Origin of the sequence: Paludisphaera sp., assembly GCF_037189885.1 — a bacterium.
GTDB lineage: Bacteria > Planctomycetota > Planctomycetia > Isosphaerales > Isosphaeraceae > Paludisphaera.
In genome coordinates this window covers 1-57671 of sequence record NZ_JBBCIR010000066.1, presented here as the reverse complement: position 1 = coordinate 57671, position 57671 = coordinate 1, and the positions used below count along the sequence as shown (strand labels likewise).

The following is a 57671-nucleotide window of genomic DNA, read 5'->3' as shown; positions in this document are numbered from 1 at the left end:
ATCGTTCGGGTTCGTCCTCAAAGCGCCCCGCGACGCTCCAGCGACTTGTAGCGGAGGAACGAGTAGACGATGGGGGCGAGCGCCACCCCTAAGAGGACGCCGAAGGCGGCGGGGAGCGGGGCGCCCAGCAGCACCAGGGCGAGGCCGACGACCGAACCGCCGACCATCAGCCACGCCGCCAGCCGATGCGTGTCGTTCCAGACGCGATCGCTGGCGAGCGTCCACGGCACGCGGATACCGATGTAGAAGTTCTTGCGCACCTTCCCCATTACGTTCCCCATCAGGCCGAAGAAGACGAAGATCCCCGCCACCAGCGCCCGGCCGATGTCGACCCACCGCTCGCCGCGGATCTCCTGGAAAGTCGCCGCCAGGATCACCACCTGGATGAAGGCGAACAGCCCGACCGTGACCGCCAGGATGTAGAGGTAAGTCGGCCGGAACGAATCGACCTCGAACGACTTCGGGGAGAGCGCCGGGAGGAAGGCGAAGAGGACCAGCAGCCCGGTCGCGACCCCCGGCATGAGGAAGACGCTCGCCCGGCTCCCCCAGCCGTCGACCTGGCCGTGGATGTTCCAGTGGATCGGGATCGAATCGGGGAGATTCGGGTACGCCCACGCCGAGGCCCCCCAGGTGAACGCCGCCAGCGCGATCGCCACCCCCCACCAGAGTCGCTTCATGGCTCTCCTCCCCCTCCGCTCGGCTTCGGCTCGACGCCGAAGAGATCCCAGATCCGCGCCACGACGTCCTGGAGGACCGTCGTGTTCAGCGCGTAGTAAATTTGCTGCCCCTCGCGCCGGGTCGTCACCAGGTCGGCGTCCTTGAGGACCGCGAAGTGGTGCGACATCGACGGCTTGGAGACGTCGAAATGCCCGGCCAGCTCCCCGGCGGACATCTCGCCCCGGCCGAGGAGCTGGAGGACCTTTCGCCGCGTCGGATCCGAAAGCGCCTTGAACACCTCGTTCATCGCGTCCCCGCCCGTGGATTCGCCGAGCCCGGCCGGATATTTAGCCGACCGTCTAATTATCGAGCGAGGACGCCGTCGGCTCAAGCGAAAATGGCTCAGACGTCGTCGAGCGTGGCCCTGGGGGGGAGGCCGGGCGGGGAGTGGGAAAGGATGTCGGCGACGAGGGCCTCGGGGTCGGCGGAGACGCGAAGCGGGGCGAGGTGGCGGCGGCGGATGAAGCCGCTGTCCGCTCCGAATTCCAGGAGGGCGAGGAGCGGGTCGAAGTAGCCCTCGACGTTGAGCAGGCCGATGGGTTTCGCGTGGATGCCCAGGGCGGCCCAGCTCAGGATCTCGAAGAATTCCTCGTAGGTCCCCACGCCGCCGGGGAGGGTGAGGAAGGCGTCGGACCTGGCGGTCATCATGGCCTTTCGCTCGTGCATGCCGGCGACGACGTGCAGCTCGGTCAGGCCGTGGTGGGCGACCTCGTGGGAGGAGAGGACCTCGGGGATGACGCCGATGACCTCGCCCCCCTCGGCGAGCGCGGCGTCGGCGACGACGCCCATGAGGCCGACGCGGCCCCCGCCGTAGACCAGCCCGAAGCCCTTGCGGGCGATCGCGCGGCCGACGCGCTCGGCGTTCTCCCGGAAGGCGGGCGAATTCCCGAATGACGACCCGCAGAACACGCAGACGCGCGAACGTTCCTTCATCGCGTGCGAATCCCTTTCGACCTTCAGACCCTCGCCGCGCCGAGCTTCGCGTCGGTCGTGTTGCGGAGGATCGTGATGTAGTAAAGCGAGAGCAGCCCGGCGATGTACGCCAGCGCGACGACGATCCCCGCGGCGATCGCCGTCCCCCCGACCCCGCCGGCGGGTGCCGCGCCAGGCGCGAGCGCGCCGTAGATGACCATGGCCGTCGCCAGGCCGGCCGAGCCGCCGCCGAGCACGACGACCAGCAGGTGCATGATGTAGAAGATCGACAGCGGGTTGACTCGCTCGACGCGCTTGGAAGCCAGCCCGAGCAGGGCGTTGAGCTTGGCGACCTCGTAGATCAGGCCGATCCGGGCGCGGATGAGCAGGAAGCTGATGAAGATCGCCAGCACGGCGAGGGTGCCGAACGTGGCGGGGAGGCACCAGCGCTGGACGACCCGGATCGGGACCATCGGCGCGACGTCAGGCCGGACGTTCAGAAGGCCCGTCGCCGCCGCCACCAGGATCGAGGCGACCGCCAGGAAGATACCCACGGAGCGATTCCGGTCGGTCACGAGTTGGTGGATCGTCCGCGAGACGTGCAGGAAGCGCACCTCCGGCGCCAGCGGCGGGACGTCCGGAGGACGCCAGCCCGCGGCGGCCTCCTCGCCGATCATCTCGATCTCGGCCAGGCGGCGGTCGACGTCCTCCTCGCTGGCGATCGCGTCGGCGAGCCCCTGGGAGTGCTCGCGGACGACGGCGGGGGGCGTCGGGGCCGGGGCGGGCGCTTGCATCTCCTCCGGGGCGCTCATGGGCGGGGCCTCGCGGGGCCGGGGTCGGGTCGGTTCGGTCGCTCGTCCCGACATCATGATTCGGGGGGGCAGGGTTCCGCAAGACGGCAGGCGCGGGCCGCCGGACTCGGCATGGCCCGGCCCCGGGCTTTCGACTAGACTCCCGGTCGCCCGGCGCCGGCGCGGGCGACGTCGACGATGGACGCGACGCGGCGAGGGAAGGAGCCCGAGCCGCCGGGAGCCCGATGCCGCCGCGGCGAGGCGGTCGGCCGGGTCGCGTCAACCGCCGGGGAGGACCGCATGAGCAAGGAAGCGCTCGGCCGATTGCTGCTCGTGGAGGATGAGCCCGTCCTCCGGGGCCTCGTCCACCAGTTCCTCATCATGGAGAGCTACGACGTCGAGCCGGCGGCCGACGGACGCGAGGCGATCGACGCCTATGAGACGCGAGGGCCCTACGACCTGATCCTCATGGATCTCAACATGCCCCGCGTGCCGGGCGTGGAGGCCTGCCGGCACATCAAGGCGATGAACCCGCGCCAGCCGATCCTGGTCTGCAGCGCGGCGATCCTGGAATCCCACGTCGAGGCCCTGGGCGCCCTGGGGGTCCGCGACTCGCTGATGAAGCCGTACCACCCCGTGGAGCTGGCCGCGGCCGTGCGGCGGATGCTGGCCGAGGGCCCCGACGCCGCCAACGCGGGACGCCGAGACTGGCGCGACCATCGGGGGCACGCCGAGGCCGGGCCGAACTCCTCGGCGCGCGCGAGGCCGTCCGCCTTGTCGGATCTCCGCGGCATGGAGTAAGCTAGGCGCTGGTGAGCCGTCGGGGCGGGGAGCCCGCCGACGAGGGCCAGACTCCCCTGCGAGGCCGAGCCTCGTTGCCCCTTCTATCGAGATCCGAGGGCCGGTTTCATGGCTGGGAAACCGCTGAATCGACTGGAACTGCGTCGCCAGAGCGAGGCCGCCGAGCCTCTTGACCCCATGGAAGACGAGTCGGACGACGTCGTCGAGGTGGACGACGAGGAGGTCGTCGCCAAACCGAAGCGGAAGACCAAGGCCGCCACGAAGACCAAGGCCAAGACGACCCGCGCCGCCAAGCCGGCGGCGCGCATGAAGATCGTCTGGGTCGTGATGAACGACGCCTACAAGGCCGTCGGCACGTTCGAGTACGGCCAGAAGGAGGCCGCCGAGGCCCGCGCCGCCGAGCTGACCGCCAAGGGCAAGGGGACCCACTTCGTCCAGCGGTCGAAGGAGGAGATCCCCGCCGACGCCCCCGGCATCGGCGCGTCCATCCCCCGCCCGGAGGTCGCCCCGTCCCGCGCCAAGGCCGCCAAGGCCGCCAAGCCGGTCATCGAGGCCGCCGTCGAGGACGAGGAGGTCGACGACGACGAGGATGATGTCGAGGTCGAGGCCGACGACGACTCGGACGACGACGACGACTGAGCCCCGTCACTGGGGACGAGAGAGATTCGGAACGGCCCGCCGTCCCTCGGGAGACGGCGGGCCGATCCCCTTTCGTCACTCGGCGAGCGGCCGGACGGAAATCTCCTTGTAGGACACGATCGACTTGTCGTCGTGGTTCTGGAGCCCGATGTAGCCGGCCTGGGGTCGCGGTCGCCGCGAGGGGTCGCCGGGGCCTTCCTTCGTCTCGGCGTCGTCCGTGAGGGTGGACGAGTCGAAGTCGGCGACGGGGACGTCGTTGAGCCGGGTCGTGATGCGGTCCCCCTTCAGGGTGATCTCCAGGGTGTTCCACCCCAGGGGCCTGGCCGGTCGGTTCTGGGAAGGCGCGAAGGTGTAGACGGCGCCGGTGCTCCCCCCCGGCGAGCCGGCGTCCAGGACCTGCACCTCGAAGCCGTTGTGGACGGCGAACCAGGGGTCGGCCGGCTTGTCGGCGATGCGGACGTACACGCCCGAGTTGGCTCGCTCGGCATGGCCCCGGTAGACCACGCGAATCACGCAGTCGCCCAGCTTCTCGCGGGTGTACCAGAGGAGGCCCATGCCCCCCTCGGTCTTGAGCGTCCCGTCCTCGACCACGAACTGGCCGGGGCCGACGTGCTCCCACCCGTCCAGGCTCTTGCCGTCGAAGAGCGCCCGCCATTCCTCGGACATGGCGGACCGGGCGCCGAACAGGGCGAAGGTCAGGGAAAGCGTCGCGGCGACGCGCCAGGCTCGTCGGATCATCATGGCGTCCTCGGCTACCTCGGGGGGTCGGGATGCGGGCCGCGCCGGATCGCGGCCCCGATGAACCGCGACTGTACGAGACGCCACGACGCCGATCAAGCCGCCCGCCGCCTTCGCAACCCGGCTCGACGGTGTGCCGCGGCCTGGCTTCGTTCGCGCGCCACGCCCGCCGGTACATTCTCGACAAGCCGTTTTCCGGCAACAGCTTGCACTCAAAACAAGTTGGCTTCGTTCGTCGTTTTCGAAGTGGTTTTCGCGTCGGGCCCCGCCCGTCGAGCATGCACCGCCCGCCCGGAGCCCCGACGCGACGGGCGCCAGGTCGAGACTCGACGTACGGAAGTCCCGTTGGGGACCCTCTTTTCCAACCGCGATGGTCGATCGGGGGTACATGCGCCGCCGGCTCCCGGTCGCGCGCGTCATCCGGCCTTCGGCAAGGCGTCGTGTGGCCGGCCCGGGGGGGGGCCGGCCCGGGCTTGGGTCGACCCCGCCGTGGGCCCCCTCGCCCTTGCAGCGTCCGAGTTGTCAAGGAACGGCCTACTCAACATCCCGTACGGTCGGGGGGGGCTCGCGCCGGATTTCAGGATTCGCGAAATTTTCCCGGTCGGCCCCGGCCGGCGTCAGCCCGGGAAGGTCGCCGGGGCCGTCGAGGGGTCGCGGAAGTAGTCGATCACCCCTCCGAGGATCTGGTCGAGCGACTTGCGCGGCCGATAGCCGATGAGGCCATGGATCTTGGCGATGTCCGGGACGCGGCGAGGCATGTCCTCGAAGCCATCGCCGTAGGCTTGCTCGTAGGGGATGGCGACGATCTCGGAGGAGGAGCCGGTCAGCTGCTTGACGCGCTCGGCGAGCCCTCGGATCGTGACCTCCTCGGTGGAGCCGACGTTGTAGACCTCGCCGACCGCGCCGGGGTGATCCATCAGGCCGACGAGGGCGGCGACGACGTCGGAGACGTCGGTGAAGCAGCGCGACTGCGAGCCGTCGCCGTGAATGGTGATCGGTCGGCCGGTGAGCGCCTGCTTGACGAACGTCGGCACGACCATGCCGTACTGGCCGGTCTGGCGGGGGCCGACGGTGTTGAACAGGCGGACGAGGACCGTCGGCAGCTTGCGCTCGCGCCAGTAGGCCAGGGCGAGGAATTCGTCGATGGCCTTGGAGCAGGCGTAGCTCCACCTCCCCTTGCTGGTCGCACCCAGGACGAGGTTGCCGTCCTCGCGGAACGGCACGTCCTCGCTGAGGCCGTAGACCTCGGAGGTGGAGGCGAGGAGCACCTTCTTCTTCTTCTTGTTCGCCGCGGCGAGGACCACCTCCGCGCCGTGGACGTTGGTCTCGATGGTGCGGACGGGGCTCTCGACGATCAGCCGGACGCCCACCGCGGCGGCCAGGTGGAAGACGACGTCGCACTGGTCGACCAGCTCCGCGACGGTCTGGGCGTGGTGGACGCTCTCGATGGCGTAGTGGAATTTCGGCCGGTCGCGGAGGTGCCGGATGTTGTCGATGCTCCCCGTCGACAGGTCGTCCAGGACGAAGACCTCGTCTCCCCGCTCCAGGTAGGCGTCGGCCAGATGCGAGCCGATGAAGCCGGCCCCCCCCGTGATGAGCACGCGCATGTCGAGATCCGGCCCCCTTCGAAGTGTCCAGCGCGGTCGAGAGTCCGCGAAAGCGTCGCGACGGGCTCGATTCTAGCGTATCGCGTAGCGCCCCGCGAAGGGCCGGCCGTCCGTCGGGAAACCTGGCGCGGGATGTCACTCCGGGATTCGGCTTGAACATAATCCAGGGGTGGGACATCCTCGCGACGAACCCCGGGGGGCGGATGCGCCCCCACCGAACCGCCGCCCCGATCCGGAGCCCTCCGTATGACCGAAGCCGCCGAAACGCTGGGACGCCCCGAATCCGCTCCGGCGTCGCGGGCGCTGCGGTCCATCCGGGGGCTGGCCGTGGCGCAGTTCCTGGGGGCGTTCAACGGCAGCGCGTGGAAGTACTTGCTCATCTTCCTGGCGATCGGGGCCGCGGCCACGGAGAGCCAGGGGCAGTCCGGCACGGCGATCGCGCAGATCGTGCTGATCGTGCCGCTGATGCTGGCGTCGCTTCCCGCGGGGGTCCTGGCCGATCGCGTCGGCAAGCGGTCCATCATCGTGGGGGCCAAGGCCGCCGAGCTGGGGCTGTTGACGCTGGGGACGCTGGTCCTGGCCTTGCACCCTTCCGGCGGCTGGCCGGCCCTGGCCGTGCTGGCCATGTTGGGAGTGCAGGCGGCGATCTACAGCCCGGCGCGATACGGCATCCTGCCGGAAGTGCTGCCGCACGAGGACCTCTCGCGCGGCAACGGGCTGATCGAGATGGCGTCGAACATCGCCCTGATCGCTGGGATGGTCGCCGCCGGGCCGCTGTTCCAGCGGACGCTCGGCAATCCCTGGCCCGCCGGCCTGGTCCTGATGATGCTGTCGGCGGCCGGGCTCGCGGCGGCGAGCACGGTCCCCGTGGTCCCCGCGGCGCGGAGCGAGGGGGGGCTGAGGCGGACCATCGACATGGCGATCGAGGCGATCCGGGGGGACCGCGTGCTTCGGCTGTCGGTCGTCGGCCAGGTGATCGTCTGGAGCATCGCCAGCATCGTCCCCTCGCCCCTCCTCCCCTACGGCATGATCACCCTGGGGTTGGAGCCGTTCCAGGCGGGCCTGCTGGCCGCGGCGCTGGGGATCGGGGTGGGGATCGGCTGCTACCTGGCGGGGCGGATCTCCGGGAAGCAGGTCGAATACGGGCTGATCCCGCTGGGGGCGCTGGGGATGTCGGTCTCGGCGCTGCTCTTCGGGGCGTGGGGGCCGGGGGTGTACGGCACCATCGCCCTGATGGGGCTCCTGGGCTTCTTCGCCGGGTTCGTGCTGGTCCCGCTGAACGCCCTGATCCAGTGGCGATCGCCGGCCGATCGTCGGGGCGCGGTGATCGCGGTGACCAACACCCTGGTCTACGTCGGGATGCTGATCGGGGCGGGGCTCGCCCTGGGGTTCGCGGCTCTGGACTTCTCGGCGCCGACGATCTTCCTGGTGATGGGGGCGGGGCTGCTGGTCGGCTTCGTGTGGGCGTTCTCGCTGGTCCCGGAGGCGTTCTTCCGGTTCGTTCTGCTGAGCATGGCCGCGACGGTCTACCGCGTCCGGTACGTCGGCCGCCATCACATCCCGAGCGAGGGCCAGGCGCTGCTGGTGCCCAACCACGTCTCGTTCGTGGACGGCCTGTTCATCATGGCGCTCTCGGACCGGCCGGTGCGGTTCGTGGTCTACGCCGAATACTTCGACAAGCCCCTCATCGGCCGACTCCTTCGGACGATGCGGGCGATCCCGATCTCGGCCTCGCGCGGGCCGCGCATGATCCTGCAAGCCTTCCGGGAGTGCGGCCGCGCCCTGGACGCCGGGGAACTCGTCTGCATCTTCCCCGAGGGCCAGATCACGCGCACGGGGCTGATCGGCCCGTTCCAGCGCGGGCTGCTGCGGATCGTGAGGAACCGGACGACGCCGATCATCCCCATCCACCTCGACCGGCTCCAGGAGAGCATCTTCGCGCCGGTGAGCGGCCGTCGCCTGCCGGGCCGGCTGCCGCTCCCGGTGACGGTCTCGATCGGCGAGCCGATGCCCCCGACGGCGTCGCTGTTCGAGATCCGCCAGGCCATCCGGGGTCTCGACTGCGAGGCGTGGGAATATCGCCGGGAGGACATGCGGCCGCTGCACCACGGTTTCATCCGCCGGGCGAGACGCCACCCGTTCCGCATGGCGCTGATGGATCTCCAGAAGCCGGGGCTGACCTACATCCGGACGCTCGCCTCCGCCCTGGCGATCGCGAAGCGGCTGGGCCCCAGGTGGGAAGGCCAGCGGAACGTCGGCGTGATGCTGCCGGCGAGCATGGGGACGGCGGTCATCAACCTGGCCGCCGCGCTCTCGGGGAGGGCGACGGTCAACCTGAACTTCACCGCCGGCCGCGCGGGGATGGAGTCGGCCGCGCGGCAGGCGGGGCTGACGAGCGTGATCACCAGCCGCGCGTTCCTGGAGAAGGCCAAGCTGGAGCCCCCCGGCGGCGTCGAGCTGATCTACGCCGAGGACGAGATGCAGGCCCTGGAGCGCGGCGACAAGCTCCGCGCCCTGGCCGCGGCCGTCTTCCTGCCGATCAGGGCGATGGAACGCTTCGCCGGCGCGAGCCGCCCCGTCGCGCTCGACGACCCCGCGACGATCATCTTCAGCAGCGGCAGCACCGGCGACCCCAAGGGGGTCGTGCTGACGCACTACAACATCATGGCCGACATCGAGGCGACCCGGCGGGCCCAGCACGTCAAGCCGAACGACCGCCTGGCCGCCGTCCTGCCGTTCTTCCACGCCTTCGGCTACTCGATGTTCTGGTTCGCCAAGACGTCCGGGATGGGCTCGGCGTTCCACCCCTCGCCGCTGGACGCGATCGCCGTCGGCGCGCTGGTGGAGAAGTTCCGCCTGACCGTCCTGATGGCCACGCCCACGTTCCTGCAACTCTACATCAGGCGCGTGCCGCCGTCTCAGTTCGGCTCGCTGCGGCTGGTGCTGGCGGGCGCCGAGAAGCTGCCGGAGACGGTCGCGAGGGCGTTCGAGGAAGGCTTCGGCATCGCGCCCACGGAAGGATACGGCGTGACGGAGTGCTCGCCGTTCGTCGCGGTCAACACGTTTTCCTACCGCTCTCCGGGGTTCTTCCAGCCCGGGACCCGACGCGGGACCGTCGGCCAGCCCATCCCGGGGGTGGCCGTGCGGGTCGTCGACCCGACGACCCACGACACCCTCGGAGCCGACGAGGAAGGGCTCCTCCTGGTCAAGGGGCCGAACGTGATGGACGGCTACCTCGGCCGCCCCGATCTCAGCGAGAAGGCGTTCCTCGACGGCTGGTACAACACCGGCGACATCGGCCTGCTGACGGCGGACGGCTACCTCAAGATCACCGGCCGCCTGTCCCGCTTCTCCAAGATCGGCGGCGAGATGGTCCCCCACGGCCGGGTCGAGGAGGCCTTGCAGGAAGCCGCGGGCGCCCAATCGCAACTGTTCGCCGTGACCGCGCTGGGGGACGCGAAGAAGGGGGAGAAGCTGGCGGTGCTCACCACGCTCGACGACGCCAAGCTGGACGCCGCGCTCCGCAAGCTCCCGGAGATGGGCCTGCCGAACCTGTTCATCCCGCGCCGGGAGAACATCGTGAAGGTCGACGCCATCCCCATGCTGGGGAGCGGGAAGCTGGACCTGCGCGCCGTCAAGAAGCTGGCGGAGGAGTCGATCGCCCCCCGCGAGGCCGTCGGCGTCCGGGGATGATCGCCGGGCCGGCCCGGACGCGTCGAGGGGCGCGTCCGGGGTGGTCGGGCTCTCGGCTCAGGGTCGCTGGTCGATGGGGACGTAGTCGTTCTCGTTGGCGCCGATGTAGATCTGGCGGGGCCGGGCGATGCGAGACTTGGGGTCGTCCCGCTGCTCCTTCCACTGGGCGATCCAGCCCGGCATCCGGCCGATGGCGAAGAGGACGGTGAACATGTTGGTCGGGATGCCGATCGCCCGCATGATGATGCCGCTGTAGAAGTCGACGTTCGGATAGAGCTTGCGCTCGACGAAGTACGGGTCCTCCAGCGCCATCTCCTCGAGCTGGCGGGCGACGTCGAGGAGCGGATCCTTGACGCCGAGCTGGCCCAGGACCTTGTCGGCGGCGGCCTTGAGGATCCGGGCGCGGGGGTCGAAGTTCTTATAGACGCGGTGGCCGAAGCCCATCAGGCGGAAGCCGTCGGTCCCCTCCTTGGCCATCTTGATGGCGTCGGCCGCGCTGACGCCCCCCTTATGGATCGCCTCCAGCATCTCGAGGACGGCCATGTTGGCGCCGCCGTGCAGGGGGCCCCACAGGGCGGCGATGGCCGCGGCGCAGGAGGCGTTGATGTTCGCCAGGCTGGAGCCGACGGTGCGGACGGTCGACGCGGAGCAGTTCTGCTCGTGGTCGGCGTGCAGCAGGAGGATGAGGTTGAGGGCGTCCACGACCTCCGGGGAGGCGTGGTGCGTGTCGTACGGCATCGAGAACATCATGTGGAGGAAGTTCGCGACGTACGGCAGCTTGGGGTCGGGGTAGATGAAGGGGAGGCCCATCGACCGCCGGTAGGAATGGGCGGCGATCGTCCGCACCTTGCTGATGAGCTGGGCGGCGTCCTCGATGAACCGCTCCTCGGGCGACTCGTCCTGCTCGCCGTGGCGGGGGAAGCAGGCGATCGTGTTGACCATCGCCGAGAGGATCGCCATCGGCGGGGCGTCGACGAGGAAGCCCTCGAAGTGGTGCTTGAACGCCTCGTGGAGCGACGCATTGCGGACCAGGCGCTCGCGGAAGTCGTCCAGCTCGGCCCGGTTGGGCAGCTTGCCGAAGATCAGCAGCCAGGCGACCTCGACGAAGGTGGAGTGCTTCGCCAGCTGTTCGATCGGGATCCCGCGGTAGCGGAGTATCCCCTTCTCGCCGTCGATGAACGTGATCTCGCTGGTGCAACTGCCGGTGTTGCCATAGCCCGGGTCGAGCGTGATCAGCCCGGTGGACGAGCGGAGCTTCCCGATGTCCAGGCCCAGCTCCCCCTCGGTCCCCTCGACCACCGGCAGATCGATCGACCGGTCTTCGAACGTCAACTTCGCAGTCCGCGCCATCGCCACTCTCCACCGCGGGCTCGCGAGCGGCGACCGCCGCCGGCTAGTCCGCGCCTCGATTCGATTCAAGTCGTCGATCAACCCATTCTACACGCGGTTTTGATGTTGGGAATCATCCGCCGCCCGGGACGCGTTCGAACGATCCGTCAAGACCGAATTCCCCGACGCCAGACCGCCCCCCCGGGGGACGCCCGGCCCCGGTCGACCCTTGAGAACCGCGCGGGGCTCTGGTAGGAAGCAGGGAGAGCCTCGCGTCCGGCCTTGCGGGCGCGAGCCCGATCGACCGGGGAGGTGGAGCGATGACGGGACGTTGGACCAGGCGGGAATTGCTGGCTTACTCGGCGTTCGGGGCCGCGACGACGGGGCTCGGGGCCGTGGCGAGGGCGCAGGACGCACCGGCCGATGGAGGCGCGTCGACCTCCCCGAACGAGGCGATCACCCTCGGCTTCATCGGCGTCGGCGGGATGGGCTCCGGCCTCCTCGACATCTTCCACAAGTTCCCCGACGTCCGCGTCGCGGCGGTCTGCGACGTCCACGAGCCCCACGCGCTGCGGGCGAAAGAGGCGGCCGGCGGCAAGCCCGACGTGTACGGCGACTTCCGCAAGGTCCTCGACCGCAAGGACATCGACGCCGTCGTCATCGCGACGCCCGACCACTGGCACGCCATCCCGACCATCATGGCCTGCCAGGCCGGCAAGGACGTCTACTGCGAGAAGCCGCTGAGCCACCGCGTCGCCGAGGGGCGCGCGATGTCGGACGCCGCGGCCAAGTACAAGCGCGTCACGCAGATGGGGAACCTGATCCACGCCGGCGAGAATTACCACCGCGTCGTGGAGATCGTCCGCTCCGGCGTGCTCGGGAAGATCACCAGGACCCGCGCCTGGATGGCCTCGGACCGCGGCTCGTTCGGCCGCCCGGCCGACACCTCCCCCCCCGCCGGCTGCGACTACGACTTCTGGCTCGGCCCCGCCCCCGAGCGCCCGTTCAACCCCAACCGCTTCACCTTCAACTGGCGGTGGTACTGGGACTACGGCGGCGGCACCCTGACCGACTTCTGCTGCCACCTGATCGACCTCGTCCACTGGGCGATGGAGGTCGACGCCCCCCGCACGATCGCCGCGACCGGCGGCCGATTCGCCTTCGACGACAACGCGGAGGCCCCCGACGTCTGCGACGTGGCCTACGAGTACGAGAAGGGGGACGACCGCTTCGTCCTGGCCTGGAGCCACATCGACTCGACCGACCACGGCTTCGACGGCAAGCCCTCCGGCGTCATGTTCCAGGGGACCGAGGGGACCCTGGTGACGAACTACAACCATCACGAGGTCTTCCCCACGCAGGGGAAGACGGTGGACATCTCCCAGATCCCCCAGACGCTCCCGCGCTCGCCGGGGCACCATCGCGAATGGATCGACGCCATCCGTTCCCGCGCCACCTGCTCGTGCAACTTCGAGTACGGCCACCGGCTGACCAGCGTCGGCGAATTGGGGAACATCTCCCTGTGGACGGGCGAGAAGCTCGCCTGGGACCCCGTCGCCGAGCGGATCACCAACCACGCCGACGCCAACCAGTTCCTGACCAAGGAATACCGCAAGCCGTGGGTCCTACCCGCGATCTGACCCGCCAGCCCCGACCAGACCAGACCAGGGAGATTCGCATGATGAAACGGACGCTCATCGCCGCCGCGCTGGCGGCGGGGGTCTCGTGGTCGGCCACGGCCGGCGAGCCCAGGTGGAAGCAGCACGCGATCAACGGCCAGAGCGAGTTCGAGGCCGCCGGCGCGTTCGACGTCGACCGCGACGGCAAGCTCGACATCGTCTCGGGAGACTCCTGGTACAAGGCCCCTAACTGGGAGAAGCACCCGATCCGCGAGGTCGCCCGCGTCGGGACCTACTACAACGACTTCGCCGTGATCCCCCTGGACGTCGACGGCGACGGCGACACCGACTTCGTCACCGTCTCCTACTTCGGCAAGGACGTCGCCTGGGTGGAGAACCCCGGCAGGGCCGGCCAGGAGTGGGCCTTCCACCCGATCGACACCCCCGGGACGAGCGAGGCCGCCGTGGCCGTCGACCTCTCCGGCGACGGCATCCCCGACATCCTGCCGAACGCCACCAACGTCGTCGTCTGGTATGAGGTCGTCCCGAAGGCCGGCGGCAAGGGGGTCGAGTTCAAGAAGCACGACCTGGGGACCGAGGCCGCCGGCCACGGCGTCGGCACCGGCGACGTCAACCTCGACGGCCGCGTTGACCTGCTCACCCCCAAGGGCTGGTTCGAAGCCCCCGCCGACCCCTCGCAAGGCTCCTGGACCTGGCACCCCGACTGGGACCTGGGCGCCACCGGCATCCAGATCCTCGCCCGCGACGTCGACGGCGACGGCCTGGCCGACCTGGTCTGGGGCATGGGCCATGACTTCGGCCTCTACTGGGCCAGGCAGTCCAAGGACGCCGACGGCAAGTCCACCTGGACCAAGGCCCCCATCGACGAGGGCGTCGCCTCCGTCCACACCCTGCTCTGGGCCGACCTCGACGGCGACGGCAAGGACGACGAGATGATCACCGGCAAGCGCGTCTACGCCCACGAGATCGAGCCCGGCGACACCGACGGCTCCGTCGTCGCCTGGTACCGATTCGACCAGGACGCCAAGGCGTGGAAGAAGCACGTCATCTTCCAGGGCGAGCCCGCCAAGAACGCCCCCGAGAAGGGGCAGGACCGCCTGGCCCTCCGCGACTTCCCCCCCGGCACCGCCGGCACCGGCCTCCAGGTGACCGCCATCGACATCGACGGCGACGGCGACCTCGACCTGGTCTGCCCCGGCAAGAGCGGGCTGTACCTGTTCGAGAACCTCGGAGCCGAGTGACCCCCCTCCCCCGAGCCCCGCGCCCTTGGCGCGCCCGGGCTCGGGGCTTTATCATCCAAAGCGGCGTCCTGGACGATCGACGTCGACGACCCGGGGAAGGGGCCGAATGGAACTTAAGGAAGCGTTGGTGCAGATCACCGAGATCCGCGCCCAGATGGCGCGGTCCGAGGTGTTCCGGGGGTATCGGGCGGTGCCCGCGGCCTTCTCGGGCGTGGTCGCGCTGACGGCGGCGACGGTCCAGGCGGTCGCGCTGGCCGACCCGATCCAGCGCTACCCGGCCTACCTGTCGCTCTGGATCGGCGCGGCGGCGGTGAGCGGGACGTCGGCCGTCATGGAGATGCTGATCCGGGCCCGCAACGCCGGCTCCTCCCTGACCCGCGAGCAGACGGCGCTGGTGATCGAACAGTTCGCCCCTTGCCTTGCGGCCGGCGGGCTGACGACCCTCGTGCTGACCCGCACGGCGCCGTCGCTGGTGTGGCTGCTGCCCGGCCTCTGGCAGATGTTCTACAGCCTGGGGCTGTTCGCGACCTCGCGGCTGCTCCCCCGGCCGATGACGGCGGTGGCGGCCTTCTACGCGGCGACCGGGGCGGCGACCCTGGCGCTCGCGCAGGGCGATTGGGCGCTGAACCCGTTGGCGATGGGGCTGCCGTTCGGCGTGGGGCAGTTGCTGACCGCCGCCGTGCTCCGCCGCACCCTGGAGCGCGATCATGACCCGGCCTGAGTCCCCCATCGACGAGCCGACCGGGCGCTTCGCCTACGACGGCCTGGAGCGCATCTTCCACGAGAAGGCGCGGCTGGGGATCATGACCTCCCTGGTGACGCACTCGCGCGGGCTGGTCTTCGGCGACCTCAAGGACCTCTGCCAGCTCACCGACGGCAACCTGAGCCGGCACCTCCAGATCCTCCACGAGGCCGGATTCGTCGAGATCTGGAAGGGCTTCCACAAGAAGCGCCCGCAGACCCTCTGCCGCGTGACCGAGGAGGGCAGGCGGCGATTCCAGGAATACATCAACGTCCTGGAGACCGTGGTGCAGGACGCGCTCAAGGCGGCCTCCGCCCCGGCCGCCGGCCCCAAGTCGGCCGAGGGCTGGTCCCCCGTCTGACCGCCCGGCCGAGATCCCCCGACGAGAGGCGACGTCCATGCCCGCGGAACTCTGGCGTCCGTCGCTCGACCTGGCCCTGCACCGCAACCGGACGCGCCCGGAGATGCGGCTGGTCCAGCTCGCCACCGTCCGCCCGGACGGCGGGCCGGCGATCCGGACGGTCGTCTTCCGGGGCTTCCTGGACGACGTCCGCCGGCTGATCTTCACGACCGACTCGCGAAGCTCCAAGCGCGCCGAGATCGAGGCCGACCCCCGGGGCGAGATCTGCTGGTATTTCCCCGAGTCGCGCGAGCAATTCCGCGTCTCCGGGGTCCTGGAATTGGTCGGGCCCGGCGAGGCCGACCCGGATCTCGGCCAGGCCCGCGACGACCTCTGGGCCGAGCTGTCCGACGAGACGCGCGCCAGCTTCACCTGGCCCACGCCCCGCGAGCCCCGCGACGACATGGCGAGGTTCGCGTCGCCCCCCCCCTCCCCCGAGACGCCGGCGGAGAACTTCCTCCTCATGATCCTGACCGCGACCGCGGTGGACCACCTGGAGTTGCGGGCCATCCCCCATCATCGCTGGATCTACGAGGCCGACGCCCACGGCCGCTGGACGGGCCGCGAGGTCAATCCCTGACCCCGCGTCCCCCTTCGGCTCAGGGTCGCTTCTGGGAGAGCATCCAGTCGATCGTCGCCGGGTCGTTGTAGGCGCGATCCCAACTGTTGTGCCCCACGCCGCGGTACTCGGTGTAGTCCGGGTTCGCCCCGGCGGCGCGGAGGGCCTCGATCATCGCCCGCATCCCCAGGTGGAGGCGGGGAAAGTCGGCGTCGCCGACGAAGGCGCGGATCGGCAAGTTCTTGAGCTTTTCCGCGTCGTCGGCGCGGCCGGGGCCGCAGATCGGGACGAGCGCCGCGAACCGCTCGGGGTTGGCCGCGGCGATGCTCCACGTCCCCATCCCGCCCATCGAGAGGCCGGTGAGGACCACCCGATCCGGGTCGACGTTGAACTCCTTCGTCGCCTCGTCGAGCGCCTGGAGGGCGGCGTCCGCGTCCTCCGACCCGGCCTGCCAGGTCTGGCGGGCCTGGGGGAAGACGACGACCGCCGGCACTCCACCGCGGCCGACGATCGCCGGCCCCAGCCCCACCTGAGACTGGATCGTCCCATCCTCGCCGCGCTCGCCGGCTCCGTGCAGGAACAGGATCGCGGGCTGGCTCTTGGAGCGGTCGAGCCCCTCGGGGACGTACACAGTGTAGGCGCGGGGGCCCTGCGGCGTCTCGAGCCGGCGGACGTGGAAGCCCGCGCCCCCGCCCTCGTTGGGCGTCGGCACCCTCTGGATCATGATGTCCTTGAACTGGACCTCCATCGGGTCGCCGGAATGGACCTGGAGGGCGATGAGCCCGTCGCGGGCGACCGACTCGTCGGTCTCGCGATAGTCCACGGAGGTCACGCCGTTGAGCTGGATCGTCACCCGGTCGCCCAGGCAACGGATCATGAAGTGATTCCACCCCGACTTGTTCAGCCGGGCCAGCGCCTCGGGCGAGGCGTTCACCAGCGTCTTGTTCCGGCGCGACTCGTCGTACAGGCTCCCCCAGTAGCCGTCGCCGATGTCGGCCTGGTAGCCGGACATCTCGGTGCCGGGGACGCGGACGCTGCGGAGCTGCACGCCGCTGTTCCCCTTGCCGTCGACCACGCGGAAGGAGAGCGACAGGACGAAGTCCCGGTACGACTCCTTCGTCGCGAGGAAGACGTTGTGGTCCAGCTGGCCGCACTTGCCGACGATCATGCCGTCGCGGGCCGACCAGATCGTCTCGTCCCCTTCCCAGCCGGTCAGGTCGCGGCCGTTGAACAGCGGGACATACCCGGCCGTCTCGACGATCGGGGGCAGGCCTTCGAGCTGGCGCGACCAGTAGGTCATGATGGCGGCGTAGTAGGTGGCCCCGAGGTTCCCCTCCCCTTCCGGCGTGTTGGAGTACAGCCCGTTCTCCTTGCGGCAGCCGGCGATGAACGCCCGCAGGGCGTCGAGGTCGGGCCGCTCCTTCAGCAGGACGAGCGCCCGCAGCACGCGATACGAGCTGGCGAGGTCGGACGGCCCGTCCACCTTCGACCACCCGCCGTCGGGGCGCTGGCCCGACTTGATGGCCTCGACGGCCGCGTCGCGATCCGCCAGCTCGGCGCCGGCCCGGAGGACGGTCGCGGCGACCGTGCCGGCGACGAACGCCTGGCCGGGCCCCTCGGGGTAGGTGCCGTCCGGGTTGGCCAGCTTGCGGATCTGGTCCAGCCAGCGCGCCTGGTCGTCCGACTTCCCGCCGACGGCCTCAAGCCCGGCGATCGCCATCCGGACCTGCTCGTCTTCCCTGGCGTGCTCGCCGAAGAACGCGACCGCGGAGTCGACCAGCTCCTTGTCGGCGATCTTCAACTCCCCCGCGGCCAGCAGGCCGATGGAGGTCGCCAGCGACTCGGGCTCGCCCCCCGGCTTGGGGGCGAAGCCCTCGCCGGCGCGGCACGAGCGGACGTACTCGATGCACTTCAGCACGTCGGGGATGGAGCCGCCGACATACTTCAGGATGCGGACCGCCCCGCTGGTGGAGCCGAGCGTCGACGCCTCCCCCGGCGCGGGGGCGAAGCCGCCGTCGGGATTCTGGAGCGACGCGACGTAGGCGGCCGTCTGGGCGAGTTCGGCGGGCGACTGGCCCCGCGACTCGGTCGTCGCGACCAGCGCGATCATGGCGAGGGCGACGAGGGAAGGCAGGCGTCTCATGGCGTTGGGGGCTCCTGGGAGGATAGTCGCCGGGGCGGCCGGGCGGGATCGGCCGGGACGACCCGGGCGCGTCCTCAGTCTGCCGCGCCGGCGGGGGTCGGGCAACGCCGTGCCCCGGCGGTCCCCCATCACCGGACCGCCGCGCCGTGGCTTCGTTCGCGCGCCGAGGGCTCCGGGGAAATCGGCGTTAATCGCTACCCGAACTTGCCTTGCGACGCAATCAAGTTGGCTTCGTTCGTCATTTTCGAAGTGATTTCCTCGCGTCGCCCGCGCCGCTCGCGAGAGCAAGGGCTTCGATCCGACGTCTTCCCACCTCGCGGGGGAGGACAGGCCGGGAAGCGGTCAGGAGAGGGGGCGGCCTCTCGCGCGACGGAGGAGCGATCCGCCGTCGCGCCGGGGAGCTTCCCCGCTTCCCTTAGTCCGATTGCAACTTGTCAAGGAACGGGAGCATCGAACACTCGTATGCTCCGCGGCGGGAGGCGTGGGATTTCACGTTTCTGGATTTATTCCCGGAGCGCTCGACCTGACCCGCGACGCGCGATTGGGCAAGATCGACCGAAGGGGCCGGCGATGGCGTCGCCACGGATCCTCGTCTAAGATGCACGGGACGCCCAGGGAGCGAAGCCGAGATCCCGCCGGAGAAGCCGCCCGATGAACAGCCCGTCCGTACCGTCGCCCTCGCCTCGTGGAATCGCGCGGCTCGCATGGTCCTTCGCCCTCCTTGTCCTCGCGGCGCTGCCGCAATCGGCCCTCGCCGCGGAGGATCTCGGCTTCCCCGAGGCCTACGCCGTCAAGGGGGCGAAGCTGTTCATCGCCCCCGGCAACGTCGTCGACGACGGCGTGCTGGTCATCCGGCGCGGCCTGATCGAGGCCGCCGGCCCCGCGGCCGACGTCGCCGTGCCGTTCGACGCCGAGGTGATCGACGGCAAGGGTCTGGTCGTCTACCCGGGGTTCATCGACCTGTTCACGTCCGCCGGCCAGCGCCAGGGCGTGGAACGGTCGATCACCGGCAAGGGCCGTCCGGTGGATCTCTCCGAGACCACCCTCGCCGCCACGCCGGACGACAACCGCAAGGGGCTCACCCCCGAATTCCTCGCCGCCGACGCCCTGGAACTGGGCGACTCCCTCGCCGAGCCGCGCCGGAAGCTCGGCTTCACCGACCTCCTTTCGGTCCCCACCGGCGCCATCGCCACGGGCCGGAGCGCCCTCGTCAGCTTGACCGGCCAGCCGCGCCGCGACGCCCTGTTGAAGTCCCCCGTCGCCCTCCATATCGAAGTCGCGCCTCCGCGCGATCCCTCGACGGGGAGCGGTCAGCCGGCCCAGGGAGGCCCCCGTGGGCGCGGCGCGGGCGGCTCGGAGAACCCGTATCCCCGCGTCTTGATGGGGGCCGTCGCCCACCTGCGGCAGGCGATGAGCGACGCCGAGCATCACGAGCGAATGCTCGCGTATCACAAGGAGCAGGGCGGCGCCACCGTCCCGGACGACCCCGCGCTCGAGGTGCTGGCCCAGGCTCGCGCGAAGTCCATCCCCGTCTGGTGGCAGGCCGAGACCCGCGACGAGATCCATCGCGCGCTCGACCTCGCCGGCGAGTTCGGCACGACGGCCGTCATCGTCGGCGGTCGAGAGGCCCACAAGGTCATCGATCGGCTCAAGGCCGAGAAGGTCCCCGTCGTCCTGCGGCTCGACTTCCCCGAGGAGCCGAAGACCCCGACCGAGGAAGAATACCGCAAGCGCCCAGACGCCCGGCGCGACGTGCCCCTGCGCGTCCTCGTCGACCACCACGAGCGCTGGAAGGAGCGCGTCGCGACGGCCGGACTGCTCGCGAAGGAGGGCGTGCCGTTCGCCATCGGGACCGAGGGCGTCGACAAGCTGGAGAACGTCCCCGCGCGGCTCCGCGCCCTGATCGCCCAGGGGCTCGCCCCCGAGAAGGCCGTCGAGGCGCTCACGATCTCCGCCGCCAGGCTCGCGGGGATGGAGGGTCGGCTCGGGACGCTGGAGCCCGGGAAATTGGCCCACGTCGTCGCCTTCTCCGCCCCCATCCAGGACGACAAGGCGAAGGTCCGCCATGCCTTCATCGACGGCCACAAGTTCGACCTGAGCCCCGTCGGCAAGCCCGACGGAGGGGAGGAGAAGAAGCAGGACGACAAGAAGCCCGAGGACAAGAAGCAGGACGACAAGAAGCCGGGGGAGAATAAGGAGCCGACCACGCCCTTCGTCGACGACCCGACCGAGCTGGACTCCGACCGCAAGCCCAGGATTCGCACCGGCGGCGACGTGTTCATCAAGGACGCCCTGATCGTCACCGGGACCAACGGGACGATCCCCAAGGGTTCGATCCTGATCGAGAAGGGGCGAATCAAGGCGATCGGCGCGGAGCTGAAGGCACCGGAAGGGACGGCGGTGATCGACGCGACTGGGCTGGTCGCGGCCCCGGGGGCGATCGACACGCATTCGCACATCGCGATCCAGGGGGGCGTCAACGAGTTCAGCCTGTCGGTCGTCCCGGACGTCCGGGTCAAGGACGTGGTGACCGGCGACGACGTGGCTATCTACCGCGCCGTCGCCGGTGGGACCACGGCCGCGCGACTGCTGCACGGCTCGGCCAACGTCATCGGCGGGCAGGACGCCGTCATCAAGTTGAAGTATGGGCTCCCCGGCCGCGACCTCATCGTCCGCGAAGGCCCCCAGGGGGTGAAGTTCGCCCTCGGCGAGAACGTCACGCGCACGCAGGGCCGGTTCCCGAACACCCGCATGGGGGTGGAGTCGGTCATCGCGGGCGCGTTCGAGGAGGCCATCGCCTACAAGAAGGCCTGGGCGGAGCACGAGGCGAAGGTCGCCGCCGGGGGGGGCCAGGCCGGCCCGCCGCCGCGCCGGGACTTCCGGCTCGAAGCCCTGCAAGCGATCCTCGACGGCTCCATCAAGATCCACAGCCACTGCTACCGGGCCGACGAGATCCTGATGCTCCTGCGGCTCGCCGAACGCTACGGCGTGCGGGTGCAGTCGCTCCAACACGTCCTGGAAGGTTACAAGGTCGCCGCGGAGATCGCGGCGCATGGCGCCCACGCCTCCACGTTCTCCGACTGGTGGGCCTACAAGATCGAGGCGTACGACGCCATCCCGTTCAACGCCATGCTCATGACCCGGGCCGGCGTGTCGGCCTCGATCAAGAGCGACTCCGACGAGCTGATCCGGCACCTCTACCACGAGGCGGCCAAGATGGTGAAGTTCGGCGGCGCGACCGAGGAACAGGCGCTGGCGTTCGTCACGATCAATCCCGCCAAGGAACTCGGCCGCGAGGATCGGGTGGGCTCGCTGGAGGTCGGCAAGGACGGCGACGTCGCCCTGTTCAACGGCCACCCGCTCGACGCCTTCTCGCGCTGCGAGATGACCCTGATCGAGGGGGAAGTCTACTTCCAGCGCGACCCGGCCCCCCGCCCGGGCGACCACGCCAGGATGCCCGGCGTCCCCGGCGCGGGCGATCGCGCCCCGCTCGGGTTCACCCCGCAGCCGAAGCAGGCCTACGCCCTGGTCGGCGCGAGGCTCCACCCGGTCTCCGGGCCGACGATCGAGGACGGCGTCCTGGTCGTCCGGGACGGCAAGATCGAGGCGATCGGCCCCGCCGGCACGCCCGTCCCCCCCGAGGCCCAGACGCTGGAGGCGAAGGGCCTGGACGTCTGGCCCGGCCTGATCGACGCCGGGACGACCGTCGGCCTGGCGGAGATCGGCAGCCTGCGGGAGACCCTCGACTTCGCCGACGCCGCGCGGTACCAGCCCGAGCTGCGCGCCGCCGTCGCCCTCCGCGCCGACAGCGAGCACGTCCGGACCACCAGGGCCAACGGCGTCCTGGCCGGGCTGGTGGAGCCGTCCGGCGGCGTCATCTCCGGTCAGGCGTCGCTGGCGAACTTCGCCGGCTGGCTCCCCGGCGAGATGGCGTTCGTCGACGCCGCCGCCCTCTCCGTCAACATCCCGCGCCACGTCCAACGCCCCCTCGGCGCGCGAGGGGACGAGCCCGACCCCAACGCCCGTCGTCGGGAGCAGCTGGACGACCTTAAGGAGCAGTTCGTCAAGGCGAGGCGGTACGCCGAGGTCGTCGCCGAGGCCGGGGAGAAGGGCCTCCCCGCGCCGAAGGTCGACGCGAGGCTGGCGGCGCTCGCCCCGTACGCCAGGGGGGAGAAGCCGGTGATCCTCCACGCCGACGCGCGGACGGACATCCTCGACGCCCTGGCGCTGGCGAAGGAGCTGAAGCTCAAGGCGGCCATCTCGGGCGCGGCCGACGCCTGGAAGGTCGCCGGCGCGATCAAGGAGGCGGGCGTCCCCGTCCTGGTCGCCGGGACGATGAACGTGCCGGGCCGGGAGCACGAGCCGTATGACGCCCCCTACGCCAATCCGGCCAGGCTCCACGCGGCGGGCGTGACGTTCGCGATCCGGTCGGCGCCCGGGGCCTCGTCCCCCCGCAACTCGCGGCTCCTGCCGTTCGAGGCGGCCATGGCGTCGGCGTTCGGGCTGCCGGAGGACGAGGCGGTGAAGGCCGTCACGCTGTACCCCGCCCAGATCCTCGGGATCGGGGATCGGCTGGGCTCGCTGGAGGTCGGCAAGCGCGCGAACCTGGTCGTGACCTCCGGCCACATCCTCCAGGCGACGACGCCTGTCCACCTGCTGTTCATCGACGGCAGGCCGGTCGAGCCGACCAGCCGGCACACCGAGCTTTACGAGGAGTACGGCCGCCGCCTCGACGAGGTGAAGGGGGGCCGGGCGCCGCTGGGCCTCGATCGGCCGGCGGCGGGGGGGGCGGGCTGAGAGAGGGAGGCGCCTAGCGCCGGGCGAGGACCTCGCCCGGCGCTGGGGGCCTCACAGGTCTTCGTCGGCGGCGAGGCCGCAGTGGACGGCGTCGGGATCGGGGGTCGCCGGGGGATTCCAGGCGCGAGGCTCCGCCCCGCCGGGGGTGTGGGCGGCGAGGATCCGCCCCAGCGCGGCCCGATGGTCCGCCTGGCTGACGTACTCCGCCACGCCGAGCCTGTAGAGGAGCGTCGCCTCGTCCACCCGGTAGTGCTTCGCCACGATCACCACCGGGATCTGCCGGGTCTGGACCGAGTCCTTCCACAGCAACTCCTCCAGCCCCTCGATCCGGGCCGTGTCGTCGGCCCAGTCGACGACGACCGTGTCGGGCTTGGTACACCCCAGCAGGTGCGCCGCCTCCGACATCGTCTCCGCGACGATGAGCCGCCAGCGGCCGGCCTCCGTCAGGGCGGGTCGCATGGCGACCAGCCATTCCGCATCTTTCGTGACCGCGAGGATCGTCGTGCCCTTCATGACCCGTCCTGCATTCTCGTGCTGTAGAGCAAGGCCAGCTAGCCTGGGCGACGCCAGGCGGTGGGGCGGCGATTCTAGGTCCTCGTCGCCATCTTAGGGGAACGCAAAATCTCGGCCGTGACGACGAGATTTCTCGGCGATTTTCCCGAAGCCGGCCCGTCCATCCATGTTCCACCCTGGCCGTTCGGCGTCGAAGTATCGCCGAACACGACCGTAGCACGCTCAGGGGAAGAGTCTAAGACATGGGAACTGGTTTGTAGATACGTCTCCGCGATTTTCCCCCCGGGCGATGCCCCGCGGCCATGGTTGGGGCCATCGCGCGCCCGGGACATTGATTTGGTGCAACACGGCGAGTCTTTTTCGCGTCAACACGCCCAATCGAGCATGCGCCCGCGAGACCGCGCATGGCGTGCGAAACGCGCCCGCGGGGTTCCCGAGGATTGCTTCGAGGCGCGCGAACGGTCACGATCGGGGGCCGCCCATGGGGCTGGTTGCCTACACGAAATCCCACCGAGGAGACCAAGGGTCATGGCCAGAGGAAGAATGCGACGATTCGCGACGGTCGCGGCGGCGGCGTGCCTGGGGCTGCTCTCGCCCGCCTCGCGGGCGATCGCCGACGACGGCGACGCGCGGGGCCTGCGCATCGAGTTCGTGGACGTGCAAGGCGGGGCCGCGACCCTGATCGTGACGCCGGAGGGCGAGAGCATCCTGGTCGACTCCGGCTGGCCGGGCGAGAACGGCCGCGACCCCGACCGGATCGTCCGGGCGCTGAAGGCCGCCGGCCGCGAGCGGATCGACCACCTGGTCACGACCCACTGGCACATGGACCACTACGGCGGCGTCGCCGGCCTGGCCGAGCGGGTGGAGATCGTCCGGTTCTGGGATCGCGGCCTCCCCGAGGACGGCCCCGGCGGCGACTTCCCCGACGGGCCGAAGGCCGACGACCCGCTCGCGATCGCCTATCGCGAGGCCTCCCGGGGCAAGCGGACCGCCCTGAAGCCCGGCGACAAGCTCCCCCTGCGCGGGGATATCTCGGCCGTCGTCCTGGCGGCGTCGGGCGAGACGATCGCCGCCCCGGCGGGAGCGGCCCACAACCCGCGCTGCGAATCGGCGCCGGCCGACCACCAGCCCGACCGTTCCGACAACGCGATGAGCATCGTGCTGAAGTTCCGCCTCGGCGACTTCGACTTCCTCGACTGCGGCGACCTGACGTGGAACATTGAGAAGAACCTGGTTTGCCCGGTCGACCTGGTCGGCGCGGTCGACCTGTTCCAGGTGACCCATCACGGGATGGACATCTCCAACCATCCCACGTTCCTCGCGACGATCGCCCCGACGGTGGCCGTGACGAACAACGGCCCGCGCAAGGGGGGGGCGGCGGCGACGTTCCATCGCCTCAAGTCCCTGCCGTCGGTCCGGGCCGTCTACCAGCACCACCGCAACGCCCAGACCGGCGACGAGGATAACGCCGATCCGTCGATGATCGCCAACGTCGACCCGGCCGGCGGCCGCAACATTCGCGTGACGGTCGCCCCGGACGGGAAGACCTACGCGGTGCAACTCGGCGACGACGGGCCGGGGCGGACGTTCGAGTCGAAGTGAGCCCCGCGAGCGATCAGGCCGAGGCGGCTTGCGAGCGGGCCGCCTCGGGCCTCGCCCCCTTCTTGCGGGCGATCGGCTGGTGCTTCCAGCGGCGATGGAGCCAGAGATACTGCGAGGGGTCCTGCCGGATCAGCTCCTCCAGGGCGCTCGTGTAGCGCTGGGTGAGCAGGCGGGCGTCCTCGACCCCTCCGGTGAACTCGCCGGGCTCGATGATCTGGGCGCACCGCAGCTCGTAGCGGAAGCCGGGCCCGATCCGGCGGGCGACCCCCACCACCACCGGGGCCTGGTGCTCGATCGCCAACAGCGCGATGGCCTTGTGGGTGGAGGCGGGCCGGCCGAAGAAGTCGACGAACATGCCCCGCTGGCCGGCGTCCTGGTCGGCCAGCATCGAGAGCGGCCGGCGCGACTCCAGCACCTCGACGATCTGGTCGTAGCCCCCGGCCTTGGGGATCATCTTCTGGCCGGTGCTCTCTCGGAACGACTTGAGGTAGCGTTCCAGATAGGGATTGTCGAGCGTCCGGGCCACCGACCACGTCGGGAAGCCGAACAGGCCGAAGAGGTAGCCGGCGATCTCCCAGTTGCCGTAATGGCCCGTCAGGAGGATGACCGGCTCGCCGGAGATGAGCCTGTCGAGCACCGGCGCGTGCCCGGCGAGCTCGATGTACTGGCGGTAGTTCTCCAGCCGTATGCGCTTCGGCGTGTGGAAGATCTCCATCAGCATCATGCAGAAGTGCCGATAGACGCCCCGGACGGCCTGGTCGCGCTCGGCCTCCGTCATGGAGTCGCCGTACGCGAGCCGGAGGTTCTCCATCCCGACCAGGCGATGCCGCTTGTCGACCGTGTAGAGCAGCCAGGCCAGCCCTCGCGCCAGGGCGTACGACTGCCGGATCGACATCGACTGGACGACGAAGACGAGCGACCGGACCACCAGGTAGACCAGGTAATCCAGCCAGGGCCGTTGGACTTTCTTCCGTGCCATCTCGAGGTCGCTCCTTGACGCTCGGCTGAGGGAGGCCGCGAGTATGGCCCGAATCCGCCGAGGCGTCAAGGTTCGCCGGCCCCCCCTCCCCGCCGGAAGACGGGCCCGTCCGGAGGAGGCGAGCATCCTCATGCCAACGCATGTTGGACCTATCCGCATTTTCGGTGGGCTCTGACACGCGACGCGCGGCGTCCTCGCTCGTCGGTGGCCCCCGTGTGGTCGCCGGCGTACCGTGGGAAGGGGGAGCGATTCGGCCCGATCCGCCTCGTCAGGTCAGCATGAAGGTGCCCACGCCATGATCTCGCGCCTCGCCCCGACGATCGGCCTCGTCCTGATCGCGTCGCTGGTTGCGCGAGCGACTCCGCCCCAGGACGCCGAACGACCTCGACTGATCGTGCTGACCGACATCAGCAGCCTGGTCGCCGGGGAGGCCGAGCCCGATGACGGCCAATCGCTGATCCGACTGATGCTCTACTCGAACGAGTTCGACATCGAGGGCCTCGTCGCCTCGTCGAACCTGGGCCACGGCCAGAGTGTCCGGCCCGAGTTGATCCGGCGCGTCGTGGACGCCTATGGCATGGCGCGGCCCAATCTCCTCCTGCACGACGACCGCTACCCGCCCGCCGATGACCTGCGGGACGTCATCAAGGCGGGGCGGCCGGTCGCGGGTCCGAAGGTCCCCGTCGCCGACAGCGTGGGGGACGGCAAGGACACCGAGGGGTCGCACTGGATCATCCGGGTCGTGGACTCGCCCGACCCCCGACCCGTCTGGGTCGTCATCTGGGGCGGCTCGGCGGACCTTGCGCAGGCGCTCTGGAAGGTTCGTCGGGAACGCGGTCCCGAGGAGTTGGGCCGCTTCCTGGCGAAGCTCCGGGTCCACTCCATCGGCGACCAGGACTCGACCGGCCCGTGGATACGGGAGCAGTTCCCGGAGCTGTTGACGATCGTCCAGCGGAGGGCCTACCGGGGGATGTACCGGGGCGGCGACGCCGATCTGGTGTCTCCCGCCTGGGTGCGGGAGAACATCCATGGCCACGGGCCGCTCGGTGGCCTCTACCCGGACTACGACGGCGGCGACATCTGGTCGACCGAGCTTGGCCCGGTCCGTGGGATCAAGGAGGGTGACTCGCCGTCGTTCCTCTCGCTGGTCCCCAACGGGCTGTTCGACCCGGATCACCCCCGCCTGGGGAGTTGGGGCGGGCGGTTCGAGGGCGAAGGCGAGCGTTTGCACGACGTGGCGGACGCCGACCTCGACACCTCGGGCGACCCGGACCCCCGGATGTCCTCGGTCTACCGCTGGCGACCGGCGTTTCAGGCCGACTTCGCCGCCCGCCTCGACTGGTGCGTCAAGCCTTTCGCCGAAGCCAACCACCCGCCGACCGTCAGGATCTCCGGGGACCGGGAGCGGGACATCAAGGTCGGCGGCGAGCTGACCATCGACGCCGGCGGCACGACCGATCCGGACGGCGATGAGATGGACTTCGCCTGGGACGTCTATCCCGCTGAGACCGGCCTCGCGGGCATGATCCGCGTCGAGGGCCGGGACACGAAGAGGCCGAGGCTCGTCATCCCGCCGGCTATGGCGGGCAAGACGGTCCCGGTCCTCATCTCCGTCACCGACCGTGGCCGCCCGAGGCTGACCCGGTATGCGCGCGTCCTCGTCAAGGTCGCGGCGGCCGAGTGAAATCACCGCCCTTCGCTGGCCCGAACGAGGTGGATCGGCATCGCATCCTCACGCCGACGGCGGGTCGTCGGCCAACGGCAGGGTGACGGCGCGGCCCTCGCGGGCGGAGCGGTAGATGGCGCGGATGATCTCGACGGACTTGCGGCCCTCGCGACCGTCGACGACGGGCTCGGTGGACTCGTCGATGGCGCGGAGGAAATCGGCGATCTGCTCGCGATGACCCAGGTGGCTGATGCCGCGGGGGTCGCTCGCGCCGGAGTTCCCGGCGGAACGGCCGGCGATGGCCGCCAGGATGATGTTGTCGCTGGGGATCTTCTCCTGGAAGTCCCACAGGGTCACGTCGTCCTGCTCGACCCGCGCCGAGCCGCGGTCGCCGTGGATCTCGATCCGCTTCGAGAGGCCGGGATAGGCGCTCGTGGCCGCCTGGATCGTCCCGAGCGCCCCGTTCTTGAAGCGGACGCTGGCGACGGCCGTGTCCTCCACCTCGATGCGGACGTGGGCCAGGGTGGCCGCGTGGGCGACGACCGACTCGACGTCGCCCATCAGCCAGTAGAGCAGGTCGACGTTATGGATCGCCTGGTTCATCAGCGCCCCGCCGCCGTCGAGCTTCCACGTCCCGCGCCAGCCGCCGGAGTCGTAGTACTCCTGCGTGCGCCACCACTTGACGTGGGTGTCGCCGAGGGTCAGCCGTCCGAAGCGGCCCGCCTCGACGGCCTCCTTGACGCGGGCGTTGGCGGGGGAGAACCGCGAGGGGAAGATGGCGCAGAGGCGGACGCCGGCCCGATCGCAGGCGTCGATGATGGCGTCGCAGCGCTCGAGGTTGATCTCCAGCGGCTTCTCGACGATGACGTGCTTGCCCGCCCTCGCCGCCTGGACGGCCGGCTCCATGTGGGCGCCGCTGGGGGTGCAGACGCAGACGACGTCGAGGTCGGGCCGGCGCAGCATCTCGGCGAGGTCATCGTAAGTCTGGCAGGAGTGCCCCGCGATGCCGGCGATCTTCTCCGCGTTCGAGCGGTCGCGGCTGTAGGCGGCGACGACCCGCGCCCCGTCGATCTCGTTCACGGCGTTGGCGTGAAACTCCGCGATCATCCCGCAGCCGATGATCCCGATCCCGTGTTCGGCCATGGCTCCCCCACCTTTACCTTTCAGACGAGACGGATCTCGGCGATCTTCCGCTTGCCCACCCGGACGATCAGGCCGTCCTTCACGTAGATCAGCGCCTTCACGTCGGTGACGGCCTCGCGGTTCGGCCCGACGTTGAAGCCCCCCCCCTCGATGTCGCGGCGGGCGTTAGACGTGCTGGAGGCGAAGCCGATCTCCTTGATGAGGTTCGGCGCGGAGATGCGGCCCTCGGCGTCGAGCTTGTCGGCCGCGAGGTGGACCACCGGGATCTCCAGCGGGTCTTCCCCGGCCGAGCGGCGGCGGAACGCCTCGGCGGCGCGGTCGGCGGCCTCCCGCCCGTGGTACTGCTCGACGATCGCCTTGCCGAGCGCCTCCTTGGCGTCGCGAGGGTTCGCCCCCTCGGCCAGCAGCTCCTTGACGCGCTCCTCGGTGAAGTCGGTCAGCAGGGTGAAGTACTGGGCCATCGGCTCGTCGGGGACGCTCATCACCTTGCCGAACTGCTGCTCCGGCGACTCGGCCACGCCGATGTAGTTCCCCAGGCTCTTGCCCATCCGTCGCGTGCCGTCGGTGCCGACGAGGATCGGCATCGTCATGGCGATCTGCGGCTCCTGGCCCCGCGACGGCTGCAACTGGCGGGCGACCATGAGGCTGAAGAGCTGCTCGGTCCCGCCAAGTTCCACGTCGGCGTTGATCTCGACCGAGTCCCAGCCCTGCATCAGGGGGTAGAGGCACTCGTGGAGGTAGACGGGCTTCTCGGCGGCGATGCGGTTGGCGAAGTCCTCCCGGGCGGATATCTGGCCCAGCGTCATCCGACGCATGAGGTCCAGCACGTCCAGGAACTCCCACTTGCCGAACCAGTCGCCGTTGTGGTGGACCTCCGCCTTCTCCAGGTCGATGATCCGCCCGACCTGCTTCAGGTAGTCTCGGGCGTTCTCGGCGACCTGCTCCTTCGTCAGGGCCGACCGGGTCTCGTCGCGGCCGGAGGGGTCCCCGACGAGCGCGGTGTAGTTGCCGATGATGATGACGGCCGTGTGACCGAGGTCCTGGAACTGCCGCAGCTTGCGGAGCGGGACCGTGTGCCCGAGGTGGACGTCGATGCCGGTCGGGTCGATGCCGTACTTGACCCGCAGGGGGCGGTTTTCCCGCGCCGAGCGATCCAGCTTCTTGAGGAATTCCCCCTCGGGGACGATCTGATCCACGCCGCGGCGGAGGATCTCAAGCTGCTCTTTGACGTCCAGCATCGTTTCCATCCGGCTATAGGGTCGGGCCGCGCGCCCGGTCGGGGCGGCCGTCGATCCGCCGATTCTAGAGGCCGGGGGCCGGGCGCACAAGGTAGCCCGAGGGCGCAAGGGTTGCTAGGATGAGCCGTTCGGATCGGTATCGGCTTGCGCCCAGGCACCGCCGCGAGGCCCCATGACGTCGCCACAAGTCCAGTCCTCCTTCCTCCTCGTCGTCTCGATGCTCCTCCAGATGATCATCTTCGGGATGGTCGCGGCGTGGCTCTGGGCCGGCGCGCGCCTGCTCGGGGGCCGGGGGCTCCCCCGGGTCGAGCCGTTCGCCCCGCCGCGACCGGCGACGTGGGGGCCTGGGACGCTCCTGGCGCTGTTCGTCGCCTACTTCGCCGCCCAGATGGCGGCGTCGACCGTCTATCAGGCGGTCGTCGGCGTGGACCTGGCCGAGGTGTCGTCCCGGTACCTGGCGGAGAACGACGGCCCCGTCGTCGATCCGGCCGAGGGGGGGGAGGGCCAGGACAGGGACCGACGCTCCGCGGGCGACGCCACGCACCTCATGGGCTGGAACGCGACGTCCAGCCTCCTGTACCTGGCGGCGTTCCCGTGGATCTTCCGGCGCGTCTCCGGGGCGAGGCTGGCCGACCTGGGGTTCGTCCGCGAACGTCTCGGCGAGCAGGCACGGGTCGGGATCGTCGCCGCGCTGCTGGTCTCGCCGGCGGTCTACGCCATCCACGCCCTCGCGGCGCGGGCGTTCCCGCGCCAGGCCCATCCGGTCGAGCAGATGCTGACGACCGAGTTTTCGCTGTCGACGGCGGCGATCTCGCTGCTAGGGGCGGTCGTGCTGGCGCCCATCGTCGAGGAACTGGCCTTCCGGGGCGTGCTTCAGGGCTGGCTTGTCCGCGTCTCCCGGGGCCTATCCGGCCGCGATCGCACCGACGAATCGGCGGCCGAATCGGGCCCACGCGGGGCGATGCCGGGGGTCGTCCTGGCCTCGGCCCTGTTCGCCGCGATCCACTCGCCGCAGTGGCCGGCGCCCATCGCCCTCTTCCTGCTGGCCCTGGTGATGGGCCTGGTCAAGGAGAAGACCGGGAGCCTGACGGCCGCGATCGTCATCCATGCGCTGTTCAACGCGACGAGCACCCTGGGGATGCTGTTCGCGCAGCTCGGCGGCGGGCGCGACCCGGCCGTCCCCCCCCCCGCCGGCTGGCTGTCCTGGCTGGCGGCGATGTTCATCTAACGGCGCGAGAAACGTCGCTTTCCCGACGCGTGCGGGGATCTGGAAATCAGCGCCCCGAGGGCGCGATTTTAGTGGACGCCGGGGGCGGCGACTGATAAGTTTTTTCGAAGATGACGCGGCTCCCCGGGGCCGGTGCCCGGCGGGCGGCGTCGTCGGCCTTCGCGGCCCGCCGCGAGGACGCCGGCTGAAGTGGTGGCCGGATTCGTCCGATTGTGTTACGGTTCGCGACCGTCGCGGTTCGCCGGCCGGTCCCCCATCGTGCGGGGGGGCGGGCCGGCCGGGCCCGTCGGGTCGCGAGCGGCGGACGACGAAGGAGTCGGGCCTCCCGCCATGCATGGCGAGGCCGCCGGGGATCGGGATCCCGGGCGGTCCAACGGAGTGGGGAAGCGTCGGCGCGCGGTTCGCGCCGGCGCGAGCGTCCTTTCGGGAGTTTGGTCTTCGATGAGCGACGACAGTAGCAGGCAGACGACCTCGACGGAGCCGGGATTCGAATGGGCCGGGGCCGTCGCCCGGGTCCGCCGCGGCGGGAAGTCGCCCCGCGCGGGACGCCGCGCCGCCCTCCTGGGGGCGCTGACCGCCGCCTACGCCAACACCTCCCGCAACGGTCGCGCCGCCGACCGGACCGCCAACGGACGCTGAGGTCCCGCGGCGACAAGCCGGCCCTCGCGCCGGTGCATGAATCCGATCTCGCCGAGCCATCCCCCGGACACGCGCCCGGGGCGAGAGGTTCGGCGAAGTTCGTCCCCGCCCCGACATCCCCGCCCGAGAAAGGCCCCTCCGATTTCCAGCGACCTTTCGGCCGACGCGATCGAGGCCGAGTATCTCTTCCGCGACTGCGTCCTGACGGTCAGGCGCGGTCGCCCGCTCCCCATCGGGGCCGTCCCGCTGGCGAACGGGGTCAACTTCGTGGTCGTGTGCCGCCACGCCACCGCCGTCTGGCTCGTCCTGGGCGACCCGACGACGCGGGGGTTCGAGACCGAGATCCAGCTCGATCCCCGCCTCAACCGCGCCGGCGACCACTGGCATGTCCGCGTCGACGGCCTGCCGCTGGAATTCTGCTACGGCTATCGGGTCGACGGCCCGTCCGGCGGCGGATTCCGGTTCAATCCGCGCGCGACCCTGCTCGACCCGTGCGCGCGCGCGGTGTCAAACGGCGGGGCCTGGGGCGAGCCGTCCTCCAGCCCGAGGCGCAGCCTGGTGGCCGAGGAGATGATCGAGCGCGAGCCGGTCGTCGCCCCGGAGACGCCCCTGGAAGACACCATCATCTATGAGCTGCACGTCCGCGGCTACACGATCGACCCCAGCTCCGGGGCGCGGCACCCCGGGACGTTCGACGCGCTTGCGGGGAAGATCGGGTACCTGCGCGAGCTGGGCGTGACGGCCGTGGAGCTGCTGCCGGTCGACGAGTTCGACGAGACCGACTGCGCCTACGTCAACCCGCTGACCGGCGAACGGCTCCTGAACTTCTGGGGCTACAACACGATCGCGTTCTCCGCCCCCAAGGCCACCTACGCCGCGAGTCGCGGCTCGTCCGGCCCGTGGCGGGAGTTCGGGGCGATGGTCGACGCCTTCCACGAGGAGGGCCTGGAGGTCGTCCTCGACATCGTCTTCAACCACACGGCGGAATCCGACGAGAACGGCCCGACCTACAGCTTCCGGGGGCTCGACAACCCGCTGTACTACATGCTCGACGAGAAGGGGAACTACCTGAACTTCTCGGGCTGCGGCAACAGCTTCAACACCGACCACCCGGTCGTCCGCAACTTCCTGCTCCACTGCCTGCGGCAGTGGGTCGCCGAGGCGGGGGTCGACGGCTTCCGGTTCGACCTGGCCTCCGTCCTGGGCCGGGATCGCCGGGGCGACGTGCTGATGAGCCCCCCCACGATCAACCGGATCTCCGAGGACTCGCTCCTCTACCGCACCAAGCTCATCGCCGAGCCCTGGGACGCGGGGGGGCTCTACCAGGTGGGCACGTTCCCCGGCGGGGCCCGCTGGTCCGACTGGAACGGCCGCTATCGCGACGACGTCAGGCGCTTCTGGCGCGGCGACCTGGGGATGACGTCGGACCTGGCCACCCGCCTCTGCGGCAGCGACGACCTCTACGCCGGCCGCGGGCCGCTGCATTCGATCAATTTCGTCTGCTGCCACGACGGCTTCACGCTCTGGGACCTCGTCTCTTACGACCACAAGCACAACGAGCCCAACGGCGAGGGGAACCGCGACGGCAGCGACGCCAACTTCTCGTGGAACTGCGGGGTCGAGGGCCCGACCGACGACCCCGAGGTGCTGGCCATCCGCCGGCGGCAGGTCCGCAACCTGATGGCGACCCTGCTCCTCTCCCAGGGCGTCCCGATGATCCTCGGCGGCGACGAGTTCCTGCGCACCCAGCGCGGGAACAACAACGCCTGGTGCCAGGACAACTCGATCAGCTGGGTCGACTGGACGCTCGCCCGGGACAACGCCGACTTCCTCCGGTTCACCCGGAAGATGATCGCGCTGAGGAAGGCCCATCCGGTGTTCCGCCGGCGAACGTTCTTCGGCGCGACGGGGGGGACGCCCGAGATCCTCTGGCACGGCCTCCAGCCGGTCCGGCCCGACTTCTCCCACGAGAGCCGCGTCCTGGCGTTCGCGCTCGACGGCCGGCGTTGCGACCGGCAAGGCGTGATCGATCGCGACTTCTACGTCGCCATGAACGCGGGGCCGGAGGACCGGGAGTTCCTGATCCCCGCCTCTCCCTCGGGCCGCGGGTGGCGTCGGGTGGTCGACACCGCGCTCCCCTCGCCCGACGACATCAGCGACGTCGACGCCGGGCCGACTGTGGAAGTCATGTCGACCTACGACGTCCGAAGCCGGTCGATGATCGTCCTGGCGTCGCAAGCCTGAGCGGCCGGGGGCCGCCGGGCGGCGGGACGGCCACCAGATGGGCGTGAGCTCCCCGACAAGGACTCGAACCTTGAACCTAGCGGTTAACAGCCGCTCGCTCTACCGATTGAGCTATCGGGGAATGGTGAAGGCGGGGGCCGTCGGTCGCGTGGGCACCGACGGTTCGGAGCGGAGGCCGGTTGTTAATCGGCCTCAGCTCCCCGACAAGGACTCGAACCTTGAACCTAGCGGTTAACAGCCGCTCGCTCTACCGATTGAGCTATCGGGGAATGACGTCAGGAAGGATACCGGGACTGGCCCCGCGACTCAAGGGCAATCGGGGCGATTTCCCGGCGCGGGAGGGGGACGCCGGGGAGTCGTCCCGACGCCGCCCCCGCCGCGGGGTCGGCGCGCCTTCGCGTCGTCAGGAGGACGGCGCGTCCTTGGCGTGCTGCTGGATCGCCTTCTCCAGGATCCCGACGATCAGGGCGTTGAGCGAGGCCTTCTCCTCCTTCGCCCAGCTCGCGAGCTGCTCGTGGAGGACGGGTGGCATGCGGATCTGGAAATGGACGACTGTCTCCGGCATCGGATCGACTCCTCGGAAGTGGGAAGGGGTGCGAGCTTGAAGTCGCGGTCCTCCGCTGTCGCGGCGCCGGGGCCCCGGCGCGAGCCGGGGCACACGAGGTGATTGTACCAGGCGCGCCGCCCATCAATCTGGAAATTTATCGGCGGAGGTCGATAGTTCCGCTGGCGTTCTATTCTGTGGGTTCGCGGCGTGGATGCAAGGCCTTTTCTGGAATTAGGTTAGAGATCACGCTCGGCGGGCCCTACCGTCGATCGATGCGGTACGACCCATCGGGAACCCTTAATGGAGATGGACTTGTTGATGGTGTCCATCCAAACGCGAGACCCCTCGCGGCCCGAGGGCGCCGCGAGGGGTCCGCTTCATCCAGGGGCGACGGCCCGCGTCACGGGGCCTTGTCGAGGTCCCGCTCGGCGGCTTCCTGGGCCTTCTGGTCCTCGGTCTTGGGCTTGGGCTCGGTGAGCCGGCGCAGGGCCGGGGCGTTGACCCCCTCGGGCTGGCCGACGATTGGCACCGTCATGTCGTAGCCGAGGTAGGCCAGCAGCCTCCCCAGGCCCATTGGCCGGATGCCCAGCAGGCGGGCCTCCTTGACCATCTCGCCGTACCGCTGCTGGAACAGGGCCTCCTCGGCGACGGAGCTGTCGGACTTGCTTTCAAAGGCGTCGCGGAGGGGGGGACGCTCCTTCGGGTCGTCGGTGACGTACCAGGAGATCAGGGCGCTGAGCTTGCCCGACTCCTTGCCGGAGTTCGGCGGCGGGAGGTCGTACTCGACAATCCCGCCGGCCGACTCGATCATCCGCTTGAGGTCGTCCCGGTCGTCCCGGCCGTCGCGATTGACGTCGATCTTGCCCAGGAGGGCGAACTTCATCGGCTCGTTGGGGGACCAGGTGGGGGAGTAGACGATGTCGCCGATCCGCATCGGCTCGATCGGGCTGGCGGTCCGCTCGATCCGGGCGACGCTGTACTGGTCGCCGACCTGGGTCAGGACGATGTTCCCCTTGGGCCGCTCGGTCGGGATGCCGGGGGCGTCGGCGTCGAAGATCGTCATCTTCATCTGCGGCCGCGCGCCCTGGGAGCGGGTGATGTTGACGTGGACCGTGTTCGAGCCGAAGTCGACGTAGGTGATCTTGCCGTCGGGGCGGTCGAGGATGTTCTCCTTGCGCTCGGCCTGGTCGCGGATCTCGCGGATGATCCCGGTGAGCTGGGCGATGCGGGTGGCGTCCTCGTCCTTGACCTGGCGGAGCTGGGTGGTCAGGTTGGCGATCTCGGTGCGGGCCTGGTCGAGGTCGGTGGTGAGCTGGTCGACCTTGGTGAGGAGGATCTGGCGCTCCTGCTCGTGCTTGGAGTGCTCGGACTCCAGGTCGGCCTTGGCCTCCTCGGCCGACTTCGCCTGGACGTCGATCTTCTGCTGGGCGACGCTCGTGGCCGACTCCAGGTTCATCTTCAGGGCGTCCTGGTGGGCGGCCAGCTCGGCGTCGACCAGGGCGAGGTTCTCCATCAGCTCGACCATGCGGTCGAGGCCGGAGATGTAGTTCTTGTTCGGCTCCTTGCGGAAGGACTCGACGGCGAGGCGGGCCTTCTGGACGGCCTCCTCCAGCTCGGTCCCCCGCGCGCCGGCGGCCTGCGCCCGCGCGGCGGCGGCGTTGACGCTGTTCACGACGCCGGCGAGCCGCTCGTCCACCTTCTTCAGGTGGGCCGCGATCTCGGCCTTGGCGGGCTCGTACTCGGTCGCCCGGGTGCCGACCGCCTTGCGGATGTCGTCCAGGTTGCTCAGCGCGGTGTCGGCGTCCTGGCGGGCCTTGTTCGCCTTGTCCGCCTCCGAGGCGAGCAGGCCCTCGGACCTCGCGTAGGAGGAATAGAGGAAATACGACGTCACGGCCAGGATCACCGTGAGCGTCACGAAGACCGCCACGGCGATCTTCAGGCCCTGAGATTCATTCGATGACGCGGCCATGGATCGGGACTCCCTCGGAGCGGATCTGAGGCGACGGCGCATGCAGTCGGCCGGTTTGGAGATACTATGTCACATGGGCGGGGGGGCGGCGAAAATCGCGCCGGGAAATCTCCCCCCGACGATTCAGACGGAACGAAATTTCCGGGTGCGCCAGGGTCCGCGCGCCCGGTTGGGGGGGCGGCCCCGCTGGAGAACCGGCCCCGTGGGGCCGACAAAGACAGGAAGGGCGAGGGGGCGGGCCGGCACGCGGCCCGGGCCCCGTCCCGACCCTCACCGGATTCCTTACGATGGCCGACCGCCCGACGTTCTACATACTGGACGCCTATTCCCTGATTTTCCAGGTGTTCCACGCGATCCCGGAGATGACCAGCCCCGGCGGCGAGCCCCGGAACGCGGCGTTCGGCGTCTTCCGGGACCTGCTGAACATCTTCCGCGACCGCAAGCCGGGGTACATCGCCGCGGCCTTCGACGGCGGGGGGCCGGTCTTCCGGTCGGAGATCTTCGCCGACTACAAGGCGAACCGCTCCGAGATGCCGGTCGACCTCGTCCCCCAGCTCGCCGTCATCCGGTCGATCGTCGAGGGCTTCAACGTCCCGGTGCTGGTCGAGCCGGGGATGGAGGCGGACGACGTCATCGCCACCCTCGCCCGCCGGGGGGAGGAGAGGGGGCTCGACGTCTACATCTGCACGTCCGACAAGGACGCCCGCCAGCTCATCTCCGACCACGTCCGGATCCTCAACCTGCGCAAGAACAGCGTCATGGACGCGGAGGGCCTGGAGAAGGAATGGGGGATCCGCCCCTCCCAGGTGGTCGACTACCTCTCCCTCACCGGCGACGCGGTCGACAACGTCCCCGGCGTGCCGGGCGTCGGCCCCGTGCTGGCCTCCGGCTACCTCAGGCAGTTCGGCGACCTGGAGACCCTCCTCGCCAACCCGGACAAGGTGAAGGGGCCCAAGAAGCAGCAGGCGCTCCGCGACCACGCCGAGGCCGCCCGCCGCGCCCGGAGCCTGGTGGCCCTGCGCGAGGATCTCCCGCTGGAACTCGACTGGGACGCCCTGAAGGCCTCGCCCCCGAACGTCGAGGCGCTGCGGGCGATCTGCATCGAGTCGGGCTTCCACCGCTTCCTCTCCGAGCTGGGCGAGGCGAAGGCCCCCGAGGCCGTCGCCGCGTCGCGGAGCGAATGGGTCGCCCAGTATTCGACGATCGACACGCCCGAAGCGTTCCACGCTTTCCTGGAAGAACTCCGGAAGCAGCCCGTTTTCTGCATCGACACCGAGACGACCGGGCTCAACCCCCTGCTCTCCGCGCTGGTCGGAATCGCCATCTCCTGGAAGGCCGGCGAGGCCTATTACCTCCCGCTGCGGGGGCCGCTGGGCCATCGGCTGCTCGACGCCGAACTCGTCCTGGAAGGGCTCCGGCCGATCCTCGCCGATCCCAACGTCGAGAAGGTGGGGCAGAACCTCAAGTACGACATGCTCGCCCTCGGTCGCGCCGGCGTGCCGATCGAGGGGCCGATCACCGACACCATGATCCTGAGCTACCTCCTGGAGAGCGGCGAGCGGAACCACGGCCTGGACCAGCTCTCCGACCGGCTCCTGGGCCACGCGATGATCCCCATCTCCGACCTCATCGGGAAGGGCCGGAAGCAGTTGCGGATGGACCAGGTGGACGTCCCCCGGGTCGCCGAGTACGCCGGGGAGGACGCCGACGCCACCTGGCGGATTTACGAGATCCTCGCCCCCCGCGTCCGCGAGGAAGGGCTCTGGGGCCTCTACGCCGACCTGGAACGCCCGCTGGTCTCGATCCTGGCGAGGATGGAGGACCGCGGGGTCATGGTGGACGTCCCCCGGCTGAGGCGGCTCTCCGAGGACTTTGCTGCGCGGCTGGCCGAGATGGAGACGGAGATCCACGCGCTGGCGGGCCGGCCGTTCAACATCAACTCGGTCCCGCAGCTCCGCCAGGTCCTGTTCGAGGATCTGAAGCTGCCGCGACTCCGCAAGACCCCGGGGGGGGAGTCCAGCACCGACACCGAGGTCCTGGAGGAGCTGGCGAGCAAGCACCCCCTGCCCGCGCTGCTCGTCCGGCATCGCCAGTTGACCAAGCTGAAGGGGACGTACCTCGACGCCCTGCCCGACCTCGTCCATCCCGACGACGGCCGGATCCACGCCTCGTTCAACCAGGGGGTCGCGGCGACCGGCCGGCTCAGCTCCAGCGACCCCAACCTCCAGAACATCCCGGTCCGCACCGAGGAAGGCCGCCAGATCCGCCAGGCGTTCGTGGCCGAGGGGGACGACCACGTCCTGATGACCGCGGACTACTCGCAGATCGAGCTGCGCATCCTCGCCCACTATTCCGGCGACCCGGCGATGCGGCGGGCGTTCGAGGCCGACCTGGACATCCACCAGGCGGTCGCGGCCCGGATCTTCGGCGTCCCCGAGGACCAGGTCGATTCGAACATGCGACGGGTGGCGAAGACGGTGAACTTCGGCGTGATCTACGGCCTGAGCCCGTTCGGACTGGCCGGCCGGCTGGGGATCAAGCAGGCCGAGGCCGCCACGTTCATCGAGGCGTACTTCCAGGAGTATCAGGGGGTCGACCGGTTCATCACGGCGACGCTCGAATCGGCCCAGTCCGCCGGCAGGGTGGAGACGATCCTCGGCCGCCGCCGGCCGATCGCCGGCATCAAGACCACCACCGGGAGGAACCGGAACCTGGCGGAGCGGCTGGCGGTGAATACCGTCATCCAGGGCTCGGCGGCCGACCTGATCAAGCGGGCGATGATCCTCGTCGACCGCCGGCTGTCCGCCGAGGGGCTGGAGTCGCGGATGATCCTCCAGATCCACGACGAGCTGGTCTTCGAGGGCCCCCGGGCCGAGGCGGCCGCGCTGGCCGCGCTCGTCCGGGAGGAGATGACCGGGGCGCTCGAGCTGTCGGTGCCGCTGAAGGTCGACCTGGCGGCCGGGCCGAACTGGCTGGACCAGGAGCCGATCGACGGCTGATCGGCCGGGGCGCGGAAGGGTCGGAAATCGACGGATCGGCATTGCGGCCGGGGGGCGGGCGGCGTATAAGTGAGTGGAGCAATCGTATTCGGCCCGCGCCGGCCCGAGGCGCGTCCCTATCACCCCCCCCATCTCCCTTCCGCGGTCCACCACCCCGTGACAAGCCCGGACCGAGATGAGGGCTGAGAGATCCGCATCCCGACCCCCCGCCCGTCCGGGCCCGCGCCCGACGCTCGCGCCCGGGATGGGCCGTTTCGCCGGTGCCGACGTCGACCCCGTTCGGCCGCCCGCGGCCCTTCACGCGGCCTCGTCGCCCGGGGGGCGGTCGACGTCCCTTTCCCGTTTCCCCCGTCGCAAGCCTCAAGGTCCGTCATGCCCGAGTCGTCGACGACCATCGGCCACCCCGTCGCGCCGGCGTCGCGTGCCGATCGCGGCCCGATCCCCGTCGTCGGGGTGATCGGCGGGATCGGCGGCGGCAAGAGTTCCGCGGCGGCGGCCCTCGCGGCGCGAGGGGCCGTCGTGATCGACGCCGACGCCGTCGGGCACGAGACGCTGCGCCGTCCCGAGGTCGCCCGCCGGGTCGCCGAGCGGTTCGGCCCCGCGGTGGTCGCGGCCGACGGCTCGATCGACCGCCGGGCCCTGGGACGGGTCGTCTTCGCCGACGCCTCGGCGCGGCGCGACCTGGAGTCGATCGTCCACCCGCCCATGTTCGAGGAGTTCGGGCGCCGAATCGCCGAGGCCAGGGCCCTGGGCGAAGCCCCGCTGATCGTCCTGGACGCCGCGATCCTGCTGGAAGCCGGCTGGGATCGCGCCTGCGACGCGGTGGTCTTCGTCGACGCCCCGCGCGAAATCCGGCTCGACCGCGTGCGCCGGGGGCGGGGCTGGTCCGATGAGGATCTTAGCAGGCGCGAGGCCGCGCAATGGCCGCTGGACCGAAAGAAGGCCGGCGCCGGCCACGTACTGGTCAACGACGGCGACGCCGCCCGCCTCGAGTCCGAGATCGATCGGCTGATGCCGAAGCTGATCCGGGCGCGCGGCTCGTGACGCGAGCCCCGATGAGACCCGAAGCGGCCCGGCCCCGCCGCCGGCCGCCTTGAACGTCGCCTCGCCTTGACGCGACATCCGAGAGAACCCCGACCGGCCATGCCCCACGTCGTCGATCCCCGCCCCGATAGTCCCTCGCCCCAGACACCCCGCGGCGCCCTCGCCTCGGCCGATCCAGTCGTCTAGTCTGTTCATGGAGAACGGTCCATCATGGCCAACGAGACCCGCCCCCGCCGGGAGTCCTCCGGTGGCTCCCGCATCCGCAAGAGCGCCGCGACGCCCCCCCCCTCCTCGCTGGACGAGAACATCGGCGCCGCCGCGCCCGTCCCCGCCGCCCCCCCCGAGCGTTCGGCCCGCGAGCCGTTCCGCGAGGAGGCCCCCGCCGACCGCGAGCCGATCCGCTTCATCCGCGCCCGCGACCGCGCCGAGGCCACGGCCGAGCGAGCCGAGTCCGAGCCCCGCGCCGGCCTGACGCTGCGCGAGCGCCTCGCCCGCGACCGTTCCGAGCGCGAGGCCGCCTCCGCCCCCCCGGCGCATGACGGCATCCCCATCCGGGACCGCGACCGCGACCACGCGCCGGCCCCCCGCGAGCGCGTCCGCGAGGTCGCCGTGGAGCCGGCCCCCGGTTATCGCGACCGCGCCGAGCGCGAGGCCTCGTTCAACTCCCGCGACCGCGACCACGCGCCGCCGACCCGCGTCGACCGCGCCACGGCGGCCCTCCCCCCGGACGAGCCGCGGAGCGATGGGTTCCCCCCCGATGTCGACGAGGAGGACGTCTTCGGCGACGTCGCGATCCACGACCGCTACGAGGACATCAAGCGCGGCGAGATCCACCTCACCGAGCTGCAGAAGATGACCATGCCCCAGCTCATCAAGACGGCGAAATCCGAAGGGATCGCCGACTACATGGGGCTGAAGAAGCAGGATCTCATCTTCAAGATCCTCAAGGAGCGGGTGAAGCAGAACGGCCTGATGTACGGCGAGGGGACGCTTGAGGTCCTCCCCGACGGCTTCGGCTTCCTCCGCAGCCCGGACTACAACTACCTCCCCTGCCCCGACGACATCTACGTCTCCCCCAGCCAGATCCGCCGCTTCGGCCTGAAGACCGGCGCGATCGTCTCCGGGCAGATCCGTCCGCCGAAGGAGAACGAGCGCTACTTCGCCCTGCTCCGCGTGGAGGCGATCAACTTCGAGGATCCCGACAAGCTCAGCGAGAAGGTGGGCTTCGACGACCTCACGCCGCTGCATCCGCAGGGGCGGATCCGGCTGGAGACGGCCGGCGACGAGATCAACATGCGGGTGGTCGACCTGGTCACGCCCATCGGCTTCGGCCAGCGCGGCGTGATCGTGGCGCCGCCGCGGACCGGCAAGACGGTCCTGCTCCAGAAGATCGCCAACAGCGTCCTGACCAACCACCCCGAAGCCTACGTCATGGTGCTGCTCATCGACGAGCGGCCCGAGGAGGTGACGGAGATGGAGCGGTCGGTCAAGGGGCCGACGGCCGAGGTCATCAGCTCCACCTTCGACGAGCCCTCCTCGCGGCACATCCAGGTGGCCGAGATGGTCATCGAGAAGGCCAAGCGGATGGTCGAGTACGGCAAGGACGTGGTGATCCTGCTCGACTCGATCACCCGGCTGGCCCGCGCCTACAACACCGAGGCGCCCCACTCGGGCAAGATCCTCACCGGCGGCATCGACGCCTCGGCCCTCCAGAAGCCGAAGCGGTTCTTCGGGGCCGCCCGGAAGATCGAGGAGGCCGGCAGCCTGACGATCCTCGCCACCGCGCTGGTGGAGACCGGCAGCCGGATGGACGACGTGATCTTCGAGGAGTTCAAGGGGACCGGCAACATGGAGCTGCACCTCGACCGCCGCCTGGTCGACAAGCGGGTCTGGCCGGCCATCGACATCAACAAGTCCGGCACCCGCCGCGAGGAACTCCTCATGGACGGCGACGAGCTGCGCCGGGCCTGGATCCTCCGCCGCGTCCTCAACGACATGAACCCCGTCGAGGCGATGGAGTTCCTGGTCGGCCGGATGAAGAAGCTGAAGACCAACTCCGAGTTCCTGTCGAGCATGAACATCGGCTGACCCCCGCGGGTCGAGCCGGCGCGACGATTCCGGGTCCGCCCGGGCCAGCCAGGGCCCCGGGCGGACCCTTCCCTTTCGCATCGCATCCCCTACCCCCGGACTGTCCTCCATGCCCACCTTCGAAGGCGACTTCTCCCCCCCCTCGGGCCGGTTCGCGATCGTCGTGTCGCGGTTCAACTCCCTGGTGACCGAGCCGCTGCTGGCCGGGTGCGCCGACGTCTTCAGGCGCCACGGCGTGGGCGAGGATCGCCTGGACGTCTACTGGGTCCCCGGGTCGTTCGAGGTCCCCCTCGTCGCCCGCAAGCTGGCCGAGGCGGGCCGCCACGCCGCGATCGTCTGCCTGGGCTGCGTCATCCGCGGCGAGACGGGCCATTACGACCACGTCGCCGGCCAGGCCGCCGGGGGCGTCCTCCAGGCCGGGCTGTCCACGGGAGTTCCGGTCATCTTCGGCGTCCTCACCACCGACACCGTCGAGCAGGCCCTCAACCGCGCCGGGCTGAAGTCCGGCAACAAGGGGGGCGAATCCGCCATGGCCGCCATCGAGATGGTCAACCTCCTGGCCAAGATCGCCGCCGAGTGAGCCGATCCCGGCGGCGCCGGCGTTGGCTTCGTTCGTCGCGCGGGTTTTCGCTTCGATCGACGTAAAGCCCGGGATGTCGCTTGCTTGCGTCCGCTCGACTTGGCTTCGTTCGTCATCAACCATTGGATTTGGCACGAGCGCCCATCATCCCGCCGGGCAGTCGGCGGGACAACCGCGACGCCGCGTTGGGCGGCCGCGTCCGGGCCCCGCCGATCGCCCCGGAGGCCCTCGCGCCCCCGATCCGTGATTCCGAATTGTCAAGGAGCAACGACCCGCGACATCATGATCCACATAGGGCGACGCGAGATTTCATGATTCCGAGAAATAATCCCGCTCGGCGTCGTGATCGCGCGGGAGGTCGCGGCGTGGTGCTCTCCACCTCCGTCGGGGGCCGGGGTTCAATAAGTCGCGGCGGCGGGCGAACTACCCGGCAAGGTCGAATGTCGTGAACTCGGGGAGGAGCCTCATGCCGTCGGCGCGTTGGGAACGGACGAGACGGTTGATCCTGGGGATGTGGCTCGTCGGGATCGGGCTGATGATCCTCCGCGATCGTGTCTGGCCTGACGTCCTGCTGCTGCTCGGGTCCGTCCGGCTGGTCGAGGCGTATCGGCATCCCGAGCGGCGGTCATTCCGAGTCGGGGTCGTCCTGGTCGGGCTCGCGCTGCTGATCGGATGCCGCCTCTCATTGATTGAGTTGCTGATCCTCGCGGGCGCTACGCTCCTGGTCTTGCGACCGCCCGTGATCTCGTCGGACGCGCGCAAGCCGATCTTCGACGCTCGCCTGGAGTGAGCCCGGCGGCTCCGCGCCCCCGGGCACGTCGACATCGTGATGAGGGTCCCTCCTTGAACGCTCGTCCGCGGGACAATTTCCGGGTGATCGTCGCCGTGATCTGGCTGGTCGGCCTGGCGGCGCTGGTGGAGGCGCGATGGATCTGGCCGGGGGTCCTGTTCCTCGGCGGCATCACCGCGCTCGTCGCCTCGAAGTATCGTCCGGAGCGACGGCACGCCGGCCGGGCGGGGCTGGCGATGATCGTGCTCGGGATCTGGGCGACCATGAGGTTCACCCTCCCCGCGCTGCTCATCGGCCTCGGGACCGCGATCATCATCGCCGTGCTGCTCGCCGAGCCCCCACGGCCGAAGCCCGAAGACAACGGCCAGCTCGAACTGGATTGACCGCCGCGAACGGAGAGCCCCCATGTCCGCCGTGCTCTTGCCCCAGGCCTTCTGGTTCCGCGTGGCCGCCTCCTCCCCTCGCGTCGGCGGGGTCCCCCGCCCGGACGGATCGGGCCCGCTGCTGGACCTCCCGGCGGCGTGCGCGATCCCGGACCTCGCGGCGCTGGACGGCCGTGAATCGTGGGCCCACGTCCGTGTGGGCTGGAACCCCGAGGGCCTGGGCATCGCCGTCGAGGCCGAGGGGACCGGCGCAGCCGCAAGGGCACCGGGACGCCCCGAGGGCCTCGCCGCCGTCTCGCTCTGGATCGACACCCGCGACACCCGGAACGTCGCCCGCGCGACCCGCTATTGCCACCACGTCCACGCGCGGCTGAGTCTGTCGCGCGACGGCAAGTCGCTGGCCGCCGAGGTCGAGCAGCGCCCCATCCCCCGCGCCACCGCCGACGCCCCCATCGCCGACCCTTCCCGGTTCCGCCACCGCGCCGAGCTACGCAAGAAAAGCTGGCGGTTCGAGCTGTTCCTCCCCGCCGCGACCCTCCACGGCTTCGACCCCGACGTGAACCGTAGGCTGGGCTTCGCGTACCAGGTCTCGGACTTCACGCGCGACGACCAGTACCTAGGCGTCGGCCGCGACTTCCCCCTCGGCGAGAACCCCGGCCTCTGGTCGACGCTCGAACTGAAGGGCTGATCGTCGCGCGGCTCGCGGTTCCGATCCCCGGATTTCCGGGCGATCCTTGACATCTCCCAGGGGCGAGGGCACAATACTATCTCGCCCCCCAAATCACCCCGCCGGAGTGGTGGAATTGGCAGACACGCTAGCTTGAGGGGCTAGTGGGCTAACCATGCCCGTGCAGGTTCAAGTCCTGTCTCCGGCACTCGAAACCCATGCGGCCCCAGGAGTCATGCGACTCCTGGGGCCTTTTTCGTTGGGACTCTGGGGGCCTCGGCAGTACCACTCGGGGCCCCGAACTGCCCCGGACTGACGGCCGGCGGTGCTACCGAGGGTACTACCGAAGCAGCCGAAGCGGCGGCGATGGTGTCCCCCTTCGGGGGGCTCGCCCAGGGGCGGCCCGGGATCGTCGTTTCCTGGTCGACGGCGGACGGCGGCAAGGCGGGATCGGTGTGACGCACATTGTCAGCTCGATCCGGGAATGCCGGGCGAGTTGCATGGCGACCCTGGGTGAGATGCCGGCCACGGCGAGGCCGGTGATGAACGTCGTCCACGGGACGTGGACGTCCACGGTGCGGCCCCGGGCGTCGCGCTTGGGGACGCCGGCCCGGCGGCAATCGACGTCGATCCGCTTCCCCACGGGCGGCCAGCATGGCGATCAGGTCCGACCGGAGCGGGACGCATTCCTCGCGGCGGGACTTGGCGACGCCGGCCGGGATTTGGACGTGGGGCGGGACGGCGTCCAGGCGGAAGTCGTGGCGTCGGAGGGCCCGGGCCTCGCCCACGAACAAGACAGTGGCGGCGAGGAACAGCCAAGAGGTCGGCGCGGTCGGGCCCGGACAGCTTGACGCGGCCGTGGGGGTGCCAGGATCGGGCGGCGTGGACGATCGCGGCCAGCTCGTCCGGCGTCGGGGCGTGTCGGTGGCGGCGAGGGTCCGCCCCTTCGTCGGTCCCCGCGAGGCCGCGAGGGCGGGGCCGCGCCGGGAGGCGCGGCCCACTTCGCCCCGGGCTCTGGTCAGGCGATGACCGGTTTGACGACCTCGCCGTGGACGTCGGTCAGGCGGAAGTCGCGGCCGGAGTAGCGATAAGTGAGCCGGGTGTGGTCCAGGCCCATCAGGCGCAGGATCGTGGCGTGGAAGTCGTGGACGTGGACGGGGTCCTCGGCCGGGGCGTCGCCGTACTCATCGGAGACGCCGTGGCTGTAGCCCCCCCTCGCGCCGCCGCCCGCGAGGAAGCAGGTGAAGCAGCGGCTGTGGTGGCCCCGCCCGCGCGGGGTGAGGTCCTGCCAGGGGGTGCGGCCGAACTCCGAGCAGCCGACGATGAGGGTCTCGTCGAGCAGCCCGCGCGACTTCAGGTCGGCGATCAGGGCGGCGATCGGGCGGTCGACGTTGCGCGAGAGGGCGCGGTGGTCGTCGATGTTGTTATGGCTGTCCCAGTTGGTGTTCGAGCCGACGTCGAACAGCTCGACCACGCGGACACCGCGCTCGATCAGGCGGCGGGCGGTGACGCACTGGGCGGCAAACGACCCGGGGGCGTCGGCCGACGCGCCGTAGAGGTCGAGCGTGGCCTTCGACTCGCTCGCCAGGTCGAAGGCCTCGGGGGCCTCGCGCATCAGGCCGTAGGCGGTCTCGAACGTGGTCATCCGCGAGGCGAGCAGGCCGTCGGCGTCGCGGGCGGAGAGGTGCGCCTCGTTCAGGTCGCGGAGCATCCGCGCCTCTAGATCCCGGCGCGAGACCGACGGCACCGGGCTCTTCACGTCCGGCAGCGGGTCGGCCCCGGGGATCACGCGGACCCCCTTGTGGTAGCCGGGGAGGAAATTGGCGTCCCAGACCTGGAAGCCGTTGTACGGCTCCTTCTCGGCCAGGACGACGAACGACGGCAGGTTGGTGTTCAGCGTCCCCAGGCCGTAGCTGATCCACGAGCCGAGACTCGGCAGCGGGATCGTGACCGACCCGGTGTGCATCCCCAGCGTGGCGGCCGAGTGCCCGGCCGAGTCGCCGTGGACGGTATGCAGGAAGCAGACGTCGTCCACCACCCCGCCGAGGTGCTCGAACAGCTCGCTGACCATCTTGCCGCACTCGCCCCGGGGCCGGAACGCGTACGGGGAGCCTAGCACCTTCCGCCCGCCGACGGCCTTGTCGTGGTCCCGCTGGAGCCTCGGCTTGTAGTCGAAGGTGTCCATGTGCGAGATCCCGCCCGTCATGAAGAAGACGATCAGGTGTTTCGCCTTCGCGGGGAAGTGCCCCGGCCGCGGGGCCAGCGGGTGGCCCTCGTGGGCGGCCGCGGCGAGCGACAGGCGGCCGCGCAGGCCCAGCCCCAGGCCGCCGGCCGCGGCCAGGGCGGAGCCACTGCGGATCATCGCGCGTCGACTCAGCGGTCGGTGGTCCATGGGTCGGCTCCCGTCGACGGTCGGCCGTCGATCAATCCACGTACAGGAATTCGTTAGAGGCCAGCATCGCCCGGGCCAGGCCGGCCCAGGCCTCCTCGCCGCGACGTTCGGCGGGCATGCCCTCGGCGGCGAGCCCCGCCTCGTACTCGTGCAGGAAGCCCTCGGCGCGGGCCTCCTCGGCCGAGCTGGGGGGCCGGCCGAACGCGCGGAGGTAGGCCGCGCGGAGCCGGGACGGGGCGTCGGCCTCGTCCGCGATCAGCCGAGCGGCGAACCGCCTCGCCCGGTCGTGCACGAATGGGTTGTTCAACAGGTAGAGCGCCTGCAGGGCCACGGTCGAGCTGTCGCGCGCGGCGGTCGTCACGCTGGCGTCGGGCCCGTTGAACAGCGAGAGGTACGGGTGGGGGTGGAGCCGCTGCACCATCAGGTAGACGCTGCGGTGGTCCGAGGGGTACAGGGCCTTGAACTGGTGGTGGGCGCTGAACGCCCAGGTCTCCTCGGCCGGGAACGGGTGCGGGCCCGGCCGGTCGAGCCTGAGGTCGCCCGAGATCGCCAGCAGGCCGTCACGCAGGGCTTCGGCGTCCAGCGGGCGGCGGTCGAACCGCCAGTAGAGGGCGTTGCCCGTGTCGATCGCCGCGTCCTCCGAGTCGTGCTCGGTGGCGAGCTGATAGGTCTCGGTCAGCATGATCCGCCGGTGCATCGCCTTGATCGACCAGCCGGAGGCGATGAACTCGGCCGCCAGGTGCTCGAGCAGCTCGGGGTGCGACGGCGCGGCGCCGCGGAGGCCGAAGTCGCTGGGGGTGGCGACGATCGCCTTGCCGAAGTGGTGCCGCCAGATCCGGTTGACCATCACCCGGGCCGCGAGCGACCGCGGCCGGCCCTCGGTCAGCCAGCGGGCCAGGGCGAGCCGGCCGCTGCCGGTGGGAGGCAGCTCGATCGTCCCGGCGGGGTCGAGCGCCTTCGGGACGCCTCGCTGGACGAGGTCGCCCAGCTTCCTCGGGTCGCCGCCGATCTGCACCTTCACGTCGGTCGGCCCGCCTTCGCGGACGGCGTAGGCCCGGGGGGCGATCGCGGCCGGCCCCGCCTTCTCCAGGCGGTCGAGCTTGTCCCGGAGGGATTTCGGGCCGTGGTCTCGGACGCGGACGAGCTTCGCCAGCTCCCGCCCCGCCGCCTCCAGCGCGGCGGCCGTCGCCTGGAGGGCCTCGGGCGCGGCGGCCTCCAGGGCGAGCTCGGCCGCGGCGACGGCGAGCGCCTGCTCGTCGGCCTTCGCGGCGGCCTCCACGGTCGCCCGGGCGATCTGGTCCTTGAGCGAGGCGACCATCTCGGCGTGCTTCGCCTCGTACTCGCCCATGCGATCGGGCGGGACGATCGGGGCGAACTCGCTCGGCTTGTGGTCCTCCTCCGACCCGGCGAACGGGAACTTGGCCCCGGCGAAGAAGCCGTAGAGGGCGTAGTAGTCGTTCGCGGTGATCGGGTCGTACTTGTGGTCGTGGCAGCGGGCGCACCGCAGCGAGAGGCCGAGGACGACCTGGCCGGTGGTGTTGAGCACGTCCTCGATGATCTGGTGGGGGTCTTCCAGCTTGATCGTGCCGAACCGCTTGGCCTGGGCCAGGAACCCGGTGGCGATCACCCGGCGCGCGTATTCCTCGGGGGGGCCCTCGGCCGCCAGCACGTCGCCCGCGATCTGCTCGTGGAGGAAGCGGTCGTACGGCAGGTCGGCGTTGAAGGCGTCGATGACGTAGTCGCGGTAGAGATAGGCCTCGGGGATCGGGTAGTCGGAGTTGTCGCCGGCCGTGTCGGCGTAGCGGGCCAGGTCCAGCCAGACGCGGCCCCACCGCTCGCCGTACCGCGGCGAGGCCAGCAGCTCGTCGACCAGGCGGGCGAAGGCGTCGGGACGTTCGTCGGCCGCGAACGCCTCGACGCGGTCGGGCTCGGGCGGCAGGCCGATCAGGTCGAACGAGGCCCGGCGGATCAGGGCCCGGCGGTCGGCCCGGCCGACCGGGCGCAGGCCCTTCTCGCGATGGCCGGCGGCGATCAGGCGGTCGATCGGGCCGGAGGCCCACCCGGTCGGGTCCTCGGGCGGGGCGACGGCCGCGAGCGGCTCGAAGGCCCAGTGGGCCCGCCCCTCGATGGCCGTCGATGCGGCGGCCTCGGGCCAGGGGGCGCCGGCGGTCACCCAGGCGGCCAGGGCGTCCCGCGCCTCGCGAGGGAGCGGCCCGGACGGGGGCATCTTGAGGTCGGCGTCCTCGTCGTGGCTGATCGCCGCGAGGAGCGTGCCGGCCCGCGGGTCGCCCGGGACGACCGCCGGGCCCGTATCGCCGCCGGCGAGGATCGCCTCGCGCGAGTCGAGCCGGAGGCCCCCGCTCTGCTTCGTCGCGCCGTGGCACTTCACGCAGGCCTCGGCGAGGACGGTACGGACGCGGAGGTCGAAGAAGGCCTCGGACCCCGCCCCCGGATCGGGCGCGTCGCCCCGGGCCGTCGCCGCCTGGGCCAGCACGGTCGCCAGCAGGAGGCCGATGAAAGTACGAGGCATGTCGCGATCCTCCGCGTCCCCACCGGCGGGTGTTGTTGAACAACGCTTTAACGAACATACCCTCCGCGAGGCGGGCCCGGAAGCCTGAATCGCCTCCGGGCCCGCCCGCGGGGGCGGTTACGGCTTCAGCGGCGTGAGGGTGACGTTGCGGTAGAAGACTTCGGCGCCCTCGGACTGCAGGACGATCTTCCCGCGCGTGACGCTGGCCTTCGTCCCCCTGTTGACCTCGACGCCGTTGACGATGTTGATGATCGTATCGCCGTCGCAGATAACCTCGACGACGTTCCATTCGCCGTGGGGCTTCTCGACGTCCTTCGTCCGCGCCACGCGGCCTCCCTCGGTCTTGCCGTCGACCTCGAGGGTGGTGCCGCCGACCATGAAGAAGTCGCCGAAGTCGCGCTCCTGGATCTGGCACTCGATCGACTTCGGCCAGACCTGGTCGGGCCCGACGCAGTGCATCAGGATGCCCGAGTCGCGCTGGGTCGCCTCGGCGTCGCGGGGGGGCCACTTCTTGTCGCCCCACTTCACCTCCAGGCGGAGATGGTAGTCGCCGTACTCCTCCTTGGTGGTGAGGCAGCCGAACTCCTCGCCCGAGATGTGGATCACGCCGTCCTCGACCCTGTAGACCCCCTTCGGGTCGGCGTACGGGTCCGCGGACCGGTCGGCGTGGGCGGTGAAGGTGTACCAGCCGTCCAGATCCTTGCCGTTGAAGAGGCTGGTCCGGCCGGTGTCGTCGGCGAGCGTCGACGTCGCGAGGCCGGCGATGAGGGCGAGGGTGATGGTCGATCGCGCGAGCATGGGGAGGGGTCTCCGGTCGTTGGCGGGGGGAAACGGGGCGGTCACCCGCCCCAGGCGTGGGGTTGCTGCTTGCGGAAGCCCCGGACGCGGATCGCGCCGGAGTCGTCCTCCTCGACGAGGGCGTAGCCGCTGTCCTCGGTGCCCGACCCCTCGATCATGGCGACGAGGGTGACGTAGTGGTCGCCGGCGATCTCGCGGTGGTCGACGACCTCGATGGCGAAGGAACGCTCCGGCTCCGGTCCCGGGTCGTCGCCCCGGCCGACGGACGGGACGAGCGGGAGCAGGATCGGGATCAGACGGCCCAGCCGCTCGATGGATACCATGGAATCAACTCCGGATCGAGGGATGTGAGTCCCTCAGGGCGACGAGGGCAACGGGCGGGTTCCCGGCGTCGCGCCGGCCCGGGACGCGGCCAGCTGCTCGATCAGGCGGTTGGCCGCGGCCTCGGCGAACTCCGGGTCGTTGATGTGCCGATCCATCTCCACGACGGGGATCGGGCCGGAATGCCGTCGGATCGCGTCGTACAGGGCATGACGGGCGTCCGGGTCGTCGAACGGGGCGCCGGGGGAGTCGAGCGCGGAGACGCCGCGGAGGGGGAGCCAGATCTCCGCGGGGCCGCGGGCGCGAGAGAGCTTGCGGCCGAGCGTCTCGCCGAGGGCGGCATTCTCGTCGGGGGTGGTCCGCATGAGCGTGACGTTGGCGTTGTGGCGGTGCAGCTTGCGGCCCGAGAAGCGCGCGGGCACCGTCTCCGGGGCGTGGAAGTTCACCATGTCGAGGGCCCCGACGGAGACGACCTGGGGGACACCCCGCTCGACGGCCGCGGTGAGCCTATCGGGGCCGGCGGAGAATACGCCGCCGACCACCTCGTCGGCCAGCTCGGTGGTGGTGACGTCGAGGACGCCGGCGACGAGGCCCTCGCGTATCAAGGACTCCATGGCCTGCCCGCCGTTGCCGGTGGCGTGGAAGACGAGGACCTCGTAGCCGGCGGCCTCGAGGACGTCGCGGGCGCGCATCACGCAGGGCGTCGTGACGCCGAACATGGTCACGGTGACGAGCGGCCGATCCTCCGGATCGTCGCGGTCGGCGAAGAGCACGAGGCCGGACATGGCCCGGGCCGCCTCGCCCAGCACCGCGCGGCTGATCCGGTTGAGGCCGAGGATGTCGACCACCGAATTCAGCATCAGGATGTCCTTGTCGGCCACGTAGGGTCGGACCTGGCCCGAGGCCACGGTGCTGACCATGAGCTTGGGGACACCGATCGGCAGGGCCCGCATGGCCGCGGTGCCGATGGTGGTGCCGGCCGAGCCTCCCAGCGCCAGCACGCCGGCGAGTTCGCCCCGGCCGTGGGCCTCGGCCACGAGCCGCGCCGCGCCTGTCGAGGCCGCGGCCACCGCGGCCGCCCGGTCGCCGCGCTCGAGGAGCGCGGCCCGGGTCGTCCCGGCCGCCTCGAAGACGCGATCGCGGGGCACGTCGGAGGCGACCGCGGGCTCGCCCTGGCATCCGGCGTCGACGAGGACCTTGGCGACGCCTCGGGCCGCCAGGGCCTCGCGCGCGAAGGCCGCCTCACGCCCCTTGGTGTCCAGCGTGGCGAGCAGGTAAACGGCCTTCATTCGGCGATCCTCGCGCCCAGGGTCGCCAGCTCGTTGAATCGGTCGACCGGCTCGCCCGCCGTCCAGGCCATCCCCCTGAGGATCAGGAGGCGGAAGAGGGGATCGTCGAACGTCCAGGTGTAGTGGCCGGGGATGCTGACGAACACGCGGCCCTCGCCCAGCGATCGGGCCCAGAACAGCGGACGGGGCTCGCCGCCCTCCCGGCCGGTCCCGAGGACTTCAATCGAGGATGGGTCGCCGACGAGGTTCCAGTAGCTCTCGTCGATCAGGCGGAGCTTCTCGATCCCGCGGGTGATCGGGTGCTTCGAGCCGGTGAAGTCGAGGTCGAGCGGCCCGTGCCGGAACGCCGACCGGCCCCCCTGCCACGCGAGGCCGACGCGCGCCGCCAGGGCCTCGACGGCTTGGTGCCCGTCGACAGCGTAATGGATGAGCACGACCCCCCCTCCGCGGGTGAGGTAGCGGTCGAGTTGCTCGCCCTTCGCGGCGTCCCAGCCGGGGTTGTTCGAGTACATGACGAGGACGTCTGACGCTTCGAGCTGCTCGGGCGACGGCCAGCCGTCGGAGGCCGCCACGGAGAGGCTCGCGTCGGTCGCGAGCAGGGTCGACCAGCGAGTGAGCCAGAGGGGATAGTCGTGCTCGCCGGGTCCGTGATCCTTGGGGCCGCCGGCCAGGACGATCCGCAGGGGCCTCGGGTCCTGGACCGGCGAGCCGCCCTGGAGCGCGGCCTCGACCTCGGCGCGACGGCGAGGCGGCGGCGCGGCCTCGCCCTCCAGCTTCGCCGGGCCTAGCGGGTCGGTCAGCAGGAAGGTCAGCAGGTCGCGCAGGCGCTCGGGTCCCAGGGCCGCGTCGAGCCCCTCGGGCATGATCGAGACGGCCGATGGCGACACGGCCTCGACCTCCGCGCGCCCGACGGTCGTCCACGTGCCGTCGGCACCCCCGACGAGCAGGCGATCGGCCTCGATGCGCAGGGTCCCCTGGAGCACCCGGCCGTCGTTCAACGCCACGGAGTGCGCGACGTAATCGGGATTGATCGCGGCGCTCGGCGCGTGGACGTCGCGGTGGACCGAGGCGTAGTCGCGATGGACGAGGTTCGAGAGGTCCGGGCCGACCTCGCCGCCCCGGCCGCGGACCTTGTGGCAGGCCGAGCACTTCGCCTGCTCGCCATAGAATAACGCCCGCCCGCGGGCCCAGTCGCCCCCCTTCAACTCGGGGACCTCGCGCGCCGCCAGGTCGTCCTTCGGCTTCTCCAGCGAGGCCCAGGGCAGGAGCAGGCGACGCAGGGGGAGGGCTCGCGGCGTCGCGTCCTCTCGCGTCGTCCACGAGAGCCGGAGATCCGGCCACCCCTCCGACTCCAGGGTGATCTCCAGGGGGATCGGCTGGCGCTCCTTCGGGATGACGGTGAGGCGGACGGCGTGGCGACGGCCGTCGCCGCCGACGGACGAGCCGCTCGCGCCGGTTCGTTCGACGGTGATCGGCACGGAGGAGTCGATCGCGAGCGTCACCTCCTCGTCCGGGAGCCGATAGCCGAGGGTCGAACCGGGCTGGACGGCCGGGCGGAGCATCCGCCAGAGATCAACCCGGGTCCGGAGCGTGAGCCGCCCAGGCCCCGTCATCGCCTCCCAGAGTCGGTCGTGATCGGCGCTCCCCGCGGTGAAGGCCCGCGCGACGGACAGGTCCGGATGAGGGAGCCAGCCGGACCAGCCGGCGCCGCCGGCCTCGGGCGTCCAGGTCGCCTCGACGCCGGAGAGGTCATAGCCCAGGTCGACCTCCGGCGCCTGGCGCAGGCTCCCCGGCTCGGGCTTCCCCCAGCCGGGTAGGGTCAGGGCGTACGACGCGGCCACGGGGTGGGGAGGCGTGGCGAGGATCAGCGCGCGGCGATCGGCCGAAACCTGCGCCGAGAGGATCGGCAGGTCGAACCGAGGCGTCCGCATCTGCCGCCCGACCGCCTCGTACCCCGGCCGCAACGATTCGAATCGATCACCGGGGCTGACGGCCTGCCCGTACTCGATCGAGGCTCGCCGGACGAGGCCACGGAGGGCCGAGGGGTCGACCGGACGATCGAACGCGACCCGGACCTCCCGCGGGCCGGAAGGCCATGCCATCAGCGGCTGGGCGATCTCGCGATCGCTGTAGACGATCTTGAAGAGCCTGCCCTTGCCCCTCGGGCCGCCGCCCCAATCGGGGAGGCCGCCGTGGGCCGCCACCACGAGGTCGCCCCGGGGGGAGACGCACGCGTCGGCCGGGAGCCCGTTCATCACGGCGAGGAGCCGGTTCAGGGCGACGTAGCCCGACGGCGTCCTCGACAGCCTTGTGCCGAAGAGCTTACCCCGCGAGTAGCCCGTGACGAGCGCATCGCCGGCCCAGGACGCGGGGCCGAAGGTCGGGCCGCCGTCGACCAGCTCGTTGAAGACGAGCCCGCAGGTGGACTGGTGCTGCGGCGTGTAGTCGAAGACGCTCGGCTCGTCGATCACCGCCGGCAGGTGGGTGGGGTGCCGCGGTGGGAAGCCGTAGTGCCGCCCAGGTTGGATGTGGAGCAACTCGTCGAAAGGGTTTCCGTTGGCGAGCCAGGTCGCCCCTTCCTGATCGGTCGCGAAGAGGTCGCCCAGGCGGTTGAACGCCAGGCCGACCGGGAAGCGGATGCCGGTGGCGACGATCTCGCGCCGGGAGAAGTCTGGCGACACCTTCTGGATCGTGCCGTGCGCGTCGTCCAGTCGATACGCCGCCTTCCCCTGCTCGTCGAGAAGGTAAGCGTTGGTGAAGTTGGTCGTCCCGAGGCCGAAGTAGACGTTCCCCTCGCGGTCGAGCGCGACGCCGAGCGTGTCCACGCCGTGCGGGAGCGGGGTCCATCCGCTGGCGACGACGATCTCCTCGTCGGCCTGGCCGTCGCGGTCGGAGTCGAGGATCAGGGAAAGTTTCCCCTTGGACGCGACGAACATGCCCTCGCCGCGGGCGTAACCCCGCGGGGTGAGCGCCATGCCGATCGGGGCGACGAGGCTTCCCGGTCTGTCCCAGAAGGGCTCGACCGTCTCCTCGAGGCCGTCGCCGTCGCGGTCGGAGAGCAGGTGGATGTTGCCGTCGTACCCCAGGGCGACGAGCTTGCCGTCGGGCCGGTAGCGGACGTTGTTGACGTTCGACAGGTCGACCGGCAGCTCGCGGGCGGAGAACCCCGGGGCGAGCACCTGCACCGGCGGAGGGTCCTCGACCGTCACCAGGGGCTTGCCGACGCCGGGGGGATCGGGTCGGACGATCGGGCCGTCGCCGCCGAGGCGGGCCGCGAGGTAAGCCTCGACCTCGCGCCGCTCGGGTTCGTCCAGCGCGCGATCGTAGAGCAGGACGTGGAGGATGTCGCCCTCGAGGAACCCGTGGACGTCAGGCGGGAATCCGAAGAACCGAGCGCCGATGAGGAGCCGGTCGGCGTGGAGGACCGCGTCCTCGCGGTCGCGCCCGCGGCCGGGCCGGCCGTCCACGACGAGCCGCGTCCCACCCGGCCCGGGGGCGGAGGTGATCGTCAGTCGCCGGACGAGGACGAAGTCGGACGGGTCGGTTATCAGGTTGACGGCCCCCCCGAAGCCGGGCCCCTCGACGTTCAGGGTGTCGAACCGCCCGGTGTAGCCAGGGCCCTGGTCGACGTTGAAGGCGCTCGTGTAGTCCTCCTGGCCGTCTCGATGCATCGCGGCGAAGGCGCGGAAGCCGCCCGCGTTGGAGAGGGGCGCGGCGACCACGAAGAGGGTAAATTCCTTGAGCCTGGACTCCAGGCCGGCGCGCATCAGGTAGGTCGCCTCGCCGTCGAACCGGAGAGCGCCCTGGAGAAATTTCGGCCGCGCTTCCTCGCGGGCCTGCGCGACGTCCCAGCCCCGCCCCGAGGCGTCGTACCACGTCTCGACTCGCTGGCCGTCGGAGAGCTCGGGCTGACCGTGGGCCTGGCGCGCCGCGTTGAGCCGCCCGGCGTCGAGCCAGAGGGCGAGCCCGCGCGTGACCTTCAGGCCCGGATCGGCCCAGGGTTCGAGCGGCCGTCGGGCACCGTACTGGCCGGAGGCCGAGGCCGCGAGCGTGCCCAGCGCCAGCAGGCAGGCGAGGCCGGCGGCCCCGGTTCGGCGGCATGAAGAGAGGGGGAGCATCCGTCGGTCCTCTGGAGGGTGGGCGCGGGCCGCGGCGCGGCGACGCGCTCACGAGTGAGGGGAGGGAAGTCTCAGCTCCGAGAAACGCCGGGCCTGATCGGTGATCGCCGTCTCGGTCGGCAGGCGCTCCATGCTGCTGGCGCCGTAGAAGCCCTCGACGCCCGCGCAGCGGTCGAGGACGTACTGGGCGTCCTCGGGCATGGCGATGGGGCCTCCGTGGCAGAGGACCAGGCAGTCGCCACGGGCCGTCTTGCAGGCGTCCGCGATCGCCCGGACCTCCGAGAGGCAGGCGTCCAGGGATTTCGCCGTCCGTGCCCCGATGGCGCCGCCGGTGGTGAGGCCCATGTGGGCCACGACGACGTCGGCGCCCGCCTCGGCCATCAGGCGAGCTTGGGAGGGGTCGAAGGCATAGGGCGTGGTCAGCAGGCCCATGGCGTGGGCCTCGGCGACCAACTCGACCTCGAGCCCGAAGCCCAGCCCGGTCTCCTCCAGGTTCTCTCGAAACTGCCCATCGATCAGCCCGACGGTGGGGAAGTTCTGGACCCCCGCGAACCCCAGGTCGCTCAGCTCGCGTAGGAACGGCTCGCGCAAGAGGAAAGGGTCGGTCCCGCAGACGCCCGCGAGGACTGGGGTGCGCGCGACGGCCGTCAGGACCTCGGGGGCCATCTCGCGGACGATCTGGTTGGCGTTGCCGTACGCGAGCATCCCGGCCAGCGAGCCACGACCGGCCATGCGGAAGCGGCCGGAGTTGTATACGACGATCAGATCCACGCCACCCGCCTCGGCGCACTTCGCGGAAAGGCCCGTCCCGGCCCCCGCGCCGACGATCGGCTCTCCCCGCGCGACCTTGGCCCGGAATCGGTCCAGAATCTCGGTTCGTTTCGTCTGGGCCATCAGCAAGCCTCTCTCCCGTTGTCCGGAAACAGGTATACCGAAAGCAAGCCGCGTTCCCGCCGCCGGATCCTCGGTGAGTTCGGGCGCAAGGCCTCAACCAGGCAAGGTTAACGTGCCATGGGCTAGGTTCTGTCTGGCGGCTCGATGAGTCGGAAGCAACGGCGGATCATGGCGAGCTTGACCATGGCCAGGAAGTTCACGGCGAGCTTCTCGAACCGGGTGGCGAGCCGGCGGTTCTCCTTCAGCCAGAGGATGCACCGC

General features: G+C 70.6%; 42 protein-coding genes and 3 tRNA genes. 22 read left to right on the top strand and 23 right to left on the bottom strand.

Features of this window, described 5'->3' with window-relative positions:
- Positions 1-17 precede the first annotated feature (17 nt).
- The 4 genes from WG209_RS18340 to WG209_RS18325 all read right to left on the bottom strand — a co-directional run bounded on the left by WG209_RS18340 (position 18) and on the right by WG209_RS18325 (position 2441).
- Positions 18-677: a DUF1648 domain-containing protein gene (locus WG209_RS18340; protein ID WP_337176530.1), complete on the bottom strand. Its 660-nt coding sequence runs from the start codon at positions 675-677 to the stop codon at positions 18-20.
- On the bottom strand, positions 674-964 hold the full coding sequence (locus tag WG209_RS18335; RefSeq protein WP_337176529.1) for an autorepressor SdpR family transcription factor: 291 nt from the start codon (positions 962-964) through the stop codon (positions 674-676). Before WG209_RS18335 ends, WG209_RS18340 begins: the two co-directional genes overlap by 4 nt.
- Before the next feature lie 95 nt (positions 965-1059).
- A complete protein-coding gene (locus WG209_RS18330) occupies positions 1060-1650 on the bottom strand; it encodes a TIGR00730 family Rossman fold protein (protein WP_337176528.1) in 591 nt (196 codons plus the stop codon).
- Between the two features lie 23 nt (positions 1651-1673).
- Entirely contained in the window at positions 1674-2441 is a 768-nt protein-coding gene (locus WG209_RS18325; protein ID WP_337176527.1) for a hypothetical protein, read from the bottom strand.
- A gap of 279 nt (positions 2442-2720) precedes the next feature.
- Between WG209_RS18325 and WG209_RS18320 the strand changes: the two genes are divergently transcribed.
- Positions 2721-3221 (top strand): response regulator, encoded by a 501-nt coding sequence (locus WG209_RS18320; protein ID WP_337176526.1) that lies wholly within the window; start codon positions 2721-2723, stop codon positions 3219-3221.
- 108 nt (positions 3222-3329) lie between these two features.
- Entirely contained in the window at positions 3330-3860 is a 531-nt protein-coding gene (locus WG209_RS18315) for a hypothetical protein (RefSeq protein ID WP_337176525.1), read from the top strand.
- 75 nt (positions 3861-3935) lie between these two features.
- Here the strand turns inward: WG209_RS18315 and WG209_RS18310 are convergent, their stop codons facing one another.
- Complete coding sequence (locus WG209_RS18310) at positions 3936-4601, bottom strand: DUF1080 domain-containing protein (RefSeq protein ID WP_337176524.1); 666 nt, start codon at positions 4599-4601, stop codon at positions 3936-3938.
- Between the two features lie 614 nt (positions 4602-5215).
- The gene (locus WG209_RS18305; RefSeq protein WP_337176523.1) at positions 5216-6205 is read right to left on the bottom strand and encodes a GDP-mannose 4,6-dehydratase; all 990 of its coding nucleotides are present in this window, start codon (positions 6203-6205) and stop codon (positions 5216-5218) included.
- A gap of 246 nt (positions 6206-6451) precedes the next feature.
- Between WG209_RS18305 and WG209_RS18300 the strand changes: the two genes are divergently transcribed.
- Entirely contained in the window at positions 6452-9898 is a 3447-nt protein-coding gene (locus WG209_RS18300; RefSeq protein ID WP_337176522.1) for an MFS transporter, read from the top strand.
- A gap of 57 nt (positions 9899-9955) precedes the next feature.
- On the opposite strand, the gene WG209_RS18295 is transcribed toward WG209_RS18300, so the two are convergent.
- Positions 9956-11248 carry a citrate synthase gene (locus WG209_RS18295; protein WP_337176521.1) on the bottom strand — a complete coding sequence of 431 codons (1293 nt, stop codon included), beginning with the start codon at positions 11246-11248 and terminating at the stop codon, positions 9956-9958.
- Between the two features lie 299 nt (positions 11249-11547).
- On the opposite strand from WG209_RS18295, the gene WG209_RS18290 reads away from it, so the two are divergent.
- The 5 genes from WG209_RS18290 (at position 11548) to WG209_RS18270 (ending at position 15830) form a co-directional block, all read left to right on the top strand.
- Entirely contained in the window at positions 11548-12867 is a 1320-nt protein-coding gene (locus WG209_RS18290) for a Gfo/Idh/MocA family oxidoreductase (protein ID WP_337176520.1), read from the top strand.
- Between the two features lie 38 nt (positions 12868-12905).
- Positions 12906-14108 (top strand): VCBS repeat-containing protein, encoded by a 1203-nt coding sequence (locus tag WG209_RS18285; RefSeq protein ID WP_337176519.1) that lies wholly within the window; start codon positions 12906-12908, stop codon positions 14106-14108.
- Positions 14109-14214: 106 nt separating this feature from the next.
- Positions 14215-14829: a hypothetical protein gene (locus tag WG209_RS18280; protein ID WP_337176518.1), complete on the top strand. Its 615-nt coding sequence runs from the start codon at positions 14215-14217 to the stop codon at positions 14827-14829.
- Positions 14816-15211: a transcriptional regulator gene (locus WG209_RS18275; RefSeq protein WP_337176517.1), complete on the top strand. Its 396-nt coding sequence runs from the start codon at positions 14816-14818 to the stop codon at positions 15209-15211. Before WG209_RS18280 ends, WG209_RS18275 begins: the two co-directional genes overlap by 14 nt.
- Positions 15212-15248: 37 nt before the next feature.
- Positions 15249-15830, top strand: a complete 582-nt coding sequence (locus WG209_RS18270; protein ID WP_337176516.1) for an Npun_F5749 family FMN-dependent PPOX-type flavoprotein — start codon at positions 15249-15251, stop codon at positions 15828-15830.
- A 19-nt stretch (positions 15831-15849) separates the two neighbouring features.
- Here the strand turns inward: WG209_RS18270 and WG209_RS18265 are convergent, their stop codons facing one another.
- Entirely contained in the window at positions 15850-17952 is a 2103-nt protein-coding gene (locus tag WG209_RS18265) for a family 16 glycoside hydrolase (RefSeq protein ID WP_337176515.1), read from the bottom strand.
- Between the two features lie 651 nt (positions 17953-18603).
- Here WG209_RS18265 and WG209_RS18260 point away from each other — a divergent pair.
- Positions 18604-22749: an amidohydrolase family protein gene (locus tag WG209_RS18260; protein ID WP_337176514.1), complete on the top strand. Its 4146-nt coding sequence runs from the start codon at positions 18604-18606 to the stop codon at positions 22747-22749.
- Between the two features lie 51 nt (positions 22750-22800).
- Here the strand turns inward: WG209_RS18260 and WG209_RS18255 are convergent, their stop codons facing one another.
- Entirely contained in the window at positions 22801-23262 is a 462-nt protein-coding gene (locus WG209_RS18255) for a hypothetical protein (RefSeq protein ID WP_337176513.1), read from the bottom strand.
- A gap of 528 nt (positions 23263-23790) precedes the next feature.
- Here WG209_RS18255 and WG209_RS18250 point away from each other — a divergent pair.
- On the top strand, positions 23791-24864 hold the full coding sequence (locus WG209_RS18250; protein WP_337176512.1) for an MBL fold metallo-hydrolase: 1074 nt from the start codon (positions 23791-23793) through the stop codon (positions 24862-24864).
- Between the two features lie 13 nt (positions 24865-24877).
- Here WG209_RS18250 and WG209_RS18245 read toward each other — a convergent pair whose 3' ends face one another.
- Positions 24878-25843 (bottom strand): lysophospholipid acyltransferase family protein, encoded by a 966-nt coding sequence (locus tag WG209_RS18245; protein WP_337176511.1) that lies wholly within the window; start codon positions 25841-25843, stop codon positions 24878-24880.
- A 295-nt stretch (positions 25844-26138) separates the two neighbouring features.
- Here WG209_RS18245 and WG209_RS18240 point away from each other — a divergent pair, with 295 nt between their 5' ends.
- Positions 26139-27527, top strand: a complete 1389-nt coding sequence (locus WG209_RS18240; protein WP_337176510.1) for a nucleoside hydrolase-like domain-containing protein — start codon at positions 26139-26141, stop codon at positions 27525-27527.
- A 48-nt stretch (positions 27528-27575) separates the two neighbouring features.
- Here WG209_RS18240 and WG209_RS18235 read toward each other — a convergent pair whose 3' ends face one another.
- Both WG209_RS18235 and tyrS read right to left on the bottom strand, forming a co-directional pair.
- The gene (locus WG209_RS18235) at positions 27576-28652 is read right to left on the bottom strand and encodes a Gfo/Idh/MocA family oxidoreductase (RefSeq protein WP_337176509.1); all 1077 of its coding nucleotides are present in this window, start codon (positions 28650-28652) and stop codon (positions 27576-27578) included.
- 20 nt (positions 28653-28672) lie between these two features.
- A complete protein-coding gene (gene tyrS, locus WG209_RS18230) occupies positions 28673-29890 on the bottom strand; it encodes a tyrosine--tRNA ligase (RefSeq protein ID WP_337176508.1) in 1218 nt (405 codons plus the stop codon).
- 172 nt (positions 29891-30062) lie between these two features.
- Between tyrS and WG209_RS18225 the strand changes: the two genes are divergently transcribed.
- From WG209_RS18225 to WG209_RS18215, 3 genes are all read left to right on the top strand, one after another.
- Complete coding sequence (locus WG209_RS18225) at positions 30063-31118, top strand: CPBP family intramembrane glutamic endopeptidase (RefSeq protein ID WP_337176507.1); 1056 nt, start codon at positions 30063-30065, stop codon at positions 31116-31118.
- Positions 31119-31559: 441 nt separating this feature from the next.
- Complete coding sequence (locus WG209_RS18220) at positions 31560-31757, top strand: hypothetical protein (RefSeq protein ID WP_337176506.1); 198 nt, start codon at positions 31560-31562, stop codon at positions 31755-31757.
- A 36-nt stretch (positions 31758-31793) separates the two neighbouring features.
- A complete protein-coding gene (locus WG209_RS18215) occupies positions 31794-34001 on the top strand; it encodes an isoamylase (protein WP_337176505.1) in 2208 nt (735 codons plus the stop codon).
- 48 nt (positions 34002-34049) lie between these two features.
- On the opposite strand, the gene WG209_RS18210 is transcribed toward WG209_RS18215, so the two are convergent.
- The 4 genes from WG209_RS18210 to WG209_RS18195 form a co-directional block, all read right to left on the bottom strand.
- A tRNA-Asn gene (locus WG209_RS18210) sits at positions 34050-34122 on the bottom strand.
- Positions 34123-34197: 75 nt separating this feature from the next.
- Positions 34198-34270 (bottom strand) — tRNA-Asn (locus WG209_RS18205).
- 134 nt (positions 34271-34404) lie between these two features.
- Entirely contained in the window at positions 34405-34566 is a 162-nt protein-coding gene (locus WG209_RS18200) for a toxin-antitoxin system HicB family antitoxin (RefSeq protein WP_337176504.1), read from the bottom strand.
- Between the two features lie 382 nt (positions 34567-34948).
- On the bottom strand, positions 34949-36517 hold the full coding sequence (locus WG209_RS18195) for a hypothetical protein (protein WP_337176503.1): 1569 nt from the start codon (positions 36515-36517) through the stop codon (positions 34949-34951).
- Positions 36518-36804: 287 nt separating this feature from the next.
- Between WG209_RS18195 and polA the strand changes: the two genes are divergently transcribed.
- The 8 genes from polA to WG209_RS18155 all read left to right on the top strand — a co-directional run bounded on the left by polA (position 36805) and on the right by WG209_RS18155 (position 45276).
- Complete coding sequence (gene polA / locus WG209_RS18190; RefSeq protein ID WP_337176502.1) at positions 36805-39516, top strand: DNA polymerase I; 2712 nt, start codon at positions 36805-36807, stop codon at positions 39514-39516.
- A gap of 372 nt (positions 39517-39888) precedes the next feature.
- Complete coding sequence (gene coaE, locus WG209_RS18185; RefSeq protein WP_337176501.1) at positions 39889-40560, top strand: dephospho-CoA kinase; 672 nt, start codon at positions 39889-39891, stop codon at positions 40558-40560.
- An 828-nt stretch (positions 40561-41388) separates the two neighbouring features.
- The gene (gene rho, locus WG209_RS18180; protein ID WP_337176556.1) at positions 41389-42648 is read left to right on the top strand and encodes a transcription termination factor Rho; all 1260 of its coding nucleotides are present in this window, start codon (positions 41389-41391) and stop codon (positions 42646-42648) included.
- Positions 42649-42757: 109 nt separating this feature from the next.
- Positions 42758-43228, top strand: coding sequence for a 6,7-dimethyl-8-ribityllumazine synthase (gene ribH / locus WG209_RS18175; RefSeq protein ID WP_337176500.1), 471 nt, complete (start codon positions 42758-42760; stop codon positions 43226-43228).
- A gap of 466 nt (positions 43229-43694) precedes the next feature.
- On the top strand, positions 43695-44018 hold the full coding sequence (locus WG209_RS18170) for a hypothetical protein (protein WP_337176499.1): 324 nt from the start codon (positions 43695-43697) through the stop codon (positions 44016-44018).
- A 53-nt stretch (positions 44019-44071) separates the two neighbouring features.
- Positions 44072-44401: a hypothetical protein gene (locus WG209_RS18165; RefSeq protein WP_337176498.1), complete on the top strand. Its 330-nt coding sequence runs from the start codon at positions 44072-44074 to the stop codon at positions 44399-44401.
- 22 nt (positions 44402-44423) lie between these two features.
- The gene (locus tag WG209_RS18160) at positions 44424-45089 is read left to right on the top strand and encodes a hypothetical protein (RefSeq protein WP_337176497.1); all 666 of its coding nucleotides are present in this window, start codon (positions 44424-44426) and stop codon (positions 45087-45089) included.
- A gap of 100 nt (positions 45090-45189) precedes the next feature.
- Positions 45190-45276 (top strand) — tRNA-Leu (locus tag WG209_RS18155).
- 810 nt (positions 45277-46086) lie between these two features.
- On the opposite strand, the gene WG209_RS18150 is transcribed toward WG209_RS18155, so the two are convergent.
- From WG209_RS18150 to WG209_RS18120, 7 genes are all read right to left on the bottom strand, one after another.
- On the bottom strand, positions 46087-47460 hold the full coding sequence (locus WG209_RS18150; protein ID WP_337176496.1) for a DUF1501 domain-containing protein: 1374 nt from the start codon (positions 47458-47460) through the stop codon (positions 46087-46089).
- Positions 47461-47491: 31 nt separating this feature from the next.
- Positions 47492-49990, bottom strand: coding sequence for a PSD1 and planctomycete cytochrome C domain-containing protein (locus tag WG209_RS18145; RefSeq protein WP_337176495.1), 2499 nt, complete (start codon positions 49988-49990; stop codon positions 47492-47494).
- Between the two features lie 117 nt (positions 49991-50107).
- On the bottom strand, positions 50108-50788 hold the full coding sequence (locus WG209_RS18140) for a DUF1080 domain-containing protein (protein WP_337176494.1): 681 nt from the start codon (positions 50786-50788) through the stop codon (positions 50108-50110).
- 41 nt (positions 50789-50829) lie between these two features.
- A complete protein-coding gene (locus WG209_RS18135; protein WP_337176493.1) occupies positions 50830-51111 on the bottom strand; it encodes a hypothetical protein in 282 nt (93 codons plus the stop codon).
- Positions 51112-51144: 33 nt separating this feature from the next.
- The gene (locus WG209_RS18130; RefSeq protein WP_337176492.1) at positions 51145-52398 is read right to left on the bottom strand and encodes a Tm-1-like ATP-binding domain-containing protein; all 1254 of its coding nucleotides are present in this window, start codon (positions 52396-52398) and stop codon (positions 51145-51147) included.
- Complete coding sequence (locus WG209_RS18125; RefSeq protein ID WP_337176491.1) at positions 52395-56516, bottom strand: ThuA domain-containing protein; 4122 nt, start codon at positions 56514-56516, stop codon at positions 52395-52397. Before WG209_RS18125 ends, WG209_RS18130 begins: the two co-directional genes overlap by 4 nt.
- A 48-nt stretch (positions 56517-56564) precedes the next feature.
- Positions 56565-57410 (bottom strand): phosphoenolpyruvate hydrolase family protein, encoded by an 846-nt coding sequence (locus WG209_RS18120; RefSeq protein ID WP_337176490.1) that lies wholly within the window; start codon positions 57408-57410, stop codon positions 56565-56567.
- Positions 57411-57671 lie beyond the last annotated feature (261 nt).

Bases quoted from the DNA above. Each gene is read 5' to 3' on its own strand.
- WG209_RS18250 (WP_337176512.1), top strand. From the start codon at position 23,791: ATGGCCAGAGGAAGAATGCGACGATTCGCGACGGTCGCGGCGGCGGCG.
- WG209_RS18135 (WP_337176493.1), bottom strand. From the start codon at position 51,111: ATGGTATCCATCGAGCGGCTGGGCCGTCTGATCCCGATCCTGCTCCCG.
- WG209_RS18325 (WP_337176527.1), bottom strand. From the start codon at position 2,441: ATGAGCGCCCCGGAGGAGATGCAAGCGCCCGCCCCGGCCCCGACGCCC.
- coaE (WP_337176501.1), top strand. From the start codon at position 39,889: ATGCCCGAGTCGTCGACGACCATCGGCCACCCCGTCGCGCCGGCGTCG.
- WG209_RS18225 (WP_337176507.1), top strand. From the start codon at position 30,063: ATGACGTCGCCACAAGTCCAGTCCTCCTTCCTCCTCGTCGTCTCGATG.
- WG209_RS18280 (WP_337176518.1), top strand. From the start codon at position 14,215: ATGGAACTTAAGGAAGCGTTGGTGCAGATCACCGAGATCCGCGCCCAG.
- WG209_RS18315 (WP_337176525.1), top strand. From the start codon at position 3,330: ATGGCTGGGAAACCGCTGAATCGACTGGAACTGCGTCGCCAGAGCGAG.
- WG209_RS18270 (WP_337176516.1), top strand. From the start codon at position 15,249: ATGCCCGCGGAACTCTGGCGTCCGTCGCTCGACCTGGCCCTGCACCGC.
- WG209_RS18285 (WP_337176519.1), top strand. From the start codon at position 12,906: ATGATGAAACGGACGCTCATCGCCGCCGCGCTGGCGGCGGGGGTCTCG.
- WG209_RS18130 (WP_337176492.1), bottom strand. From the start codon at position 52,398: ATGAAGGCCGTTTACCTGCTCGCCACGCTGGACACCAAGGGGCGTGAG.
- WG209_RS18260 (WP_337176514.1), top strand. From the start codon at position 18,604: ATGAACAGCCCGTCCGTACCGTCGCCCTCGCCTCGTGGAATCGCGCGG.
- WG209_RS18200 (WP_337176504.1), bottom strand. From the start codon at position 34,566: ATGCCGGAGACAGTCGTCCATTTCCAGATCCGCATGCCACCCGTCCTC.
- polA (WP_337176502.1), top strand. From the start codon at position 36,805: ATGGCCGACCGCCCGACGTTCTACATACTGGACGCCTATTCCCTGATT.
- WG209_RS18195 (WP_337176503.1), bottom strand. From the start codon at position 36,517: ATGGCCGCGTCATCGAATGAATCTCAGGGCCTGAAGATCGCCGTGGCG.
- WG209_RS18245 (WP_337176511.1), bottom strand. From the start codon at position 25,843: ATGGCACGGAAGAAAGTCCAACGGCCCTGGCTGGATTACCTGGTCTAC.
- WG209_RS18125 (WP_337176491.1), bottom strand. From the start codon at position 56,516: ATGCTCCCCCTCTCTTCATGCCGCCGAACCGGGGCCGCCGGCCTCGCC.
- WG209_RS18145 (WP_337176495.1), bottom strand. From the start codon at position 49,990: ATGCCTCGTACTTTCATCGGCCTCCTGCTGGCGACCGTGCTGGCCCAG.
- WG209_RS18140 (WP_337176494.1), bottom strand. From the start codon at position 50,788: ATGCTCGCGCGATCGACCATCACCCTCGCCCTCATCGCCGGCCTCGCG.
- WG209_RS18300 (WP_337176522.1), top strand. From the start codon at position 6,452: ATGACCGAAGCCGCCGAAACGCTGGGACGCCCCGAATCCGCTCCGGCG.
- WG209_RS18235 (WP_337176509.1), bottom strand. From the start codon at position 28,652: ATGGCCGAACACGGGATCGGGATCATCGGCTGCGGGATGATCGCGGAG.
- WG209_RS18120 (WP_337176490.1), bottom strand. From the start codon at position 57,410: ATGGCCCAGACGAAACGAACCGAGATTCTGGACCGATTCCGGGCCAAG.
- WG209_RS18170 (WP_337176499.1), top strand. From the start codon at position 43,695: ATGCCGTCGGCGCGTTGGGAACGGACGAGACGGTTGATCCTGGGGATG.
- WG209_RS18340 (WP_337176530.1), bottom strand. From the start codon at position 677: ATGAAGCGACTCTGGTGGGGGGTGGCGATCGCGCTGGCGGCGTTCACC.
- WG209_RS18215 (WP_337176505.1), top strand. From the start codon at position 31,794: ATGAATCCGATCTCGCCGAGCCATCCCCCGGACACGCGCCCGGGGCGA.
- WG209_RS18275 (WP_337176517.1), top strand. From the start codon at position 14,816: ATGACCCGGCCTGAGTCCCCCATCGACGAGCCGACCGGGCGCTTCGCC.
- WG209_RS18295 (WP_337176521.1), bottom strand. From the start codon at position 11,248: ATGGCGCGGACTGCGAAGTTGACGTTCGAAGACCGGTCGATCGATCTG.
- WG209_RS18255 (WP_337176513.1), bottom strand. From the start codon at position 23,262: ATGAAGGGCACGACGATCCTCGCGGTCACGAAAGATGCGGAATGGCTG.
- WG209_RS18320 (WP_337176526.1), top strand. From the start codon at position 2,721: ATGAGCAAGGAAGCGCTCGGCCGATTGCTGCTCGTGGAGGATGAGCCC.
- tyrS (WP_337176508.1), bottom strand. From the start codon at position 29,890: ATGCTGGACGTCAAAGAGCAGCTTGAGATCCTCCGCCGCGGCGTGGAT.
- WG209_RS18220 (WP_337176506.1), top strand. From the start codon at position 31,560: ATGAGCGACGACAGTAGCAGGCAGACGACCTCGACGGAGCCGGGATTC.
- WG209_RS18240 (WP_337176510.1), top strand. From the start codon at position 26,139: ATGATCTCGCGCCTCGCCCCGACGATCGGCCTCGTCCTGATCGCGTCG.
- WG209_RS18160 (WP_337176497.1), top strand. From the start codon at position 44,424: ATGTCCGCCGTGCTCTTGCCCCAGGCCTTCTGGTTCCGCGTGGCCGCC.
- WG209_RS18305 (WP_337176523.1), bottom strand. From the start codon at position 6,205: ATGCGCGTGCTCATCACGGGGGGGGCCGGCTTCATCGGCTCGCATCTG.
- WG209_RS18290 (WP_337176520.1), top strand. From the start codon at position 11,548: ATGACGGGACGTTGGACCAGGCGGGAATTGCTGGCTTACTCGGCGTTC.
- WG209_RS18310 (WP_337176524.1), bottom strand. From the start codon at position 4,601: ATGATGATCCGACGAGCCTGGCGCGTCGCCGCGACGCTTTCCCTGACC.
- WG209_RS18150 (WP_337176496.1), bottom strand. From the start codon at position 47,460: ATGGACCACCGACCGCTGAGTCGACGCGCGATGATCCGCAGTGGCTCC.
- WG209_RS18265 (WP_337176515.1), bottom strand. From the start codon at position 17,952: ATGAGACGCCTGCCTTCCCTCGTCGCCCTCGCCATGATCGCGCTGGTC.
- ribH (WP_337176500.1), top strand. From the start codon at position 42,758: ATGCCCACCTTCGAAGGCGACTTCTCCCCCCCCTCGGGCCGGTTCGCG.
- WG209_RS18335 (WP_337176529.1), bottom strand. From the start codon at position 964: ATGAACGAGGTGTTCAAGGCGCTTTCGGATCCGACGCGGCGAAAGGTC.
- WG209_RS18330 (WP_337176528.1), bottom strand. From the start codon at position 1,650: ATGAAGGAACGTTCGCGCGTCTGCGTGTTCTGCGGGTCGTCATTCGGG.